We start from the raw sequence: 57,671 nt of genomic DNA on the forward strand, positions 1-57,671 counted from the left end.
CGCGCGGCACCTGGGCCACCGTTGAGGCCAGCTCAAGCGGAAGCGACATCGCCAACCGCTCCCTGACCCCGACGGGCGGCGCCCAGACGGTGAGTCTCACCGTTCAACGCTGGAAGGATCAGTAATCGCGTTTTAACGGACTTTTTGTCCTCCTAGACGCCGTTTTTCAACACTCGCTTGCTCTAACGGACTTTTTATCCTCTTAGTCAACCAAACGAGCGAAAAAACAACGGAATGAACCCGCTAAGAGGCAATAAGGTCCGTTAAAATTTAAGCTAGCTAAAACGAGCTTCTAACGGTCGAAAATGTCCGTTACATTTGCAAGATCCCATTGAGATTTTATAAATTCTATAATGTGCAAAAAGCCCCTCTGTTCTCGCCGAATCGCGAGCGCAGAGGGGCTTGACTTATAGTCGAACGGTCGATTCCCGAATACGAATTTCCGGTTGAAGCATCACGCCTTGATGCGCCGGGTTTGGCTGATCGATAAGATCCGTCACCATCTGTCCTGCCTGAAAACCGAGCTCGAAGGTATTGATATACAGGCTCGTCAAGGACGGGCTGATATGTGCGGAATACGGCTCGTCGTCGAACGTGGCGATGCCGAGCTTTCCGGGCACATCAATGCCGAGTTCCTTGGCAGCCTTCAATGCCCCGAAAGCAACCTGATTATTCATGCAGATGAGAGAATGGGGCGGCGACTCTAAGCCGAGGAGCCGCTTCACCTCACAATAACCCAACTCCTCATCCGCCCTGCCGCAAGCGATCCATTCCTCCGTACAGTTCAGCCCTGCTGTTTGCAACTGCTCGGAATAGCCCTGAAACCGCATTTCGAACAATCGCTCTCCGGGAATGCCGCCTATGAAAGCAATCTTTGTATAGGCTTGTGCGAGCAAATGCTCGGTCAGTATCCGACCGCCGTTCTTGTTGTCGAAATCTACCCACGACACCGCACCGTCCCCGAATTGTCCCATAGAAACAAACGGAAATGCAAGGCGCTTCAGTTGCTCGGCATCCTCGGCGCTCAGAATGGAATTATTCGTAATTAGTCCGTCAATTTTCTTCCCCATGACAAGCCGCTTTATATAATGGCGTTCCTCGCTCGAATGACCCCCATGCACATTGACAACGGTTAGATCATAATGACGAGGACTGATCGCGCTTTCGATTCCTGCCATAATATAATAGAAGAAAGGATTAAGATAGGCTTGCTCCTGGGACATGTCAATAAGCAATCCAATATTGTACGTGTTCTGCTTGGCGAGCCGGGTTGCCATGCTGCTGGGCGTATAATTCATGTCCTTCATAATCTGACGAACTCTGGCCTTGGTTTCTGCAGATATATTCGGAGAGTCATTCAACACCTTGGACACAGTTGATTTGGCAACATTAGCCGCACGCGCGATATCCATTATCGTAATTTTCATGAGCATCCTGTTCCTCTCGTCCATAGCATTAGGAAATCGGTTTCCATCTCCTTTAAATATAGCATATTGACGATGAAGGAAACACCATATTTGGAATCGAGAAGCTAAGGAATGCCCGTAACGATCAGGGCATCAACAGCTTGCCTCTCCTCTTGGTTCAATCCGGCTTGTTCAAGCTTACAGGTTCTCCCGCCTCACGGTAGATCGCTTCGACAAGCGCGGTGGCCAGGCTTGCGGATTCGCCGTCCACCTCCGGCTTCCGATTCTCCTCGATCGCCGCGAGGAAATCCTTCACCAAAGCGGCGAACAACGGCTCCACGGCCAAGCTGTCCGAGGCATGAGCCATCCGCTCCGGCTCATCCCCGTCATCGAAGCGGCTGGCAAGAATGCCGCCGAAATTAACCGCAATCGATCCCTTCGTCCCCGATATCTCGATTCGTTCCTCGCTCGTGCCCTTGCAAGCGGTAGAGGCCTCGATCATTCCGACCGCCCCGCCCGCGTAGCTCACAATGGCGTAGCCGTGGTCCTCCGTCTCGATTCCATCATGATAAGCCTGGAACAGCTTCGCGGCCAGCACCTCCCGATAACCGCCGCACAGCCATAGCGCCATATCGATAATATGGCTGCCCTGCTGAATGAACGGTCCGCCGCCGTCTTGATCGCTCGTGCCATGCCAGGAATCGTAATAGCTCTTCTCGCGAAAATGCTTCAATACCACATCGACGACTCTCACTTCGCCCAGCTTTCCGGCATCGAGCATGTCCTTCACCTCGCGCAGATGCGGAGTAAACCGGCGCATATAGGATACGGCAAGCTTAACGCCGTTCTCCTTGCAGCTCTCGATCATTTCGCGCTGCTTCGCAGAAGAATAATGCAGCGGCTTCTCGCATAAGCAATGCAGCCCGAGCTTCGAAGCGGCCATAACCGCCTCATAGTGGCTTCCATTGGGCGTGCAGATCATCGCCGCCGTCGCTCCGGATCGCTTTGCGGCGTCCGCCATATCCGTGCTCCACACCGGAATGGCATTCGCCTTCGCGAAAGCGGACACCCGCTCCTCGTTTCTCCCGACGACGCCGACAATCGTTGCCTGCTCCAGATCGCGCACAGCCCCAACATACTTCGAGCTAATATTGCCGTGACCGACTAATAGAATGCGATGTTTCATTCGTTCCATCTAATTCCTCCTCGCTCTATTTCTGTTTTGCAGTAAAATGTGTCCGCACCACATCATAAGCAAGCTTCGGCCTGCGATAACGGTCGACGATGCCCTTACTGTTCTGCGTGCCGGCGCGGGACAGCAGCCAGCCTGTCGCTTCGGTAACCCGGCAATCGCAGAATTGCCAAATCAGCATGCCGGACAGATAATCTCTGGCCAGATATGCCGCCAAATTCGACTCGATAATATCCGCTTGCCGCTCCTCTGTTCCGCGAACTCGGCTGGCGTCCCTGTAACCATAATAACCGTCTCCGCCGAATTCACTCAAGATCATCGGCTTGCCGGCTCCGCCCGCCGCATCCGCCCATGCCCTGGCCCGATCGCACAGCTCGCCCGGATCCTCGTCGGTATACCAGCCCGGATACAAATTAACGGACACAATGTCGGCCAGATCGAAGCAAAGCTCCTTCTCCCGATGATGGCTGGCGAAGGTGAGCGGCCTGCTGCCGTCCAGCTCGCGAATTTGCTTCAATTGCCTTCTATAATGCTCCCTGCCTTCCTCGGAATCGCTTGCGCATTCGTTGAGAATGCCCCATGTGATGATAGATGGATGATTCACATGCTGCTCGACCATTTCCCGATTCACATTCTCGCATTGAGAGATGAAGAGGGGATGCCGCATCTCCTGAAGACTCAAGCCCCTGGCGTGGTTCTCCTCCCATACATAAAGGCCTCGCTCGTCGCATAGATCGAGGAAGCGTTCATCATTCGGGTAATGGCTCGTGCGAACACAGTTGGCCCCCATATCCGCCATAAGATCCAGATCCTGAGCCATTAACGACACCGGCAGCGCCGAACCTGCCGCAGGATGATCCTCATGACGGTTAAAGCCCTTCAAGACGATGTCCTCACCGTTCACCTGAAGCTTGCCCCCCTCTGTCGTTACGACGCGAAAGCCGACCCTCTCGATCAAATCATCGGCAGGCTCCTCCTCTTCGCCGAGAAATAGCGCCGTTTTCAACAGATACAGCTCAGGCTGCGCATGCGACCATGGCTGCACCTTGCCCAAGGCCTGTACCGCGCGCAGCGTATGCTTGCCCGGTTCAACGACCGCGGAGGCGAAGCGCAAGCTTGCTCCGCACAAGCTTCCTTCCAAACGAGCGGCAATCGGAGCCTCCGACACATTATGAACAATCGCTTCCACAGTCGCATGCCAACGCCCATCCTCGCAGCGCGGCGTAAATTGCAAACGCTCTATATAAATCTGTCCGATCTCCTCCATCACAACCGGTCTCGTAATGCCGCCGTAGCTGTAATAATCGTTCGGAATATGCAGCGAGGACGCTTCATGAAAGCTGTTATCAGCCTCAATGCTAAGCTCATGAACGCCTGAAGCAACATCCTTCACTATTGCGTCGAAGGCCGTATACGCATTATAATGCTCGGCGATCAATCGTCCGTCAAACCAGACTCGCGCCGTATGACCGACGCCTTTGAAGACGAATCGAAGATTCGTCTTCTCCTCCAGCTCCAGACGCTTCGTGTAAACGCCCTTTCCTCTGTACGCAAGCAGCTTGGGATGGTTCTCCCAGCAGCCCGGCACCTGCATATCCATCCCGTCCGACTCAGGAGCATCCTTCTCCCCGACTTGAAACATCCAGCTTCCGTCCAGCTCCCGCCTTCTCCGCACCTTGTTCGTCTCGAACAGCCGAATCATCAGAATCCCTCCCTTCTCTATTCCTTAATTGCTCCAATCATAACACCTTTGACAAAATATTTCTGCAGAAACGGATACAGCAGCAGAATGGGAATCGTTGCGATTACAATCGTCGCGTATTTGATCGTTTCTCCAATCGACATTTGATCAGAGGAGCTGACGCCGGTCGCCATTGAGCTGGTATCATTGCTGATCAGAATTTCGCGCAGAATCAACTGCAGCGGGAATAATTCGCGATCCTGGAGGAAGATTGTCGCCATGAACCATGAATTCCAGTGCGAAACGCCATAGAATAGAATCATAACCGCAACAACCGGCATGGAGAGCGGAAGCACGACCCGGAACAAAATCGACCAATCCGAAGCGCCTTCCATTTTTGCGGCTTCCTCCAGACTTTCGGGAACAGCCTGAAAAGCGGTGCGCATAATAATAAGATTAAAGGCGCTGATTGCCGTAGGCAGCAGAAGACTCAGCCGCGTATCCAAAATACCCAAATTTTTCACCTGAAGATATAACGGGATCAATCCGCCTTCGAAGAACATGGTGAACACAATCAGGAACATAATCACATTCTTCAACATAAGCTTCTTTCGAGACAAGGCGTATGCGCCGAGCGAGGTCAGCAAAATATTAATAGCGGTGCCGGCAGCAACATAAAAAAGCGTATTTCCGAAGGCTTGAATCATATTTGGATTTTTGAATACCATTCGGTAAGCGTCCAGATTGAAGCCATGCGGGTAGAAGATCAGTCCGCGATGCTGAACCACGTATTGCGGATCGCTCAAAGACGAGAACAGCACGTACAAAATTGGATATAGCGTAATAAATGACACCATAATCATAAAGCCGGCATTGCTCCAGTCGAATAGCTTCTCTCCGGCGCTTCTTCTCATCAACATCCTATTCCCCTCCTTACCACAGTTTGGTTTCTCCTGCCCGCTTCGCTATAACATTCGCCAGAATCAACAACGTGAAGCTAAGAACAGCGTTGAATAAGCCTACCGCGGCGCTGTAGCTGAAGTTCGCTTCCAATATTCCTTTTCGGTACACATAGGTTTGAATGACATCCGCGGTTTCATAGATAACGGGATTGTACATCAGGATGATTTTCTCGAAACCGACCGTCATGAATTTTCCTATAAATAGAATAAGCATAATGGTGACTGTAGGCATAATTCCCGGCAAAGTAACATGCCTCATCTGCTTCCACCGATTGGCGCCATCCATCCTGGCCGCTTCGTAGAGAGTTGGATTCACATTGCTGATGGCCGCCAAATAGATAATAGAGCTCCACCCGATATTCTGCCAGATCTCCGAGCCGATATAGATGCTGCGGAACCACTCCTGGGCTCGCATGAAAGAGATTGCTTCTCCTCCGAAGAAAACAATAATATCGTTAATAAGCCCGTCTCTCGACAGGAAATCGAACATAAAACCGACAACGACAACGAGCGATATGAAATGAGGCATGTATGAAATCGTCTGAACCGAACGACGCAGCCTGTTGCTTCTTAGCTCATTCAACAGCAGGGCGAACAGAATGCCCGAAGGGAAGAAGAAGAGCAGACTATAGAAGCTGAGCAGCACCGTATTCTTTAATATCCGCCAGAAAAACACGCTTCCGAAAAAATCCTCGAAATATTTGAATCCCACCCATGGACTTCCGGTGAAGCCTTTGACAGGAATGAAATCCTTGAAAGCAATTTGCAAGCCGTACATTGGCCCATAATGAAACAGCATATAATAAACGACAATCGGCAACAGCATAAGATATACGGTGCGGTTCATTTTCAAATCGCGCCATAAGCGTTTCACAAACAATAGACTCCCCTCGATTCTTGCCATGATGAGAAACGAGAGGCTGCCAACAGGATTGCTCGCCTCTCGTTCGGACTGGCTGTATGGTCAATTAGCGATTGTTATAGCGATCCAGCGCCGCTTGCTCGATGGCGATCGCTTTGTCGATGCCGAATGTCTTCAGATTGTCCACATATTTCGAGAACTCCGTCAGCGGCTCAACACCCAGAATGAATTTAATAATGAGTTCGTCGGAATACGTATTAATATCATTCATGATGGAAGCGAGCTCTCCGCTCTCCTCGGCGGTCAGCGTAACAGGAGGCAATTGAATAGTATTGTCCGCCTTGCTCCAATTCTCAATGGCCGTCAATTGCTCCGGATATCTCATCTGCTGGAGGAATGAGCCTACGTCTTGATTGAACGGTCCGCCGAAATGCGTCCTCATATAGCGCGCTTGCGCTTGCTTGAATGCCAGTCCATCCGGATTGTTGGTAATCACATCGGTATAGGTTGGGACGCCGTCAACCATTGTGTAGCTTTCCCCCTCAATCCCGAAGTTGAACAGCATGCTGCCCTCCTCGGAATAGCCCAGATCGAGCCACTTCACAATTTGCTCCGGATTTTTGGCCGCCGTTGTTATCGCTGCCGAATGCTCTCCGGGATAAGTGGCGCTGATTTGACCGGCAGCCGCGTTCTCTCCTTCCTGCAAGGAAGGATTCACAACCGGCGCGAGCTTGAAGGAAGGGTCATCCTTCATAAGATCCATATACTTGCCAATGCTTCCGCTCGCAAAGCCGTAGAAGGCGCCCAGCGTATTGCCCGTAATCTTGGCATCCTTCAGCTTGCCGTCAACAGCCGGGAAGTCCTTGTCGATTAATCCCTTGTTATACCAGTCGTTGAGCGTGCTGATGAAATCCTTGTACTCAGGCTGCAGCTCGCCGTATTTCACAACGCCGTCAACCTGATAGAATTTGGAGAGAATGCCCCAGCCTCCGATAAGCTGATTCAACGATTCGTTGCGCACAGAGCCCGTCTCCAGCAGGAAAGGCACCTCGTCCTTCTTTCCATTGCCATTGGGATCGTCATTCAGGAAGGCGGTCAGAACTTGCTCCCACTCCTCGATTGTGGTCGGCTGCTCCAAATGAAGCTTCTCCAGCCAATCCTCCCTCATAATCGGTCCATAGTAAACTTTCAGCCGATCGTCGCCGCGAATAAACGGGAATGCATAAATATCGCCGTCATCCGTCTTGATCATGTTTGCAATATCGGGGTTTTCTTCAAGAAAAGCTTTGAAATTAGGCGCATACTCGTCAATGAGCTCATTCAAACGAATAATCGTGCCTTCTTTAATCGCATTCTGCGGTCCGCGGGGAACCGTCAGCCAGTTTGTCTGAATCACATCGGGAAGATTGCCCGAAGCGACCATGAGATTGAATTGCTCCTTCACCTGCGCGCTGTCGCCGCCGGGATGCTTGAATTCGACCTTCGTGCCCGTCATTTTCTCCAGTTCCTTATACGCGCCCACTTCATCGAAATTCGTTAGCGACGCGGCCGAATCTCCGTCAAGCTCCACCCAATAAGACAGCTTGTCCGGATATGATGCCTCCCCTTTGCCGTCCGTTTGGGCGCTTTCACCCGGTTTGGCGCTTGCTTCCGAATTGTTGCTGTTGGCGTTGTCATTCGAGCAAGCCGCAAGCATGGTCGCGGTCAATGCCGCACTCATCGCCAAGCTCATTCCTGCTTTCCACTTTTTCATTTTGTGTTTGCCTCCCTTTTATTTGTAAGACGCTTTCCGCCAGGCTCAATGCGTCCTTGCTAACACTGTATAAGCAAGCCGCCATAAAGAAAATAATGCGTTTTTTAGGCGCATTATTTCAGTTCAATATATGCGGTTGTCTCCTTTCAAGATGCATTAACCAGGATTGAGAAAATGCCCGTAACGACTAGCTTTCCGGCTTATTGTCACTCAGGGATTCCCGATATTTCCCCGGAGTAATGCCTTCATGCTTCTTGAACACCTTCGTTAATACAATATTGTTCGAATAGCCGATTCGCAGCGCAATTTCATTAATGGTAAGCTCTTCGGCGAGAAGCCTCTTCGCATGCTTAATCCGCACTCTCGTAATAAGCTCGCTGACATTGTCTCCGCTTTGTTTCTTGAAGAAGGCCGAGATGTAGATCGGACTGAGATCGAAATGCTCGGCTATCATGGTCAAGCTTAAGTTATTGTCGTGATAATGCTCTTCAATAAATCCCACGATTCGATTGTAAAGCTCCTCGCCTTTATCGGTGCGCTCTTCTTTTATTTTCGTGCCGATGTTAAGGAACACGGCTTTGATCCGATCGAATTTGTCGTCCGCGGTTATAGCGCTGGCGAAATATTTCGCAAGATCGCTTTCGCCCGCAAGAATCTCGCCCGGCGCGAGACGCAAGGCATCCATAATTTTAATCAAGGTGCTTTGCATATTCTGGAACAACCAGCCGATCTTTTCCGGCGACAGGCTTTTGGAGGAGAAATTCATTTCATACAGCTTATCGAGCAGACGCTCCGCGTTTTCCGGATCGCCATGCTTCGTTTGATTGATCAGTTGAAGCTCGATATCGACGGGGTAGATGAAGGAATCGGCAGGCGTATGCCGTACATTCTCATAATAGATAACGCCGCTTGTCCCTTTGATCATTTTGTACGACAAAGCAATAAGCGCTTCTCCGTACCCGTCTGCAATTCGGCTCAAGCCTTCATGACAGGCGCTCACGCCTGCTGTAATAGACGTTCTGAACCGGGCTTCCATCAGACGTACGACGTCTTCCGTGAATGGCTTGATTCGCTGTTCCGATTCCATACCCGTATTGATATTCATCAATACGGCTAGTCGGTTTTTCTCCATTTCGAACGCATATCCGCCATGTTCAAGCAACTCCTCGCTTACATTCATCAGGATGAATCGAATGAGCGCCCACTCCCGTTCCGTGTCCTCCTTCATGAACCGGGACGCATCGTCGATATCGAACAGAATGACGCTGAATGACGAATGTTCGAAATACAAGCCCATAAACGTCAAGTCGTCTCTGCTAATCGCATCTGCGTCAACTTGTCCGCATACTAAACGATTGAGAAAGTCGGCTCGGATAATGGGAACTTGCTGACTGATTTTGTTCTCGAGCTGATGCTCCTTCCCGAAAAGGGATTCTACTGTATCTTTGATCAGCTTGAGCTCATTCTGTCTGCCCTTCACGCTTTGAGAGCGGCCGTTTCTTATCGTATGGACCACTTCTTGAATAGGACCGTAATGTCTGCGCGTCAAATAGACGCTCAACCCTATACCGCCAAGAAGGCAGGCGACTACGGCAGCCACGCTCCATTTCTTCACCGTGTTCACTTGCTCCAGTACAACCTTCTTCGGGAAGACAGAGAGATAGGTCCAGCCGTTCACCTTCGACTTCGTATAAGCCGCCAGATGCTCCTCGCCGTCCATCGTTGTATGATAATAACCGCTCTGCTCTCCGTCATGCCGCAACAATTGCTCGCGATCGCTCACGTCGAGAGCCTTCCCTTCCTCCGGTCCGATTATGACCTCCATTTGCTCGTTCAGGATGTACATATTCCCCTCATGCAAGCCCTCCGTCTGGTCTAGCAAGCTTCGAATCTGAGCCTCATCGATCAGTATAACGAGGCTTCCATCAGGCTTGGACTGCTTCGCAAGTGGAAGCGATTGCACATAAGTGACCATATTCTCTGCTCTCGCGCCGCTGACGATCGCTTGTGACGGCAAATAGGATTTGAAATGATCCCCAAGCAATATTCGTGATTTGTAATCCTCGTAGGATATGTTTTTGTAGGAATAGATTTGATTATAGAAGGTCTTGGAGTCCGTTTTCATCGATGTTGTCAGTATGGTGTCCGTATTTCCGAAATATACGTAGAAATCATGGAACAAAGTGTTGTACGCGCTGTAACGGGACAGCTCCTGCATGAATTCGAAAAACTGATATTGCTCTGCGGAGGAAGTCGCTTCCCCGTTTTTTTCCATCAAGTGCTGCTGCTTCGGATTGGAAGCGATCTGGCGCATGAGATAGTCGATCTCCTGCGTCCGGCTGTCCATCATATGCTTCATCTGCTCAAGCATCGCTGAATTGGATCGATAGGAATTATCGATCATGATTTGTTCAATCTTCACATATACGATGCTGCCAATCGTCACTGGTATGATGAAAACGAAGAGATGAGAAAGCAATAGCGCGGCAAACACGCTGCTCCTTCGGTTTCGTCCCTTCTGAAATAGTGATCTCAACAATATAGCACCCCTCATAAGCTTGATCATGTCCTATTATACATGAAAGAATGCCTGTTACATCGCCTTCTTCTCCCTACAAGTACACTCATTCAACGAGAAAAAGGGACCTCCGCATCACACCGGAGACCCCTTGCTATGTGGTATTAAGCGTTTAGACTAACGCTGATTCGCTTCGCGCCCTGCTGCGGAGTCAGCTTCAAGCCTTGCGGCGTCGCAACGCCTTCGGCGCCTTCCACCGCTGCCGCATTCACGATGCCGCGCAGTACGACGAACCACTCCTTCTCCGCGCCTTCGGCCCCGATCTCGATGCGATTGCCGCTGCGCGAAGCTGTAACCGTCACTTGCAATTCGCCCTTCAAATCATGAACCCGCGATACGGCCTCCGCCCCATCCTCCAGCTCGAACAAGTGGAAGGCGACGCCGTCCGCATAGTCATAATCCGGCTTCTGGTCATTGCTGCCGACCGCGATCAAGCTGTTCGGTCTCGCGAGCACCGGCAGGCTCATATAATCATGGATCTCGTTCCGCCATTTGCCGCCTTCGATCGTCTCGCCCGTGAAGAAATGCGTCCAGCGTCCCTCCGGCACATAATATTGCACAGTGCCCTCCGTATTGAAGATCGGCGCAACGAGCAGCTGCTCGCCGAGCATATATTGCCGATCCAGAGGAAGACAGGTTGGATCCTCAGGGAATTCCAGCACCATCGCGCGCATCATCGGCAGACCCTTCTCCGTCGCTTCCACCGCATGTCCGAACAAGTACGGCATCAGCCTGCTCTTCCACTCCGTGAAGTAGCGGAGCACATCGACCGATTCCTCGTCGAACAGCCAAGGCACGCGATACGATTCATTACCATGAAGACGGCTGTGCGAGGACAGCAGGCCGAAGGCGACCCAGCGCTTGTAGATATCCGGCGGAGCCGTTCTCTCGAAGCCGCTGATGTCGTGGCTCCAGAAGCCGAAGCCGGAGAGACCGAGCGACAGGCCGCCGCGCAGCGATTCCGCCATGGAATCGTAGTTCGCGGAGCAATCGCCGCCCCAGTGAACGGGGAATTGCTGGCCGCCAGCCGTCGCCGAACGCGCGAACAGCATCGCTTCGCCCTTGCCGCGCTCCTGCTCCAGCAAATCGAAGACCGCTTTATTGTACAGATGCGTGTAGTAATTATGCATTTTGTAAGGATCGGAGCCGTCATGATAGACAACGTCCGTCGGGATGCGCTCGCCGAAATCCGTCTTGAAGCAATCGACGCCCATGTCCATCAGCCGTTTCAGTTTGGATTGGTACCAGGCCGTCGCTTCAGGATTCGTGAAATCGACAAGTCCCATGCCGGCCTGCCACAGATCCCACTGCCATACGCTGCCGTCCGGCCGCTTGAGGAGATAGCCCTTCTCCGCGCCCTCGCGGAACAGAGGCGATTTCTGCGCGATATACGAGTTGATCCATACACATACCTTCAAGCCGCGATCCTTCAGACGGCTCAGCATCCCCTCGGGATCGGGGAACATGGCGGGATCCCATTCGAAATCGCACCATTGATATTCCTTCATCCAGAAGCAGTCGAAGTGGAACACATGCAGCGGAATATTGCGCTCCGCCATGCCTTCAATGAAGGAATTGCAGGTCGCTTCATCGTAATCGGTCGTGAACGAGGTCGTCAGCCACAAGCCGAACGACCAGGCAGGAGGCAGAGCCGGCTTTCCCGTAAGCGTTGTGAAATGGTTCAAAACATCCTTCAGCTTCTCGCCGCCGATGATATAATATTCCAGCTCCTCGCCCGGCACGCTGAAGCCCACCTTGGATACCACCTCGGAGGCTGCCTCGAACGAAACGCGCTCCGGATGATTGACGAACACGCCGTAGCCCGCGCTGGACAGATAGAACGGAACGTTCTTGTACGCCTGCTCGCTGCTCGTGCCGCCGTCTTCATTCCAGATATCGACCGATTGCCCGTTCTTCACGAAAGGGGTGAAGCGCTCGCCCATGCCGTAGATTTGCTCGCCAACTCCGAGATCGAGCATTTCGCGGAAGAAGGAGCTTTCCTTCCCGTTCTGTACATAGGCCGTCGCTCTGCCGGATGTTCCGGTTAAGCGCTTGCCATTATAATGAAAATCCAGGCCGAAGGACGGTTCCTTGCGAATTGTCGCCGACAAGCCTCCGTTCTGCAGCTTCCAGCCCGCATCCGTCTGTTCCCACGTGATGGAATGATTGCCGCTCGAATGAATAGCGAAATGAGGTCCGGGCTTTGTTCCGCCGTCATGATGCACCCATTTCACCTTGATCACATCGGGAATCGGCGAGCTGAGCTCCGCCGTCAGCATCGTGCCGTTAAGCGTGTCTCCTTTGCGCTGAATAAATTTCGTAGCCATATATGCAGTTGCCTGATTCTGATTCATTTGCACATCGCGCACATCAATTGGATACTGAAGGTCGAAGCCTTCTCTCGTCTGCCAATATCCGTCAGTAAATTTCATCTATTCATCCTCCATTCTATTATCTATAATAATATTGACTTATACGATTGATTTCATCATATATTTTGTCTATTATTATCATGATTTTGACCTAACAAGGAAGGAGACGTCACGCTATGAACAAGGATCTGCTGAAAGAAAACCGCGTGCATGGCAGCTTAAGCTACCCTCTAAGCTTCTATGCCATAACTTGTCCAGCCGATACGCCGCTTCTCGACTTGCATTGGCATGAAGAGCTTGAACTTCTCCTGTTGACAGAAGGAAAAGCCCGGTTCCGAGTAGATTCTGCCGAATATGATCTCGCGGCTGGAGAAGCGATCTTCATCAATACCGGAGAATTGCATGCCGGAGAGAAGCTGGGGGAGCAGCCCTGCTCCTTCGTTGCCATTGTGCTGCATCCTCAAATGTTCAAAAGCAGCGCCGTTGATCTCATACATGATCAGTACATTATTCCCCTGCTGCAGAAGAAATATCAGGTTCCTGTTCATTTAAATGGGGAACGAGGAAGCGAGGTTACAGGACTGCTGCGAGAGTTGATTGCGCTAAATGAGGAGAAGCCGCCTGCCTTTGAGCTGTTGGCCAAGGGACTATTGTCCATCGCGATTGCTAAGCTGCTGCAACTCGGAGAACCTGCCGAACAGGCTAACAAGGCTGATGCGGGAACATATAATATTGAGAGACTGAAAACCGTGCTCACTTATATTGAAGCTCATTATAAAGAGCCCATAGCGCTTGCGCAGCTGGCCAAGCTGCTCGCTATGAGCGAATCGTATTTTTGCCGTTTTTTCAAAAGCATGACCAAAGAAAGTCCCGTTGCCTACATGAACGCCTATCGACTGCAGAAAGCCGCCTATCTGCTCCTCACCTCCAACAAAAATGTCATGGAGGTCGCACTTGATACGGGTTTCAAGCATATGAGCTACTTCAATACCGTATTCAAGCAGCGTTACGGCTGCTCGCCTAGCGCCTATCGGAGCAAGCTGTAACATCGGTTATGCGCGCTGCCCTGCTTGACCGTTAGTAATTAAACCTCGCGAACGTCGCGTCGCTCTTCGTCGTCGAGGAACTGGACGAGCTGATGGAATCGATCTGCAGCACATAATTATAATGCCGCACATAATAACCCGAATGGCTGTAGGACTCGAAGGATATCTTCGAGCTGTCGGCCCAGCCCGCGTGAAGAATAAACGTCGCGTCATTCTTGTAGGCAGAGGAGTCGCTGTATGGCTCCAGCACAACCTTGTTGCTGCTGTTCACCCGCATGAAATACCCGGGGAAATTAATCGATTCCAGCGAGACGCCTGACGAGCTTCCAAGGCCAGGCACTACCCTGAACTCGGAATCGAGGACGGGAGATACGCTCTCGTCTATGCGCAGATTAAAGTTGTAATGTCTAATATAGCGCGTCGAGAAATTATGCGATTGGAACGTGCTGTAGCCTGTCGCATCCGCCGTTGCCGGACCAAGCAGCTTCACCTCGTGAACGGTCGGCGTGTACCAGTTGCCCGGATTGTTCCATAGATCCGCGTTAACGAGATTAATACGGACATAACGGGCTGTGAAATGAACCTTGTCCGTCGTGAAGCCATAGGTGGTATTGTCCGTTCGATCGATTGCCGAATAGTTCGTGCCGTCATTGCTGATTTCGATTTTATACTGATAATTCGCCTCCGAGCCCTTGTACATGAACCACGAGATATCGACCTCCGTGATCGTCTTCGGAGCGCCGAAGTCAACCTGCCACCAGCTCGGCCAGGTGCTGGAGGAGGCAACCCACGAGGTCTGGTAATTGCCGTCATTCGCATAGGATGCGGTTGATCCCGAGCCAACGGAGGCGGCGGTCGCCGTTTTGCCCTGCGCGTGGTTCGTCAGAGACGGCAGTGTGACGGAGCCCGTCCCCGCGTCAATGCTCCACTTGCTGTACCATTCCAGCGATGCGGTTCCCGCAGAATCGTTGAGCGTAAGCGGCAGCCAGATATGCTTGTGCTCGCCGAGATTAAGCGGATTCCAGCGATCAGCCATATAGATGTAGGAAGTCGTCGAGCTGCCCGTAATCGTTGCGATATCATGAATTTGCGTGCCGAAGGCGGATGGATTGCCGAACGGCGACAAGGAAGACCACGTCCCTGTCATGGACGTTGCCGTAGCGTATGCACCTTGATTCGGATACCAGCCCGACGCCTGCGAAGTGAACAGATAATAGAGGCTGCCCTTCTTCACGACCGCCGGCGCTTCGCGGTAGCCGTTCTCGAATACCCAGCCGACGAAGGAGCTGATGCCTGTATAGCTCGCGTTCATCTGGAAGATGGCCATCGTGTCATTGGCCCCGCCGTTCTTGCGGGAGGCCGAGATCAGGTAGCCTGTGCCGTCGGAATCTACGAAGACGGTCATATCCCGCGATTCATAGCCGAGCGGCTGGAAGCTTCCCTGATAAACGAAATTGCCGTCTGGCGTGTTGCTTGTCGCCACGGCTACCCGGCCCAGGCTGTAATCCGTGCCATTCTCGTAATGCGCCCATAGCACATATTTGCCGGTGGATGCGTTATAGATTACCTTCGGACGCTCGATCTTGCTGGAGTTCAGCTCCGTCGCCGAAGTTTTGGTCAGAATCGCATTGCCGAGCGTCCAGTTCTTCAAATCCGTCGAGGTGTACACGTTGACTCGATCGAAGGTGCCGCTCACCGCATGCTCGCCGTACAGATAATACGTGCTGCCTACTTTGAGAATGTTCCCGCTGTTCGCTTCAATCGGATCTCCCGACGTGTCCATCCAATCCGTCCCGTTCTCGATGCTGACGCTCGCCGCCGCCGCTTGCTGCGGCTGCAATCCTAGTCCGCCAAGCATGCTCAACGCCAGTATAACGACAAACACCCAAAATTTGAAATCGCTTACAAATTTGCTTGTCATCATTACCCTCCTCAATAACAGATAGCCTCTGCGAATTCGAAAACTCGTGCTACTATCGCAAGGGCCTCCTCTTTATCATACAGAGGGTCATTCCGCAAACAAGTGAAAGAATTGGCTATTGATGAATTTTTGTGACAAATGATAGTGAAAATTCATTACACGATTGAACGATTTGATGCACGAGCCTCTACCTCGCCGTCATAAGCCCGGCTTGTCGAGTCGACAGCCGGGCCATTCGCTTTGTTTCATCCCTTTATAGCGCCGATCATGACGCCCTTCACGAAGAAGCGCTGTATAAACGGATAAACGCATAATATCGGAACAGTGGCTACCATAATCGTGGCGTACTTGATCGTAGCGCTAATTTGGAATTGTTCGCCCACCGCAGCCGAGCCCGAAGTCATATTATCGGTCGAGCTTAATATCAGTATCTCTCTCAGAAATATTTGCAACGGAAACAAATCGCGATTTTGAATGAAAATAGACGCGTAAAACCAGCCATTCCATTTCTCTACCGCATAATAAAGTCCCATCACCGCCAAAACCGGAAGCGACAGCGGAATAATAATGCGGAATAAAATGATAAAGTGATTGGCTCCGTCGATTTTTGCCGACTCCTCCAAGCTGTCCGGAACTGACTTGAAGGAGGTACGCATCACAATCAGATTGAAGGTGGATACGGCAAAGGGCAAAATGGTCGACCACAACGTATTCGTTAAACCTACGCCCTTTACGACCAGGTACAGAGGAACCAGCCCTCCGCTGAAAAACATAGTGAAGACGATTAAAGCCATGAAGACGTTATTCCACATGACGTTCTTTCGCGAAAGTACGTAAGCGCCCAGCGCCGTGACGAATAAATTCAAGGAAACGCCGACCACGACAATAAACAGCGTGTTTCTGTAGCCTGTATAAATGTTCGGATTAGAAAACACAAGCTTGTACGCCTCGAAATTAATGCCCAGCGGCTTCCACAGCAATCCCCTGTACGAGATGATTTCATTAGGATTGCTAAACGATGCGAACACCACATGAAGCAGCGGATATAATGTCATCATCATAAGCAAAAATAAAACGAAATAAATAATAATTAGCGAGGTTCTCTCCATTATGTTGATTTTCAATGCCATTCCTCCAGACGCTTGGCGGCAGTTAATTGCTCTGTCCGGCGCGTTACCATAGACTGTTTTCGCTGACTCTCCTGCTGATCCAATTGGCCAATACGAGCAGGATCAAATTGATAATCGAATTGAACACCCCGACAGCCGTGCTGTAGCTCCAACTGAATTCCAGCAGGCCCTTCCGATAGACGAAGGATGAAATTACGTCTGCCGTGTCGTAAATGACCGGGTTGTAGAGCAAAATAATTTTCTCAAATCCGATATTCAATAAATTCCCCATACGCAATACGAACAAAATCACAATCGTGGGCATGATTCCCGGAAGGGTGACATACCACATTTGTTTCAACCGGCTTGCTCCGTCTATCCTCGCGGCTTCATACTGCTCCTGATCGATTCCCATTAAAGCAGCGAGATAGATAATGGATTCCCAGCCTACCTTCTGCCATATTTCCGATAAGATATAGATCGGTCGGAATAGTCCGGGATGCTGCAGCATGGAGGTTCCGTCTCCGCCAAGATAGGTGTAGATCGTATTCACAACGCCGCCGCTGTCCGTAAAGTCCCTGATCAGGCCCGCAATGACAATCATGGAGATGAAATAAGGCATATACGTAACCGTTTGAACGAGCTTTTTGTACCTGTTGCTGCGAATCTCATTGATCATTAAAGCCAGAATAATCGGCGCCGGGAATTCGAAAACCAAGGAATATACACTAATAAGCACCGTATTCTTCAACACTCTTAAAAAATAATAGCTTTCGAAAAAATCTTTAAAATGCGCTAAACCTGCCCAAGGGCTGCCCATAATCCCTTTCATTGGCGAATAGTCTTTGAAGGCTATGAGCACACCGTACATGGGAGCATAATGAAACACGGCATAATAAGCAATAACGGGAAGCATCATCACATAGAGATATTTATTTGCGAGGAAATCTCTGACGAACCTCGTGCCGAATGCCATTCTATTCATAACTCACCTTTCCTTATGAAGATGGGGTGGACAATGTCCCCCCCATCCCATTCATTTAGCGACTATTATAGCGATCAAGCGCTGCTTGCTGAATTTCAATCGCGCGATCCACTTTAAGAGTTTTCATTTTCTCGACATAATCATCATAAGCATCGATTGGTTCATTGCCCAAAATGATTTTGAGCGTCATCTCATCCACCAAGGTGTTGACGTCATTCATAATTTGCGCCAGCTCGGAAGCCTCTTCCGGCGTCGGCGTCAATGGAGGGATTTTATATTGATCCACATCCGTTTTCGTCCAAACATCAAGTGCGTTCTGTTGCTGCGGGAGCACCAGATATTGCTTGATATACCGTTTGTCCTGTACGAAAGGTCCCGCATAATTGGCGCGAATGTACAGAGACATCGCTTGCGATGGTGAAAGCTTGTCCGGATTGTTCAGGAGAAGGTCGGTATATACCGGCGAACCGTCTTTCATTTCGTAGCTTACTCCCTCTTGGCCGAAGTTAAAGTACATATGGCCTTCATCGCTGTAGCCCCAATCCAGCAACCGGGCCGCAAGCACGGCATTCTCGGATTTCGAGGTGATGGCCACGTTTCCGTTCGTCGAGTATTGCGGATCCTTCTGTCCGAACATCGGTATATCCCCTTTATTCAGAACGGGGTAAGGAGCGGCGATCAGCTCCGCGTTCCCATCCTTCTCTTCAAGGAGCGGCGTCCATTTGCCGATCCCGCTTCCCGAATTATGGACGGTTGCTCCCGTAGCGCCGGTTGTTATATTGGCATCCAACGCTTTACCGTCTATATTGGCGATGTTTTTATCAAGAAGGCCTTCCTCATACCAGTTGTGGAACGTATTCAGAAAATCCTTGTACCCGGGCTGAAGAGGACCGAATTTCACGACGCCGTCTTCCTGGAACCAGCCGCGGGTAGTGCCGAATGCGCCGACGAAAGCGCCATTGGTAAGAAACTCGGAATTAAAGATATAGGAAAGCGGGCTTGTTGCCCCTTTCTTTTCTTTGAAAGCGGTAAGCATGGTATGCCAATCGTCGATCGTTTCCGGCACCGGAAGGTTCAGTTCCTTCAACCAGTCCGCGCGAACGATAGGGCCTTGATAAACCTGCAGCAGAGGATCGCCGCGAAGGAATGGAAACGTATAGTAGCTGCCGTTGTCAGTCTTCAGCATTTTATCGATTTCGGGATGCTCTTCCAGATATTTCTTGTAATGCGGAGCATACTTATCAATGATGTCATTCAACCTCAGAATATATCCATCTGCTATCGCTTTCTCCGGTCCTCCTGGGAAATCGAACCAATTGTATTCGATCATATCGGGCAGATCGCCCGATGCCAGCAAGATGTTAAGCGCATCCTTGGACTGACCTGCCGGTGGACTTATAAATTTCAATGGAACGCCCGTGCGCTTCTGCCATTCCTGGAAGAAGGGAACCTCATTCATCGAAGACATCGTTGAGCCGTATTCAGCCCAGTAGGTCAGCGTTGCATCGACATTCAAAGGATACGCAACTTCGCCGCCTTCATCCTGCGAGGTATGGTTTGCAGAATTCGATGCCTCTGGTTCATTCCCGTTATCGCCGGAGCAGCCTGCAACCAAAATGATAAGCATAACTGCGCACAACGCTGCAACGAAGAATCGTGATCTTGACAATAAGCTCATGTTCCTAATAACCTCCCGATTTTTCTTTCTTGTTTGAAGTTGAGACGTCTCGCTTACGATTATCCTATTTCGTCGGGCTCCTGAGAATCGTCAACACCTTAAATAGAATCTCTAAAATCACGCCTTTCATCTCAAAATTCATAACTTGCATCGGCAAAAACGAAAATAATCGGCTATAAAACGCAAAAAGAGGCCTCCGGAGCTGCAAAATCCAGAATAAACCTCTTTTCCATCTATAATGCTTTCTGATATTGACCTGGCGTTACACCTTCATATTTCTTGAAGACGCGGATGAATGTATTCACATCATGGAAGCCAACCTGCGACGCAATCGATGTGATGCTGTCCCGACGCTCCTGAAGAAGCTCCTTGGCAAGCTGCAATCGATAGTGATTGATCGTATCCAGTAATCCATTCCCTGTCTGATCCTTGAACAGTCTCGACAGATAGGTGGGCGTCATGCTGAAGTGTTCGCCAATCATCGAAATATTCAAGTTTTGATCTTTAAAATTTTCCGAAATATACAATATGATCTCCGCGCTGCGCTCCTCGAGCGCTTGATTTCGCGAAGACTGTTGCTGCTGCCGCTGCTTGTCCATCGCATAATCACTAACCTCTTGCACGACTGCGTATATTCTTGCCTCCATCTCCTTGATGGATTCACCATTCATTATTTCCGAAAACGGCAGAGCGTTCATGACAGATGCGCTTTCCTGTATGTCGCCGATTTCCCCCATCGTCTTCATAAGCGTGCTAATCAAATCAACCATCAAACATTTGATCAGTTCAACCGAAAGATGAGATTGTCCGGTGTTCTTCTCAATAATATGTCGAATCATCTCTTCAGCCTTCCGAGCATCCCCGGCTTTGACATAATTAATGAGCTGCTGCTCGACTTGAATAGGGTAATAGTAGCTCGATTGCAACTGATCGGCCTCTTGGCTTTTAGTCTCCTCATATGTAACGATCCCGCGATCTCCAATGACAACCAGGTACTCCAACGCATCGACCGCTTCACGATAGGCATGGGAAATCTCCTCGGCAGAATGTTTGATTTCGCTTACAGACACCAACGTATGAATATTGAATTTTTCACTCAAAAATGTTCGGGCTCGCTCGGCCAACGATATCGCATCGTCTAGCAGCCCCACTTCGCTTACAGCGTCGAAATTAAGAAGACAAACCATATTGTTGTCCATTTCGCAAACATATCCGATATGGCGCTCGCCCGCCATTTCTTCAACGATATTGGTTACGATAAATTGCATCAGCCAAGGCTTGTCCGCTACAGGGATTCCTTCGAGATGATCGTCAAATTTCTCATAATCCATGTAAAACAGGATAACCGCAAACCGATCCGACTTAAAGCGGACATCGAACGCCGAAAGCGATTCGTCGATTGCGATTTGGTTCCCCAGTCTCCCCTTAAACATGCGGGCGAGCATATTCGACCTAAGCATATTCGCCTGCTGCCTCATCCGCAATTGAATCTGCCCTTTTTCATTTAGAGTGGTCGTTATCGCATTTTGAATATGGAGAAATTCATTGCCCTCGGAATGAACGAAGGTCTTCTCTTCCGATTTCAGCAAATTAAGCAAGCGCTGAATCGGACTATAATTTCTCAACAAAAACACGATCGAGAGCCCAATTCCGCCAATTAAGCTTAAAAGCATGCCAACATAGGTTATTTTCTTTAAATGATGCGTCTTCTGCCACAGCAGCGAGCTGGGAACCACCGTGACATAGGTCAGCTCGGAATTGGCCGATTTAATATACATATATTCAGATTGAACCCCGTCATACTCTGCAAAATAAGAGCCGGATTTATCGGGCAAATCCATATTTGCAAGAAATAATGGATTTTCATTATTTTCCGTTGAAAGAACGATCTGGTTGTTCTTATTCAACACCAACACCTTGCCGCTGCTGAAATTCTGTACATTGCGCAAAGTATCCATCAATTGAGACGTATCAAGCAGCACCACGCTCGCTCCTGGCGAGCCCTCCAGGTTATCGCCGGGGAAAGAATGGATATAGGCTAGCGCGTCCGATGAATTCCCTCTGCCTGCAAGTTTGATGAAATGCCCTGACTTATTGTCCTGCAACAGATTCAGCCACATCTCGTAGGACAGGGTTTCGTTCTCATGAATCGTTTCAAATGCAAGCTTGCTATCCCGGTACACCCCTGGCTCGAAGACGAGATCTTGCTCTTTCCAATAAACGTAGTAGGTTTTGACGGCCGTGTACAAGGATTGATAAATGGCCATTTCCTTGGCGGTTTGATGCAAGTCGTACAGATCGTTATCCAAGCTGTCCGGCAACGTGTATAAACTTGAATACATATAGCCTCGAATGCGCACATTCCACATCAATTCGGTGGTCAATCGTTCGGCATTCTGGACATGATTGTCGATCACTTCCCGTACTTCCTTGAGCAGGACATTATTGGCTCGGTGAATTTCGCTTTTCAATATTTCCTGCGACTGATTGTAGACAAGCATGCTAATCAGGATCGGCACAATTAATATGGCGAAATAGGACAGCAACCACGTGAGAATGACACTTTTGCGCCTCACAAGAAATCGCTTCCACATCATAGATGAACCCCTTTCATTCCTTTTCTGATCATCCTTATTATAGCGAAACATGAAAGAAAGGATATACCGGCGGTTAAGAACCCTCAAAACCAAAGAAAGCTGCAGTCCGATGATGGATCGGAGTGCAGCTTTCTTTGGTGATCGTTTCTGTTTTTTATTTATTCTCTTAACGAGAGCCCTTTTTCGGCAAGAGCCGCACGCAGCGTTCGTATTCCTTTGGGTCCGAAGCCGTGCAGCTCCAACAGCTCCGCCTCGCTCACCTTGGTAAAGTGCTCAAGCTTCGTATAGCCCGCCCCCATTACCGCGCGCACAGCAGGCTTCGACAGCCCCTTCGGCAACTCGTTGACATCGGAGATATGTTTAGAATCCGACATGGCAATTCCACCTCCATCACTATTCATTATTATGAAAAGGCCCATAGCCACGAGAAAGTCCGTCAGCCCTGAACGGCAAACGTCTAATTCTTCAAGTTCTGCTTGCGATATTCGCTCGGACTCGCGCCCTTAAGCTCCTTGAATACCCGCAGGAAGCTTGGGAAGGATCCGAAGCCCACCTCTACGCCTACATCCACAACCTTCAGATCCGTAGAGAGCAGCAGACCGCATGCCTGACGAATTCTTACCTCGTGCAGGAAATGCGTGAAGCTGCTGCCAACATGACGGGAGATCAACTCGCTCAGATGAGAGGCGTTGAAGCCAAACTTGCGGGCAAGCGACGAAAGCCGCAGCTCTTCGCGATAATGGGTATGCACATATTGTATCACATGCCAAATAGTTGCCTGGGAGGTCGAGGCTGCCATACCCGTCTTGCCATTCTTGTCCGCCCTGCTCCCCATCCCCATATTGTCGCTCCCGCTCGCTGTACGCTCGACGCCTTCCTTGTTTTCCTTGCTCGCTTTGCCGCTTTCACCGGCTTCGCTGCCCAATCCGCCCGCCGCCTCTCTTCCTTGTCCCGTTCCCGCTTCTGCCAATTCTTGATAGCGAGAAGGAACGACGCTTAAGGAAGAGCGCATACGGTCGAACAGAATCAGTAATTCGACCAGCTTCAGCTTCAACAGCACCTCCCGCCACGCCTGATTCGCCGCAGCCTCAACCATCATCCCCTTCATCAATGCGCGGATGCTGGCGTAGTCTTCGCCATCCAGTTGAAGAGAAGGAGACAGCTCCGAGCTTGCGTACAGCATCCTCTCCAGAGCCGGCTCGGCTCTTGCCATGTCGAACAGGAAGACCATATCGAACATGCAGTTATACAAAGTAATAGGAGCATCCCGGTCCGCGATAATCTCGTGAACCTGATAAGGCAGCAGCAGCGTGAAGGTTCCCGGCCTCAGCTCATGCTTGCTTCCGTTCACGATTTCATGCCCGCGCCCTTCAATGACAAGCGAGCATTCCAGAAAATCATGGCGGTGAAGCGGAAAGCTCTGCACAATATTATTCTCAGAAATATGAAAGGGAAATTCGGGAGATATGAAGGCATAATCCGTCAGCTTCTTGTTCACAGGAACGAATGTCATCGCGCGCCCCCCATCCAAAAAAATGATAGTAAAAACCAATAAGTTAACATCCCCGCGTATTGGCGGTTTGATACACTGAACCTGACTTCGCAAGCCGCGTTGCGGCTTGACAACATTCCTGAAGGAGAAGATGAAATGACAATGTCTTTGCCTCTAACGATAGGGCCGCTCAAATCCAGCTCCGTCATTACAAGATATCCGGGCAATCCGATCTTGCAGCCATCCGATGTTCCCTATGCGCCATCCCTTGTATTCAACGCGGGCGTGGCCAAATATGAAGGGCGTTACGTTATGGTATTCCGCAACGATTACGCGGATGAAGCGAACAAGACCATGCTTCCCGCCTCCACGACCAATCTCGGACTTGCCTTCAGCGACGATGGCATCAACTGGGAGGTCCAGCCGAAGCCATGCTTCGGCATCAACGATGACGAAATCATCCGAACCTACGATCCCCGCCTGACGATCATCGACGGCCGCTGCTATATGTGCTTTGCCGTCGATACGCGCCACGGCGTTCTGGGCGGCATTGCCACAACAGAGGATTTCGAGAAATTCGATATCCTGCACACCACGACGCCCGACAACCGGAATATGGTGCTCTTCCCCGAGAAGATCGGAGGCAAGTACGTGCGACTGGAGCGTCCGTTCCCCGTCTACAGTCGCGGAGGCAAGGACCGCTTCGACACCTGGATCTCGGATTCGCCGGATCTTGCCTACTGGGGCAACTCCCGCCTGCTTCTAGGCGTTGAAGATGTGCCGTACGCCAATGACAAGATCGGCCCGGCCGCTCCTCCCGTGAAGACCAGCAAGGGCTGGCTCGCGACCTTCCATGCCGTCGACCGCGACGAGAACCGCGGCAAGAACGGCTGGGAAAGCTCTTGGAAGAAGAGATACACCGCAGGATTAATGTTACTGGATTTGGATAATCCGCACAAGATTATCGGCATGGCCAAGCAGCCTCTGCTCGCGCCGGAAGCGCCTTATGAAACGGATAACGGCTTTCGCAACGATGTTATTTTTCCCGGCGGCATGATTCTCGAGGATTCGGGAGAGGTGAAAATCTATTACGGAGCGGCGGATACGGTCGAATGTCTGGCCACCGCTCATGTAGATGATCTTCTGAAGCTTTGTCTGGAGTAACAGGAGCAGTGATAGAGCTTCCCATATGCCCACGAATATACAAGCGGACACAGAGGACGCTATTTTTGGAAAATACGAAGTTTGTTCGTTTTGGCGGACACAGGAGACGCTATTTCCTCAAAAAGCCAAAAAAAACACTGTTTTTTCGGAAATAAGGTCCTCTCTGTCCGCAAGATCATGAAAACAGCTCATTCTGCTGAAATAGCACATCTACAGTCCGCTACGAACGTGCGCAACTATAGACAGGTCCGCCTAGCGTTTCCGGCCTCCCCATTCACAAATCAAAACCGCAGCGGAAGACAACTCCGCCTCAAAATTTTATGAATTTTAGAATTTAAAGAAAGACGCCTCTCGGCGTCTTTCTTCTATAAATCTAAGCAATGCTAGGGACCGAATGTCTCCATCGGCACAATCAGTTCATGAATTCTTGAGCCGTCATTGGCGCTCTCTTCGAACAATTCTAGTGTAAGGGTGCCGTTTGCCGGCAATTGATTAGCCGGGATAGCCACTGCGATCGTGAAGTCGGACCATTCCGGAGCGCCTTCGTCCAGTTGCTTGATCCCCTCCAGCAAGTAATTGGAGCCGTCACTTACCGCATAGTTCACAACTCCTTCGAATACACGACCTTCTCCCGTCACCAAATACTGTCCCCCCGAGCCGCTTATCGTTACGTTGCAGTAGGCTTCGTTGCAGAAAGCTCGTTCCTTCGCATTGCCAATCTCCACCGAATGCTCCTCTTCATTCCAATCTACCCCGGCATTCAGCAAGTCGCCAACCGCCTTCAACGGCACATACGTATGTCCATTGTAATTCATCATGGGAAGCTCCTCCTGCTCATAGGCGGCTCCATTCACCTTAATGGGATAGGTCGTATCGCTGAGCATATACGACTTCAAGGTGGATGCCATGGCAGGCGCCGCCATCATGAGCAAGCATCCTGCAAGCAAACCGATAAGAAAGCCCTTGTGCTTCTTCATGTATTCCTTCTCCTTTCGCTGTGTGATTACTGCATTGTCTCTCCTTCACCCTATCCATAAACATTTCCATAACCACAAGCCGCTTTCCTTCTCATTACTGAAATGATCTTCCATCTAACATGGAACTATCCAGTTAATTGGCGCCAAGAGCTGCTCCGCTGAATACGCTGATCATAATCCCTCATGCAAGGGAATGGCGGAGGTGGCCTATCAGATGGATGTTTGGAAACAAACCTATGAACAACTCATCTTCCTTCAGGATCGCTCGATCCATTTCAAAGCGATCATCGCGATTCACAACACGAAACTCGGTCCCGCTCTTGGCGGCTGCCGGTTTCGTCATTACGAGAATGAAGCGGACGCGGTCGACGACGCGCTGCGGCTCTCCAGGAGCATGTCCTACAAAACAGCCGTCTCCGGCATTCCTTATGGCGGAGGCAAGGCGGTCATTCTAAGCAGTCCTCACTCGTCGGCGCAGCGGGAGCGGTTGTTCCTCGCGCTTGCCGATTACATCGAACAACTCGGGGGACGGTACATTACGGGAATGGATCTTGGCACCTCGGTCAGCGATATGGACTGGATGAAGCAGCGGACGAATTATGTCACGGATGCGTCCGGGTCGCTTGGCGCTTCGAACGATTTAACGGCGACGATGACGGCTTACGGAGTTTTCCTCAGCACAAGGGCAGCGCTTAAGGTTGTATATGGGACGGAAGATATGTCGTACAAAAGGGTTGCGGTGCAAGGACTGGGCAAGGTGGGGTATAGACTGTGTCGTTATCTGAAGCAAGCCGGCGCTCATCTGATCGTGTCGGATATCGATTCGCAGCGGGCAATCGCCGCGGCGCGGGAATTCGGCGCGAGCGTTCGTCTGCCCGAGGAAATCCTGACGACGGCTTGCGATGTGCTCGCGCCCTGCGCCCTAGGCGGCGTGTTGAACTCGGCGACTATACCGGGGCTTAATTGCCGCATCGTTGTCGGCGCGGCCAATAATCAACTGCTGGAGGATGCTCATGGGGAGCTTCTGCATAAACGCGGCATCCTGTACGCGCCGGATTATGTCATTAACGCCGGCGGCATTATCGTAACGGCCGAGGAGTTGGCCGGCGGCAACGCTGCGCATGCGAAGCAAGAGGTCGAGAACATCTACGGAACGCTCTCTGGTCTATTGGCGCAAGCGCGTCTCGCCGGGATATCGCCTGCAAGAGCTGCGGATTTGCTCGCGGAGGGGCTGCTCTCTTGAGCTTTGCTTGGCTTGGTTAATACCCTCAGATTCGCCAGCCTTAGACATCGGCATCCGCACCCGATACGAAGCCGACTGGCGACAATATTAGCCCCAGCTTTTCCGGTCAGCGCGCCGAGCCTTGTTCCTCTGTATGGCGTCTCGGCGCCTCTGTTCGGCGTTCCGGCTCTTCTGTATGGCATCTATCCGCTGTTCGGTTCAACTGTTCCTTTTTCTGGAATTCCTGCACATCTGTGCAGCGTTCTAACGCTTCCTTCCGTATTAAATTGCCTTATCAGGCGAGCAGTTGAAGAGATGAACAGGATTTTCTCCCTCTTATTTTTTCAAATTTGATAAAAACAACGGATAAGGTGGAATTTCTCCCCCTTGTTCCTTGAATTCATCCGATTTTCATGATACTGCGGGATATATACTGAAGTTTTTCCTGTTTATTGGACAAAAAGGCTTTTCGCAAGCAAATATACTGGACTTTTTCCTGTATAACGCTGCACACTTGGCTTGGAGCTCGCACATCCGACCCTCGCTCCCCCCCAACACTCGCAACTCCAACTCTAGCTCCCCCCCCCCATCCCTCGCTACTCCAACTCTCCACTCCAACTCTAGCTCCACCCATCCCTCGCAATTCCAACTCTCCACTCCAACTCTCGTAATTCCACCTCTTCCCATCCAACTCTCGCACCTCCAACACTCACATTGCCAGCTCTTACCTCCGACCCTCTCACTTTTAGCTCCCCCCGACTCTCGCGCTTCTAATATTTGCCCAACCAATTCCGCTCTCGATATTAGAATCAGGAGTGAAAAGCAAGACATCTTCTCATTTAAACGCTATCCTCATTTGAAAAATCCATCTGACGGAGCTTAACCATTCACATGCTACTCTATTGAAAAAAGGTATATGTTTGTCTCCCCGCTTCCTTCGCCCTCATGTTAATTCGGTGAATTCGTGTATATTGACCGCTCTCTCGGGAATCGCCTACGCTGAAGGCGAATGTCCCGGGCATTCTGCGGACATATCAACTCTACTACGCGAAGGAGTGAATTCACGACATGAAGGCAAAGAAAGCAATGAAAGCAACTAAAGCTATGAAAGCATGGAAAGCCTCTCTCTCAATCCTCATTATTGCAAGCGCTTTCCTATCCCTGTTGACGGTGAAGCCAACTGCAGCACATGCCTCCGACGAGTACGACTCGCTGCGAGGGAGGATCTTCGACGATCTGTCCGGCGGCACCGGCTTCGATCCCGACGATCCGGATATCGAGCCCCGAATTGACGGGATCACGGCGTCTGCCCAATCGTTATGGAGTACGATGGACACCTCTTCGAGCCGCACCTATCTCTGGAGCGATCTGGGGGATGCGCTCGGCCCGAGCATGCATTCCACCCATGTCTCCGGCAGCTATTCCAGGCTGCTCGCCATGGCCGTCGCCTACAGCACCGTCGGCAGTACCTTGTACCATAATGCGAGCTTGCTGACGGACATCATCGAAGGCATGGATTGGATGTATGACAATCGCTACAACACCAGCGTTCCCGTTAGAGGCTACGACAACTGGTATGACTGGCAAATCTCCGCCCCGCTGTCGATTAACCGAATCTCCGTCCTGCTCTACGACCACTTGACCGCGCAGCAGATCAGCGATTGGCATGCCGTGATCGATTATCAGGCGCTCAGTCTCAGCTCCTCGTCCAACAAAGGCGCCAACCGGGTCTGGACCTGCTATATCGTCATCACGAGCGGCATTGTGACGAAGGACAGCTCGAAAATTACAGCCGGCGTCAGCGGTCTCAGTCCGGTGCTCGACTATGTGGCCTCCGGCGAAGGCATCTACCGCGACGGCTCCTTCCTCCAGCACACGGCGCTGATCGCCTACAACGGCGGCTACGGCATCTCCATGCTGAACAATTTGACGCAGGTGATGTATATCGTAGCCGGCTCGTCCTGGGATATTACCGATCCCGATCTTGGCAACGTGTATCAATGGATATACGACGCGTACGAGCCGCTGTTCGTGAGCGACGGTATGATGGCGATGGTCCAAGGCCGCAACATCGCCCGCATCGTCAATGACAGCCTGAATCCCGCTTCGACGGGCAGCTCTATGGGAGCTCTCGGGTCCGCGGTCGTGCGCTTGTCCGCTTCCGCGCCCGATCCCTCGGATGCCGCTCGCTACAAGTCGATGGTCAAGCAATGGATGAACGAAGCTACCTCGCAGACGCCTTACGCCTCCCTGGACTCAATTCAAATCATTAATCTGACGAAGGCGATCATGGGCGACAGCGGCGTTTCGCCAAGAGGGGATTTGTCGCTGGACAAGCAATATCCGAGCATGGCCAAAGCCGTGCACCGGACAGACGACTTCGCATTCGGCGTAAGCATGACATCGAAGAAGGTCTCCAACTACGAATCAATCAACGGAGAGAATTTGAAAGGCTGGCATACGGGAGATGGCATGACCTACCTGTATATGACTGATCCCGCGGCCTATTCGGATGCCTATTGGCCCACGGTCGACAGCCATCGGCTGCCCGGCACGACAGTCATTCAAGGCAGCGAGCCCGATCCGCATCTGAAGAACGGATCGAGCTGGGTCGGCGGCACCGAAGCGAGCGGTCGGTACGGCGTCAGCGGCATGCAGCTGCAACCGGCGAATTCATCGCTGAACGCCTACAAATCCTGGTTCATGTTCGACGACGAGATCGTCAATCTCGGCGCCGGCATTTCTTCGGGAAGCGGCGTCGTGGAGACTATCGTCGATAATCGCAAGCTGAACAGCAGCGGCAGCAATGCGTTGACCGTTAACGGCTCGGCCAAATCCTCGGCGCTTGGCTGGAACGAGACGATGTCCTCCGTCAACTGGGCACATATCGCGGGCTCCGTCGCAGGCTCGGATGTCGGCTATTACTTCCCGGGACAGCCGACCGTGAAAGCGCTGCGGGAAGCAAGGACGGCGAATTGGTACAGCATTAACAACTATTTCGACAATAGCAGCCTGAATCCCGAATACTATCAGGATTTCACGCGCAACTATTTGACGATGTGGCTGGATCACGGCTCTTCGCCATCCGGCGGCTCCTACAGTTATGTCACGCTGCCGAACAAGTCAACCTCGGAGGTCGCGGACTATGCCGCCAATCCGGATATCGTCATTCTGGAGAACAGCACGGCTGCCCAGGCGGTTCGAGAGGTTAATCTTGGCGTTACCGGCATTAATTTCTGGCAAAATGCAGTGGAAACGGTGGCTGGAGTCACCAGCAACAAGAAAGCTTCCGTCATGCTTCGCAACAGCGTGAACGGACTCGAAGTGTCGGTATCCGATCCGACGATGGAGAATACGGGCACGATTCAGCTCACGCTCGATTGGAACGCGGGGCCGCTTGCCTACAAGGACGCGAATGTCTCGGTGGCGTACAGCGGCAATCAAACCGTGCTGACCTTCAACGCAGCCAATACGCTTGGCGAAAGCCTGAAGGTCTGGTTCAATCATCCGGGAAGCCCGGATGGCGGCACAGCCGTCGATGAAGAGTTCGACGAGATGAGCGAGGGCATTCTGAATGGGCAAGGGGGTTGGAGCAGCGATACGGGCGGCGTATCGGTCAACTCGGTCAAAGTGGCCGCCTCCGCCTCGACCAATGGGAATGCCGTAAAGCTGACGACGCAATCCGCGAGCGGCAAAGCCGAAGCGAGCCGATTATTCTCCGCTCCTTCCGGCAGCATCATCACAGCCGAAGCAACGGTGACGGCGGACGACAACAATTGGAAGAATGCAGTGATCGTAGCGGACAGCAGCTTGTCGTCGAACAACAAAGCCGCCCATCTTGTTATGCAGAACGGGAAAATTTGGGGGTATAACGGAGGGACGAAGACGGATATTTTAACATCAGCCACAAACGGCACGCCCTACCATTTGAAGGCAGTCATCAACACCGCGACGAAAAAATTCGACGTCTATGTGGATGGCACGCTCCGAGCCTCGCAGTGGGATTATCGCGATTCAGGCGCAAGCGACCTTGATTTGTTCGTGACGGGCATCGCAGGCAATGCCAGCAGCATGAGCATTGACGATGTGAGCATAACCTATCTGCCGATGGCTGCAACAACATTAATTGATGAAAGCTTTAACGGCATGACAAACGGCAATTTGGACGGTCAAAGCGGCTGGAGAGCCAGTACGGGCGGTGTCTCCGCCAATTCCGTCAACGTGGAAGCCTCCCCCGGCGGCAAAGCCGTCAAGTTGACGACGCAAACCACGAGCGGCAGCGCCGAGGCGAGCAAATCCTTCTCCGTTCCTTCCGGCAGCCTCCTGATTGCCGAGACGACAGTTACCGCGGACGACAACAACTGGAAGAATGCGCTCATGGTGCTCGACAGCAGCTTGTCATCGAACAACAAAGCCGTTCATCTCGTCTTGCAAAACGGAAGAATCTGGGGCTATAACGGCGGTACGAAAACCGATATTCTGACTTCAACCGCGAATGGAACTCCTTATCGGTTGAAGGCGGTCATCAACACCGCGACGAAGAAATTCGACATCTACGTGAACGATGAGCTTAGAGCCTCCGGATGGGATTACCGGAATGCCGGCGCGAGCACGCTCGACCTGTTCTCGTCGGGCATCGCGGGCAATGCCAGCAGCATGAGCCTGGATGATGTGCGAGTTGCCTATTTCCAATAAGAAAGCCTCTACCTACGGCCTTTCAGAGATGAGCGATAGCGATTAACAAGTCGGTGCAAGGGCCCTAGCCTCAAGTTTGGGTCCTTGCATTATCGCCGCCGTATTTGATGCCGAGCGAGGCGACGGTCGCCTTCATATTGGGAAGCACCAGCCTCATCAGAATGCCGAAGTCGCTTATGCCATCGGTGCTGCCCGCTTCAATCAACACCTTCGGGAACGTTTGAAAGCTCTGATACATCGGTAGAACCGCAAACGTGGATACGGCGAACGGAGCACGATGCCCTGAATTGATTCATTCAGTCCCATATCGTTCACCAGCACATAGTTCGGAATCATGATTGATTGGAACGGTATGAGCCAGATCAAGCCAAGCAGGCTGAAGATAAGCGTCTGACCGCGGAAGCAGGGTTACGAATAGGCGTCCATCATGGCAGCTAAAAACGCTTTGAATTGTTCGACATACGACGAGGGTTCCATAATTCTTACATCCGAGCCAAACCCGGCTAAAAAGCGAAATCCATCCTCGTTTTGAGGAATGTCGATGGAAGCGATTAAGCGTTCTGGAATAGAAAAATCGATGCTCTTCCGACCGTATCGTTCAATAAATTGTTCCTTCACCCTGGGGGAGATCAAAGCCTTGACTGCAACAAATGGGCTATGATTGCTGACTTGCAGCACATGGTCCTCGCTATCGTTCCTGGGCACAAACGGAGTGTCTTCCAATCGGAAGCGGTCTATTCTGGAGAGTTTGAAAGTACGATAATCTTCACGCTCCAAACAGAACCCTTTGAGATACCAGCTTCTTTCACTAAAATGAAGACGATACGCCTCCACCCTTCTGTTCGTGGCAATTCCCATTCGATCCAGATAGTCGAAACGAACCAGCCTGTTTTGTATAATGGCTTGCTGGCATCCGTTCAAGACAGGGAGGAGATCCGTGCGTCCTTCCCAATCGTAAAATGAAAGTTGAATCCTCCCGCTCCGAGATTCGGTACCGACCATTGATACGATCTTTTGAATCGTAGCTTCAACTTCTTTGCTCACCATCAGTTGCTCCAGCCCGTCTAACGCCGTCAACACATTCTCCAGGTCCACTTGATTTAATAGACGTTTGTCCAATTTGTACGTATCCATAATGGCATAGCCTCCATGAACGCCGTGAATGGCATAGATCGGAATATTGGAGAGTCCAAGTGTTTCCATGTCACGCAGAATGGTTCTTTTGCTGACGCCAAACAGACTAGCGAAAGCCCCCGCCGACATCACCTCTTTTTGCAACAAAATCATCACAATCGAAATAAGCCGCTCTACTTTATTCATAAAAATCCTCCCGCTTCCCCTACGCTCAATAACAATTTTTTTGACGCATGATGAATAAGCGACATATAAGATGTCACCTATTATAGCTTACTATGTAGCTATCACAAGAAGGAGGTATTTATTTTATGGCGACAGTTGTGTATGTAAATTTCGATGGGGTTGCAGAGCAAGCTATTGCTTTTTATGCAGAGGCTTTGAGCGCAAGTGAAGTGAAAGCAGTGAAGTTCAAGGATATACCTCAAGACCCGAACTATCCTTTACCGGAAAATGAGTTGAATATGATTATGGAGTCATCCTTAGCCTTCGAAGGCGGAAAAATCATGATGTCGGATGTCCCTCCCTCGATGAAGAGGGTAACAGGGGAAGTCGTTCAAGGCAATAACATGCTGATTACGCTCGTTATAGAAGACAAACAAAAGCTGCAGAAATACTTCACCAATTTGTCAGTTGGCGGTCATGTAATCATGCCATTAGGCAATAAGCCTTGGTCATCGTGCTTTGGGCTGTTGATTGATAAATTCGGAATATCCTGGAAATTTAATAGTGATGCATATATTTTCCTGAACAAAGTTGCTCGCGAGCAGTAAATGATTAAAAAAAACGGCCTTCCAAATTGATCCAATTGAATGCCGTTTTTTTATTTTTTCTATTATAAATCTCCATTCTGCGAATCCGGCAAATGGAGCAGCTCCGGGACGGTGACGAACGCATAGCCCTCCTCGCCAAGCTCGGTGATGATTTGCTTCAACGCTTCTACCGTATTGGATCCCCCACCGCTGGAGGAATGCTGCAGAATGATGCCGCCCGGCCATATTTCATCGCGTACCAGATCCATAATATCCGGCGTTGACAGTCCCGACCAGTCCATTGTGTCGACCGACCAATTGACGATCCACAGCCCCATATCATGCACGAGCTCCGCATTCTCCTCGTCCAAAGCGCCATAAGGAGGCCGGAAGAGGGACGGGCGGACGCCGGCAATCTCCTCCAGCTCAACTTGCGTATCGTTGATTTGTTCTCGGGCTTCGTCGAGCGAGAGCTCTTCGAAGCGGGGATGCGACCATGAATGATTGCCGATCGCATGGCCTTCGTCGACAATTCGCTTCACCATCTCGGGATGGGCGGCGGCTTGCGATCCCAGCATGAAGAACGTCGCTTTAATATGATTCTCCTTCAAGACATCCAGAATTTCCGGCGTCACGACATCATCAGGCCCATCGTCGAAGGTCAGAGCCGTTTGTTTGCCGTCGGAGGCTGCCCCGTTGTAATAAATCTTAATTGGGGAAGCTTCTTTCTCCGTTTTTCCCGTTTCTCGCGAATTCTCGCCCGCTTGCTGCTCCTTAATGTCAAAATACTGCTTCAATCCATCCACGATGGCCTCGGCCGCAGCCGCTTGTCCTTCGCTGCTGCGCATACGCGACTCCTGCTCCCCGTTCGTCAAATAGCCGATTTCGATTAACGCGGACGGCATATCGGTTAACGAAAGCACCTTGAGCTGCTGCTTCTTCACCCCCCGATCCCGGAAGCCCATCGCCTTCACCATTTCGTGCTGCATGCTTTCGGCAAGCTGAACACTGTTCTTGTTCATATATAACGTTTCCGTTCCTTCAACGGAGGAATCCTCATACGTATTGCCATGGATGGAAATAAGCGCGTCGGCTCCCCATTCATTCGCAATCGCAGCCCGATCCTCCAGCTCAATGAACGTATCGTCGGACCTCGTCAGCATAGGTTCAAGCATGGGCTCGTCTTGCAATCGTTCAAACACCTTCCGAGCAAGTGACAAGGTATAGTCCCTCTCATAGTCTCCGCTCGCGCCGGTAGCTCCCGGATCATGACCTCCATGACCCGCATCGATAACAACCTTGTAAGCTCGCATCCCCGGCGGCGGCTCCGTCAAACCGTTCGAGGAACTGCTTCCCCCTGCCAGCTTCTCCTGAACATTCTCCCTGCTGGAAGAATGGAAGCTCCAGCCGATGGCGCTGCCGATCCAGAAGATCAGCAGCAACAGCACGATCAGGCTTCCCCTCGCTATTGCTCTGCGTTTCGTTAAAGTCGTCATAGCTCCTCCTTAGTCGACGAATGCTGCGCGTTTCGTTCTCTTCGTCAACTATAAGAGAGAGGTGTCACAACGACCCCAACGAGATGTCAACAAGTTGCAAAACAAAAAAACTTCACCGGTTTTCACTTTTTTTGACGAACAAGTTCATTGACTTTCAACCGCTTTTATTTACGCTGTTGTCGATTTCCGGTTGTTGCTGGCGCAACGATTTACTCGAACGTCTATGATTCCCGAGCTCGGAAATGGTTACAAATCTGAATCCTCTTCTTTGCAGCTCGGGCAAGATTTTTTTAAGAGCTTTGTATGTTTGATCGGAGCCTTGCACATTATCGTGCATGAGAACGATATCGCCATTCCGCGCATTTTTCAATACCTTTTGAACAATAGCGTCCACTCCAGGCGCACGCCAATCCTTCGTATCCTGATGCCAGGACCACAAAACAACAGTATATCCGTTATCTTTAGCCGCTTTTATTACGGAATCGTTAATATTCCCGCCAGGAGGTCTAAACCAGGGCGAATCTTGACCAGCCACCATTTCGATGAGTTCTTTTGTTTTTATCATTTCGCGATTAATGCTTTCAATGGAATGATTCTGTGTAAACAAAATGTGATTGTAGGTATGATTGGCCACCTCGTGTCCTTCCGCAACTTCTCTTTTAATAATATCCATGTTTTTGCTTATCCGGTTACCAACAACGAAAAAAGTAGCTTTAGCATCATACTGCTTCAAAATGTCCAATATTAACGGTGTCATCCTGCTATTTGGCCCATCATCAAAGGTCAGAGAAATTAATTTCTCATCTGTAGGGACTTCCCACACAGCTTCACCGCGCAATTCATAATATTTGCGATTATGCTTTTGAGGATAATCTGAAAAACCGGATGTATAAACAAAACTCGCTAAACAAATCATGACTCCAAATAGTTGTTTTTTTGACACTGCCGAATCACTCCTAAATCGTGTTGAAACCCGCTTTTGAATTTCCAGTTATAATATGCTTCAATCCATACTTCACTATCCTTTTTGAATCGACAGAGCGTAATATGCTTTCCTGTATTTCAAAAAAACACGATCCCTGCAGCAAACAGGGATCGCGCTTATTTGAATTTAATAATGTAATTTTGCGATTCAGACAACTTCCGATCAAGCCGATTGACTCCGCTTAGCAGCAGCAACTCATTATCCGGGCTCCAGTCCAGCCCTGTTGCGATAATACCTTGATACACCGTTAACTTGTCAAGCACATTATTTCCATACAGCTTGGCGACATATATCGAATTCTGCTGCATATAAGCAATGTACTTCCTGTCCTTCGACAATTTGAACACGTCGATATCCCGCAGCAATATCGATACAACGTTATTCCTTCTATTATACGCATAAAGCGCGCCATCCGCGCCCGTAAACGCGATTTGATCCCCATGCATCCATTCCACCTGACCGTCGCTGTCAATCGAATGCTTGTATTCGCTCACGAATTTGTCGTCAGCAAGAAGGCCATATTCCAGCGTTGACTCTCTCATTGGCTGTACGGCGACGGCCGCGGTTCGATCCGCTGACGCGGACGGCTTGACGACAACCGCGCTTTCACCGTCATCCGCAATATGAAGGGATGTGACAAACGATGAAGCGTCGCCATCCAGAGCGTACTTGTTCAAGCTCCCGTCTTCCGTATCATAGACGCCTATCATCAGCTCCCGGTTATCGGCCTCCCGCATCATGAAGCAGAGATAGCGGCTATTGCTCGACCAGGACAGCTGAGCGCCCTTCGCTTCAAGCTGATCGACCTCAAGCACCTTCTCCTCGCCCCCGTTCAGAGAAACAAGCTTAAGCGATAGTCCGCCCGCGCCTCCCACTTTGACGTAAGCGGCGTAGCGGCCGTCCGGCGATATCACGACATTTTCCGGAATTAACAGATCATCCGTCTCCCACAGCTCCGTCAATGTATCATAAGGCGAGTCGACTCGATAGAAGCGAGAAATATCCTTATAGCCTGCATTCACGGCAAGCACGGAATCTACGTCCAGCCAACCAATGGAGTATACCGCGTATTGCTGCATGGCAGGATAGATGGTATCCACCTCGAATAAGGAAGGAAGGGCGCTCGGAGCCGGGCCAGGCTCCTCCTCGATAATAATCGTTTTCGCTTTCATCTCCCCGCCGCAGCCTGCAGCCATCAAGCAAGCGACAAGCGCTAACGCCAATACAATGCCTCGTCTTCTCATTATTCCACCTTCCCATCCCGCATGAACGGAAGCTCGATATACACATTCGTTTCCCCGTCTGCATTCTCCAGCCAAATTCGACCTTCATGCTCGTCTACGATGCTTCTGCTTATGCTAAGGCCAAGCCCCGCGCTCTCGGAATCCTTATCGGGATTGCCCGCTCTATAGTAAGGTTCAAAAATTTTCTCCAAGTGCTCCCGGCTAATTCCTTCCCCCTGATTCGAAATGATAATACGGACATGGTCGCCATCCGGACGGGCAACCGCAACAATGTCGGAGCGCGAACGCGAATATTTAATTGCGTTATCCAGCAGGTTAATGAAGAGCTGACGCAGTCGATCCGGCTGACCATGCACCTGCAAGCCGCTTTGCGCATCGCAGAGAATCGCCTTTTTGTATCGATTCGCCCTGATTGCCATCGTATCGCATACATCCGAGAGCAGCTTCGCAACATCGAGAGCGGTATACGTTTCATTGCCTTCGGCGGCCTTGGACATTTCAAGCAGCTTCAATACCATGTCGTGCAGGCGCTTGCTTTCATCCACGATATGGTTCATTCCTTTATCGAAAATAACCCGATCCTTCACGCCGTCCGCGCGAATAATTTCCGCATACCCCATAATCGTTGTCAGCGGCGTCTTCAGCTCATGCGTCACATTATCATAGAAACGTTTGCGATGAACATACAATTCGCCGAGCCGATCCCGATCCTTCTCGATAATCGCAAACTGATTGCGAAGCTTCTGCAGCATATTGCTGAAGTTAACGGCCAGCTTGCCTAGCTCGTCCTTGCGCTTGATGGCGATAGGAACGTCCAGTTTGCCGTTCATCACTTCCGTGGATGCCTGCGTCAGCTTGACGACGGGGATGGTAACATGCCTCGACAGCAGATAGGAAAATAAGAACGCCGCGGCAAAGACAGCCAGCGTGATCGAAAAGATCGCTCGCTGCAAATAACCGCTTTGTTCGTAAAGCGAGCTGAAGTCTTTGGCAAATCGAACGATGCCTACTTTGGCTCCGTCGATGATGATGGGATACGAATAAGAAGCGGTGGTCCGTCCGTTCCCCTTCATGATCGTATACGCCGTTCTTCCCTGCAGCGCTTGCGTCAAATCTCCAGCATTCGCAGGAAAATCAGCCAAATCGGAAGCATAAAGCAGCTCTCCATCGAGCGAATAGAGGCCAACCCAGCTTGAGGAAGCGTATTGCAGTTCCTTCCCGAGCTCTTCCGCCATTTGCTCGAAATAAACCGTATCGTTCTCGAAGTGATGCGTCAGGAAGGATTGCCGGATATAGCCGTTGCTGTTGTTTTTCAGATCCTTCAAATTGCTCGTTACGGTCGCTTGATTGGCGGTTTCGATATGGCGGGTGACCCACCCGTTCAGAATAAGGAAGAACACGCTAAAAATGACGAAAAAACCGATGATGAATTTAGCCTTTATCGTATGCAGCATTTTAGGAGTCCAGCCGTTTCACGCATTTGTATCCGATGCCGAACACCGTCGCGATCCATTCGGCGGCATCCAGCTTCTTGCGCAGCCGTTGAATATGCGTATCCACCGTTCTCGTATCGCCGGGATAATCGTATCCCCATACCAGATCGAGCAGCTCCGCCCGGGTGAAGATTCTGCCTTTGTTGCCGAGCAGCAGCAGGAGAACATCGTACTCTTTCGGCGTTAACTCGATTATTCGGTCGCCCTTGCAGACCTCTCTCTCCTCGGTGAGAATCTCGATATCCTGGAATCGGACAACAGACTCGCATTTCACGGCATTCTCCGCAACTTCAACTTTCTCTACAGCCTCACCGTCATTACGATTCGCTTGCGCAACGCGCCTGAGTATGGTTCGAATACGGGCAATGACTTCCCGCAGATCAAACGGCTTTGTTATATAGTCGTCGGCTCCGAACTCGAGGCCCAGAATTTTATCCGTTATATCGGACTTCGCTGTAATCATTAAAATGGGGATATTGTAAGAGGCCGTTGCCTGCTTGCAGATGTCGAGTCCGCTTTGATCCGGCAGCATCCAATCGAGCAGCAGCATATGGGGGCGCCAGCTTTCCATCAACTGAAGGCCGTCATACCCCGTATGCGCCTTCGCCGTCTCGTAGCCCTCGCGCTGCAAGCCGTATTCCAGCATGTCCGCGATGGCAATCTCGTCTTCGATAATCAATATTTTTGTTTTGTTCATAGCGCTTCCTTTTAAAACCATTTTGTTTCTATTATATCGCAACGATGTCGCGGGGATGCGGACAAGTTGTCAACAAATTGCAGACGGAATGAGCTCGAGTGCTTATTTGTACGCTCCTGCCCCTTCAAACGTGTGAACTGCATGGAAGTCGACCTTTTCGACTTACAGAGCCGCTCGAGCTACGTTTCCGCGCTGCTAGTCGACTTTTTCGACTTAATGACACTTGCGAGCTCCAATACGAACAAGAGCCGCCAGCGAATAATTCGCCAGCGGCTCTTCCCTCTAATGAATATCCTTCTTCTTGAAGCGCCCGCCCTTCACATCGTGAATATTGCCGATCGCCACGAATGCGCCGGAGTCGATATCGTCGACAATCGACTTCAGCTTGGCTTCCTCAATCCGGGTAATGACGCAGAAGATGACCTTCTTGTCGTTGCCCGAATAGGCTCCTTCTCCATTTAGATACGTTACTCCGCGGCCAAGACGGCTTAGCAGAGCATCCCCGATTTCCCTCGGCTTCTCGCTGATGATCCAGACCGACTTGGACTGGTCGAAGCCCTCAATCGTAATATCTATCATCTTGAACGCTATGTAATAGGCCATCAGCGAATACATGGCATGATCCCAGCCGAAGATAAAGCCGGCGCTGCCGAGGATGAACACGTTCACGAACATGACTGCTTCGCCGACGGAGAAAGGCGTCTTCTTGTTGACCAGAATCGCCACGATCTCCGTTCCGTCCATCGATCCGCCGGATCGGATAACCATCCCGACACCGATTCCCAGCAGTACGCCTCCGAACACCGCCGCAAGAAGCGGATCGATCGTAAGCGGCGATACGGGGACGAGCAGCTCGGTCCCGATCGACATCGCCACGATTGAGAACAAGGTCGAGATCGCAAAGGTTTTGCCAATCTGCTTGTAGCCGAGCAGCAGGAACGGCAAATTCAGCAGCGTTAGGAAGATGCCGAGAGGAACATGCGTCAAGTGCGCCATAATAATGGATATACCGGTAATGCCGCCGTCAATGATGTCATTCGGAACCAGGAAGATTTCCAGCGCAACCGACACCAGACACGCTCCCATAAACATGAAAAATACACGACGCAACAATTTAATTCGAGACAGCCGCTTATGCTCCGGCAGCTTCTCCAGCATCATTTCTGCTTCTGCAGACAACTCCATTCCTCCCTAAGCCTGGTCTGATAGAGAGAGATTCTTCGACCTATTCGAGTAAGGCGCATCATTTCTCTTCATCATTCAATTGTATCATGATATTTCCGATTTGCGCCATGCTCATGTTGCACAGAAATTCCATGTAAGGAGAATTGAAGGTCCGCAATTGCGAGGCAACCTGCGGTTGATGCCGTTTGCTTCATTTCGCTGCAAAAGATGTATTTCGCAGCTTCCAGTCGATGCAGTGGCTACAGCAAGCGCTCCACCTCGAGCGCCGCGAGCAGCAGCGGTCCGATGCCCATATAATGATCCGATACGACCGCTTCGGAAATATAATAATCGAACGAGCCGTTGCGATCCTTGCTGAGTCCCGCTCCATGACAGATTTGATGGAGATGCACGCCTCGCTCATCCTCGGTGACGAGCCTTCCGATTATGCCCTTGTAGCCCTTCAGCATGGCGGGGCGGAAGACGCCGCTCAAATAGCCAAGCCTCAGCCCTTTGGCCATTGCGTAGACGAACATGATCGAGCCGGAAGCCTCCAGGTAGTTGCCCTTCCGATCGCCTTGATCCAGCACCTGATGCCACAGGCCGCTCGCTTGATCCTGCACGCGCACAAGCGCGTGGCATATGCGCTCGAAGATGCCGACAATCGTGCCGCGACTGCGGTGGGTAACCGGGAAATGCTCCAGGCAATCGACAAGAGCCATGACGTACCAACCCATCGCGCGGCTCCAGAAATGAGGCGAGCAGCCGGTAACCGAATCCGCCCACTCCTGCTCGCGGGATTCGTCCCAGCCGTGATAGAGCAGGCCGGTTCGCTTGTCGCGCGTTCGGCGTTCGACAAGCAGCAATTGATGGGCGACCTCGTCCGTCAGCTCGGGACGATCGAAGGTCTTGGCATACTCCGCCAGGAACGGCGAAGCCATATAGAGTCCGTCCAGCCACATCTGGAACGGATACACCTTCTTATGCCAGAACCCGCCCTCCGAGGTGCGGGGCTGACCGAGCAGCTGCGAAGCCAGCGCATGCGCCGCAAGAGCATACCGCTCATCGCCTGAGCTAGCAAGCTGCATGAACAGATTTTTTCCCTGATTGATTTGGTCCAGATTATATTCCTCGAGCGAGTAGCCAGCAATCGTTCCGTCTTCCGCGATATAACGGTCCATATGGCGATGCATGAACGAATAATAACGCTCGTCGCCGCTTTGCTTGCCCGCGCGGCCCATTGCCATCAGAAGCATGCCTGGCACATAAGCCCAGCGCTCCATAGGATAAGGGTGGAAGCCATCCTCTCTGCATCCGCTCAGAAGAGTATCCCCAATCTTGCGCGACCAACCTGATAATAAAACCGACGCAGCTTCAGCAGCCACTCCCATCTCCTCCATTCGTACCTCTAGCATCTGTCAATTGCCCGCGCAGCCAGGCGAAGGCCTTCTCTCCGTTAATTTCATGCCCTCCCCGAAAAAAATCGCAATGCACGGCATCGCGCGCGCCCTCCTCCCCATAGAGAGACTGAAGCTCGCGATATGCCTTCTCCGCCGGCTCGCGAGGAAACACCTTATCCTCTTCCCCGGATTCCAGGAACAAGCCTCTCGGCGCGATCAACCCGAGCAGCTCGGGCATCTCCGCCTCCTCCAGAATGCCCGGAATATAATTGTCGAGGCAATGATTCCTTGCCAGTATGCTCTCCGCGAACAGACTGGCGTAACCGCTCACTACCGCGCAGCGGATTCTGGCATCGATCGCCGCCGTGAAGCCCGCCACAAGTCCGCCTCCCGAAATGCCCATAATCCCGATTCGCTCCTTGTCGATAGCGGGCATAGCTTCCCGCAAATAATCGACAACTCTGGATGTTTCGCGTATTCGCAGTCCCGCCAACGTCCGTCCCGTCATCAGCAGATGGGCGGCAAGCCGGAAGCAGGAATTGCTGCCGGCTCCCTTCTCCTTGTCCTCCGCAAGCCGTCGATCACCGAAACCGATCAGTTCGGGAGCGGCAACAACATAACCTTCGCGAACCAATGAGACTGCGAAATCCTTATGAAGACCAGGCTTAGAAGAACGCTCTGCCCCGTCCGCTTCCAAGCCGACAATCTCACGGCTGCCGTAGCCATGGCCGTGAAGCGCGATGACCGCAGGCATGGGCGAGGCGGACGGTTGTTCCGGCATTAAGATATACATCCTCATCCGCAGCCCTTCAACCGTGTCGATCTCCACAAGCTCGCGCACATAGCCGGAGCATTGGCATCGCTCGATTAACAGCGGCTCAAGCGCTTGCTCCTCTTCCCCAAACCTGCCGAGAAGCTCGCCAAACTTCGCTTTCAGCCGTACTCTGGAATCCGCAACCTTCTGCTTCTCCGGCGAACGCCTCTCGGCAGCCGCCCTTTGAACCAGCTCCTCCAAGTATTGTTCAAGCTCCTCCATCGTCATCAAACTCCCCTTCCCCGCCATCCGCAATTTAGAGACTGTCCATTCATGGAGGGCATCCAAACAAAAGCAACGCTTGAAATTCGAACGGACACCAGCGCTCTTATTCGTATCATAATTCGTCATTTGCCCTTTTAGGCGGACACCAACGCACTTATTTGCTCCAATATACGAAAACACAAGTGTTTTACCCAAAATAAGGACTGTGGTGTCCGTGAAAATTGTGAATTTCCATTTTCCATTTTCCAGCTTAACAGAGGCTCTGGTGTCCGTTTGAGTTAGTCGAACCACTACTATTCACAGCTAATTGACAACCGCAATTCAATTCATTAGTACCCTTCGGGATGCCAGCCGTCGAAAATATGAATAACGCGATAATCCTTCGCCTCTTCAGCGGACAGCTCCCGCGACCAGACTGCGCGCGCGTCGGCATTCGCTCCCGGTCCAGTGCTGCCGTATTCCTCGTAGCGACTTGTCGACTCGCGGTCTGGCTGTCCCCAATTATGCCAGCCTTCCCCGGTAATGGAAGCATCCATCGAGGTGCGGATGAAGGCCACGCTGGCGAAGGGCCGCCAGGGCCGTCCGAGATAGACATCCGTCACGCCCTCGCCTCCCGTAATCTCGCAATCGAGGAACACATAGCCGAATGCCGCCTCTTGCGGCGTTGAAGCCGCCGTAATATATCCTCGCGAGCGCTTGTTATGCAGATGGCAGCGATCGAACACGGCGGTCGCCGCCCCGAAAATATAATCGACATCGCCTTCGATATAGCATTCGTGATAGAATTGCTTGCCCTTGCCCGTGTACAAGGTATCCTGATCGCCAAGCAGCTTGACTCGCCGGAATACGGCGCGGTCCCCGTCGACGAACGCGGCGACCGCCTGTCCTGTGCCGGGTCCCGAAGCATTGCGAATCGTAACGTTCTCCGCCGTGAACGCGTGCGCGAACACGTTCAGCGTGCCCGTCCGGAACGTGCCCAGCGGCTCGCCGTCGGCTCCAAGCGTATGAGCGTTGTCCGACCAGCTCAAAATAGTTCCTTCGCGGTCGTCGCCCAGCAAGAGAATCGGAGGCGCGCCAGCCGGAATCGTCACCTTCTCCTCGTATACACCCGGCTTAATGCGAATGGTCACGGTCTCCTTGCAAGCCGCCGGAATCGCATCGACGGCATCCTGAAGCCGATGGAAATCCGCCTTGTCATTCGCATCTGCAGCTACCGTTATCAGCATGGCTCCTCCCCCTTCCGCCACATCACTCTTCATTTCATTAGCTTTCGCATCCTTATTCCTCATGGCCGTCGCCTTCTCGTTCGTCGTCGATTCCCTCATAACTGAACCACTCGAAATCGGCGTAACCCCCACTGTTCTCGCTCTCGCAAGCGGCATACATCCCCATGTACGCGCCGGTGAAGCCTCCGGCCAAATCCGTGCTGAGAATCGTGCCATCCGCATCCCCATCAAGCGTCATCCACTCCTGGGATTCCCGCTCGCGCCAGTAGAAGCCGTAATGCTGACCATGCGCCTCGGCTCTGAGAAGCAAGCCCTGTCCGCCGAACGGGCAGGAGGCCAGCACAGTCTCTTCGCCGCCCTTCCGCTGCGTCAGCCGAATTTCCTTCATGCCTTCGAAGCTTCCATACTCAAGCCGGAACTGAAAATCCGCATTTTGCAGCAAGACAAGCCCTGCCTTGTCGCCCGCTTCCTTCGGCTCGAAGCAAAGCGCCGTCTCTGCGCGAAAGCTCTTATGCTGCTGTCTCCGCCCGACGAAGGATGGATTCTCCAGAGCGGCGATCGACGCCGCCCTCAATTGCAGACGCAGAGCGCCAGGCCTCTCTGTCAAGCTCCAGAAGGCCTCGCGCGGCGTGCGGAGGAAATTCCAGATCGGCGCCAGCTCCCGCTGATCGAAATCATCGCGAATCGGAAGCTCCGGCCAAATCATCTCCGGCAAATCCGGCGCATCGCCTTCTTCTTCCACAATACCCTTGCCGGGGCTTACCACCGGCCATTCGCCCTCCCATCGAACGGGAACCAGGAACGTCTCTCGTCCCAAATTGCGATAGTAACCGCCATAAGGCCGGGATGCCAGACAGACCATCCACCAATCGCCCTTCTGCGTTTCGATCAACTCACCGTGACCAACGTTGACAATGCCATAATCTCGTCCCAAATGACGATGCGTCAGAATCGGGTTAGCCTTATATCCCTCGTAGGGCCCGGCGGGCGATTTGCTGCGGGCGATCGTTATCGCATGCGTATGGCCGGTGCCGCCTTCCGCAATCATCACGTAGTACCATTCCCCGATTTTGTACAGATGAGGCCCTTCCTGCGCGTGGCCGACCTTAAGCGCGCCTTGCCAAATGCTATGCTTCGGCCCGACGAGCTTGCCGCTCGCCAAATCAAGCTCCTGCAGCCAAATATCCATATGCTTCGGATATTGCTGACCCTCCGGAGGCACGCGGTTGCCCGTATAATACACGGTCCCGTCTTCATCGAAGAACAGCGACGGGTCAATGCCCGGCGCATCCTCCAGCCAGATCGGCTCGGACCATGGACCCGAAGGATCGCTCGCGGTTACATAGAAGTTATGGCATTGCTTCTCGTTGTCGACGAAGGTTGTAATCATATAATAGATGCCGCCGTGATAACGAAGCGTTGGCGCCCATATGCCCATGGACGGCTTGATGCCGTCCAGATTGAGCTGCGACGGCCGATCCAGCACATGGCCGAGCTGCCGCCAGTGGACGAGATCCTTGCTATGGAATATAGGCACGCCCGGAAAAAACTCGAAGCTCGAAGTCACAAGATAATAGTCATCGCCTACGCGTATAGCAGACGGATCGGGATAGAAGCCCGTCAATATCGGATTTTGAAACCTGCGCATCATTCAGCCTCCCAGTATTCATAAAGTGTAAGCTTATTCAAGTATAGTTGAAGCAAATCGCACAAAGTTGACACATCCTTGCTTGCTTTTCCGTTTTTTATATCTACTTGCTTTCCAGGCAAGCCCCGACTCCCCATGCTGTTAACTTTGCCATTAAATTTGTGTATAGTATTGAACATACAGGGGGGCGATGACGATGAGGGGAGCAAGGTTGCTAAAAATCAGATTTTTCATGAGTCTCACCTTGATCTCGATTTGTTCGGTGCTCGTGCTTGCCAGCGCATTGTTCGTCTGGTTTCGCGGGAAAACGATCGAGAATGTCAATCAGGTGAATGAAAGCGTTCTCCAAAATACAGAAACCGTATTCGCCAAATACATTGAATTGGCGCAGAATTACACCATGGATTTCTACCGCAATCCCAACATCAACACCGTAATGCAAAGCGGCGACAACAGTTGGAGCGATCAGCTCTACAGCGCGCTCAGCCAAATAAAGGGCACTCTGACGGTCAATCCCTTTCTCGAAAACGCGTATATTATGGGTCAGGCGGGGCCCGTGCTGATGTTCGAGAACAATCCTCTGGACGCATCGACAAAGCAGGATCTCTATGAACGCGTCCGCGACAGCGTCATCAAGCAGTCCCCATATCTGTGGACCGCAACCCTGAACAACGGCGACAAGCAAAATCTGATGACCGTCTTCTATAATGACCGTGCCTTTGACAGCAGCGAATATATCGGCGCGATCGCGATGACGATCAATCCCAGAAAGCTGCAAGAAAATGTGTTCGGAAGCGGCGGAGACGACAATACCCGCTACGGGGTGCTGAGTGCCGACGGGGATGTTCTTATGCAAAGCGGAGCTGCCGGCGCGACATTCGAACCAGCCATGCTTGAGAAGATTATCGGCGGAAGCGAGAACTCCGGCACGCTCGTATGGAAGCCCGACAACGGAGACAAGAAGCTGATCACATACCGTAAGGCGAAGCTCGTCGGGCTCTGGTTTCTGTCCGAAACGTCGTACAGGGACAGCATTCGCGATATTTCGAACGCCTTGACCTTCATCATCGTGATCTGTCTTGCTCTCATTGCCGCGGCTTCCGGCATCGCCGCCTTCGTCTCGCATCGCATGTACAAGCCGATCGGCACCTTGTTCGGCAACATTCGGAATTTAACCGGCGACGCGGCTCCCTTCGCGCAGAACGGCGGGTTCGATGAAGCCAACCGGGAGCTGGAGAGAATTGCTGGACGGTTCGGGGAGCTTAAGCGCGAGAACGAGGACAGCGCACTGCTGCGCTGGCTGACCTCGCCCTATCATTCCGGCGAGCATCTGCCCTCAGCTCTGCCTTCGAAGAATATGTCCTCCGGGGAAACGTTTTTTTGCGTTGCAGCTATGGGACTGCAGAGACTGAACGAGGAAAACGGGCTTTCAGACGAAGAATGGATGCAAAAGATGAGGGGTTTGCCGCAGGAGATGGAACGACTGTTCAATGGAAAAGCGGCGTGTCGCGGTTATTTCCCGCATTCGGAGGCTGCCGTATTAATTGTCAGCGAGACGGAGGCCGGCAGCTTCGGCGAGGATGGCTTGTCGCGTGATCTTTGGGAGCAGCTCGTTGAAGCCATGCAAGCATGGCCCGTCGCTTCCTGCTCAATCGGAGTCAGTCGGCTGTCCGCCGATTCGAAGCTGCTTAAGGAGCTCTATGACGAAGCCAATGACTGCATGCGGCATTTGAAGTTTCAACCTCGCGCTTCCATTATTCTAATGGAAGATACGCTTCATCTGAAGGACAGCGCAATATCCGACAGCTCCCTTAACGCCGTGCTCCAATCCGTCAAGAATGGCGAATATGAGCTAATTCCTCCCGCAATAGAAGACTTTCTGGAAGCTGCCGGAGGGTTTCAAGTGAAGCAGGCGACAATCGCCGTTGCCAGACTCGCCTCGGAGCTGGGCAAAATCGGCGAGACCAGGCTGCCTAACCCGGCGGCGCCTCATTCGGATTTTCTGGAATGGTATCAGCGTATATGGCTGATCTCGGACTTTGAAGCGCTCCAGCAATGGTTGGAGCAGCTCAGTCTGGACGCCTGCGAGAGACTGAAGGAGATGAATACCGCCGAAACCCGTGACATCGCGGGAGAAGCCATGGCCTATATACGCAAGAACTTCAGCGATCCATCGCTCTCCTTGAACGGACTGGCCGAGATGCTGGCGATCAGTCCTCCTTATCTCAGCCGACTCATTACGGAGGCTACCGACAGCAGCTTTCCCGAATTCATACATCTGGTCAGGCTGGAGCATGCGCGGGAGCTTCTCGCCACGAATGCGGAACTTGATATCAAGAGCGTCGCCGAACAATGCGGTTACAGCAGCAGCACTTATTTCACCACGCTGTTCAGAAAGCGATACGGCGTGACGCCGTCGAAATGGCGCTTGAACCACATCTTGCAGAAGAGCGATTGAGCGAAAACAACCGACGGCGAACATAGAAAATGCAAACGTTAGAAAATCCCGGCGCCGACTATTAGCGACGGGGCATTTGTTTAGCCGCAAGCGCACACGCGCTTGCGGCTTTTTTCGCGCTTCATTCTCCCGCATCCCTTGTTTTATCGCCTTTTTCACGCTCGATTTAAGCGATTTCATTTTTTTAAAGCCGCCTTCGCAAGTAGAATTTAAGCGATTTCATTTCTTTTTGATTGCGCTTACATTCCGGGGCAGACTATGCTGATTACAGGCATAAGAAACTGCTGCCCGGCAGCTTTTCGATAGGAAATGCAGCCGTTTTGCGGCAAACCTACAGATCTTTAAGGAGTGAATTCAGATGTCAGAAGAAGCGTTACAGCGGTCCAGTCCACCCAGACGCAAAAGCAGGCTTCAATCGCTGCGAAACGACAGCTCATTGTTTTTGCTGGCCCTGCCCGGCGTGATCGTACTGATCTTGTTCGCCTACTTGCCCATGAGCGGCCTCATTCTCGTATTCAAAAACTACAATTACAACGGCGGCATCTTCGGCAGCCCCTGGGCGGGCTTCGATAATTTCGACTTTTTCTTCTCCAGCATGGACAGCGCGATCCGCGCCACGCGCAACACGGTCATGCTCAATGTGCTGTATATGCTGACAGGCACGTTCTTCTCGGTGGCCATCGCCATTATATTGAACGAGCTGAGAAGCAAATGGTTCATCAAGATTACGCAGAGCGTCATGTTTTTCCCTTATTTCATTTCGTGGATCGTCATCGGCGCCATCCTGTTCTCACTGCTCGACTATGACAAAGGCTTGCTCAATCGGATGTTCGAGCCCTTGGGCCTGCAAGCTGTCGACTGGTATTCGAATCCCTGGCTGTTCGTCGTCATTCTGGTCATCGCGAATATATGGAAGAGCGCGGGCTACGGCGCCATTATCTATTACGCGGTGCTTCAAGGCATCGACACTTCCTACTACGAGGCTGCCCGAATCGACGGCGCTTCCCGAATGCAGCTTATTACGCGAATTACTTTGCCATTGCTCATTCCGTCCATCATCCTGCTTACGCTTCTCGGTATCGGCGGCATGCTGAAAGGGGATCTCAGCATGATTATGGGAGTCACATTCTTGAACCCGCTGCTGCTGCCAACGACCGATATCATCGACGTCTATGTGTACCGTACGGCAATTCGTTCCGGCGAATTCGGCTTTGCTTCGGCCATTACGCTGTATCAATCCGTATTCGGATTCCTGCTCGTCCTGATCGCCAACAAGCTTGCCGGCTGGTATGACAAAGAAAGCAAACTATTCTAGGAGACATGCGACATGGCCAAACAAGAAAATCGAATGCTTATCGTTCTGTTCTATATTTGCATCGGGATATTCGCGCTGATCTGCCTGACTCCGTTCGTGCTGGCCGTCTCCGGCTCGCTCTCGACGGAATCGAAGCTCGCGGCTGAAGGCTATTCCTTCCTGCCTCGCGGCTTCAGCCTCGATACGTACAAATTCATGTTCGACTCGAAGGCCGAGCAGATCTTTCATGCTTACTTGACCTCCGTCACCGTCACCGGGCTCGGCACGGCATGCGCGGTGCTCGTCACGACGGCATACGCTTACGTCATTACCGCCAAGGGCTTCCGCTACCGCAATTTCTTCGCGTTCCTCGCGTACTTCACCATGCTGTTCAGCGGGGGCACGCTGCCTTGGTACATTCTGTGCACCAAATATTATCATTTGGACGACACGCTTGTCGGCTTGTTCGTTCCTTATCTGCTTAACGTGTTTCTTATGTATCTGCAGGCCAATTATTTCAAGAGCATTCCGCATGAGGTTATTGAATCGGCGCAAATCGACGGGGCCGGCCATTTCCGAATCTTCTTCCGGATCATGCTGCCGCTTGGCCAGGTCGGACTCGTTACCATCTCGTTGTTCTACGCGCTTCAGTTCTGGAACGACTTCTACTTGTCGCTGCTTCTCATTACGGACGAGCGTCTGTACACGATTCAGTACATGATGTACTACATGATGGCCAATATTCAATATCTCGCGTCCGGCAACAGCGCTCAGATTGGCGGCGTCGTAATCGCTCCGCCGCTCGAAACGGCCAAGATGGCGATGACCTGCCTGACCGTGCTGCCGATTGCGATTCTGTATCCGTTCCTGCAGCGCTATTTCGTCAGGGGCATCATTGTCGGCTCCGTGAAGGGATAAAGCGGCAGTTCAGTATCCCAGGTTGTACATGGTATGATAGAACAAACTCTCATGAACATCGACGGGCGCGTTCTATCCCGCCATTGAACAATAAATCATTAGAAAATACAGGAGGGTTTACGCATGTTCAAGAAACAAGTATGGGCAAGTCTGTTCCTCGCAACGATGGTTCTTCTCGCCGCCTGCAGCAACAATAGCGGTAACAGCGGCAATTCTGATTCGGCGACAGGGAACACTGACAAGGGCAGCAATGAAAGCGCTAGCAGCGAGCTGGAGCCGGCCAAGCTCAAGATCGTTCTCTACGGCGACGAATCGCAGCGAATGAAGGAGCTGTCCAAAACCGAATTCAATGCGATTGTCAAAAAAGAAATCAACGCCGAGGTTGAATTTCAGTTTATCCCCTGGACGGAATACGGAGGAGGGAAAACCGACCTGATGCTCTCGACCGGCGAGGACTTCGCGACCTATACCGATACGAACTATATGGTGAAATCCGTCGCCAAAGGACTCTATGCGGATCTGACGCCTTACATGGGAAGCGCCGCTGCGGATATGAAGAAAACAGTGGATGAAAATTCGTTCAAAGCGTTCCAGATCGGCGGCAAACAATATGCCATACCGGTAGGCAACAAGCCGAACTCTGGGGAATTCTACAGCGCGCTGGTGCGTCAGGATTTGCTCGAAGAGGTCGGCATGAGCGGCATTTCCTCCCTGGCGGAGCTGGAGCAATTTTACGATAAGGTTCATGCCGCGCACCCCGAGCTGATCGGCTACGCGAGCACGGACGCGCGCAGAATGCTCATGTATGAATATACGGACAAAAATCTCTACTGGCAGAACGATTTCTTGGCGATCGACGAATCAGAGGACAATGATCAGATCATCAGTTGGTTCGAGAGCGACGAGTTCAAAGCATACGCGCAAATCATGCGGGATTGGTACAAGAAGGGCATCATTCCGAAATACGCCGCTACCAATTCGCCTCAGCTGCAATCCGACTGGAACTCCGGCAAAGCGATGTTCTGGGCTGGAACGGCAGCACGTCCGTTCGAAGGCGCCGCTACGATCTCGCAGGCCGTTCCTACAGCCAAGCTCGCCAACTATTTCCTGAGCAAGGATTTGCCGAAAATCAGCCGCGGCACGTACAGCACGGCCTGGTTCGTATCCGCGAACGCCAAGGATCCGGAGCGTTACGTGATGTTCTTCAATCTGCTGCAGAAAAACCAGGAGCTGTACGATCTCTTCGCCTACGGCATCAAGGACACAGACTATACACTCGATGAGAACGGTCGCTTGACGCGCATCAATAGCGATTCCCTCATTCCCGACTGGCTGCTGATGAACAAAAACTTTATGCGCTTCGACAACACCGTTTCGGACGAATTCATCGAGCAGTACAAGGCATGGGACGACGAAGCGATTATATCCAAAGGAGCCGGCTTCAATTTCGACAATTCGCCGGTCAAGAACGAGGAAACCAAAATCAACGGCGTGTTCTCCGAATTCCTGGCTCCGATCGCCAGCGGCTTCCTCGATTACGACGATAACTTTCCGAAAGCGCTGGAGAAATTGAAAGCGGCGGGCTTCGAGACGTATATCGCGGAATATCAGAAGCAATTCTCCGAATGGTACGCCGCCAAGCAATAATTGAAAAGAGGCGAAGCAGAGCTGTCATACGAGCTCTGTTTCGCCTCTAATTCCATCAATCTATTCCACATTCCCAGAGGAGGCGCATGATGATGCACGACCATATTGGCAAGAAGCGCGAAGCCGGAAACGGTGCATTCTCGATACAACGAATGAGGCGTTCCAATTCCTCGGCAATGCCCCATGCCCACTCCCATTCCTTCTATGAGCTCTATTGCTTGCTGGAGGGCGAGCGGGTCTATCTCATGAATGGAGAGGTGTATACGGCGGAGAAAGGCGATGTTGTCATCGTCGTTCCGCATGACTTGCATTCCACCGCGAGCTCTCAGTTGGGGCATTTCGAAAGAGTGCTCATTCATTTCCATCCTGAATTCCTCGGCGCTGCCGATCAGGGCATTCTGCAACTGCCGCTCTTCCAGAAATCGACCTTGCTGCGCGCGCCAAGCAAGGAACTGCCCGAAATTGAGCGCATTCTCACGCAAATGATCGCGGAATGCAAGGAAGAGCAGCCTCTCTATTCCAATTATGTGCGCCATCAGCTCTTCGAGCTGTTGATTCGGCTGCATCGAATTCACGATGTGGCTCCCCGAACCAGAGAATCGATTCATCCCATGCATCAGAAGGTAGCGGAGATTACAACCTACATCCACGCTCACTACCAGGAAGCGCTGACGCTGGAGGAGCTCGCCAGGCAATTCTTTATAAGTCCCGCTTATCTCAGCCGCGTCTTCTTGAAGCTGACCGGCTGCCATATTAGCGAATATGTGCGCATCGTCCGCATTCAGGAGGCGCAGAAGCTGCTTCGGACGACGCGCCGCAAGGTTCAGGTCATCGCAGAGCAGGTTGGATTCGAGCATATTTCCCATTTCAACAAGACCTTCAAGAAGGTCGCGGGACTGCCGCCGGTGCGCTATCGGCAATCGCATTATGAATAATAATCCCGATACCGATACGCCGCGCTTGCTTCAATCAATAGCTGCGGATGCCGCTCCGTTAAGACGGAGAAGGCAACCATTATCGTCAAGCAACAGCCTGGGAACGTGAGTGCCGGGCTTGTTAATCCCCGATTCCCACATAATCGCGCCATGCATGCTTCGGCTGCCAGCCAAGAAGCTTCTTCGCCTTCTCGTTGCTCAGCAACGATTCGAAGCCGCCGAGAGGCGCACGGAAATCGGTCACGTCCGGATAACGCGCCGAGAGCAAATCTCTGCTCTTCACCGCCATGGACGTATCATCCGCTGCCAGATTAAGAGCCACGCTTCCGAGACCATCGGCCTCAATCGCCAATCTGCATGCTTCTGCCGCGTCTCGCGTATCAATATAGCTCCATAAGATACGGTCGCGCTGCTCCGGGTGATGAATGAACTCCGGGAACTTCTCGTAGCGCTCGGGAGGAATGACATTCCCGAGACGGAAGGAGACCACCTGCATGCCCGTGCGCCTGTGAATCATATCCGCCGTTTGCTCGTTCACGATTTTGGACAAGCCGTAGCTGTCCTCGGGAAGCTGCGGATGCGCTTCGTCCACCGGCACGTATTGCGGAGCGAACCTCTCCTTCGCGAACACGATGCCATAGGAGGATTCGCTCGATGCGATAACCGCCTTGCGAATGCCGAGTCCCCCTGCCGCCTCCAGCACATTATAAGTCGACATGACATTATTCTGGAACGTCACTTCATTCGGATGCGAATACGCAACCGGAATCGCGCCCATATGAACGACGGCGTCGGCTCCGGCAAGCACGCCGTAGACCTCGCCCAAATTCGTCAAGTCCGTAATGATGGTTCGACAGAGAGGCTCCTCCGGAAGCCTCGCATCCGCGTTCACAACCTCATATCCCTGCTCTGCAAAATGCTTCACAACCCAGCGGCCCAGCATTCCGCTGCCGCCGGTAACGACTACCTTAGTCATGATGTTGACCGCTCCTTCTCATTATGCCAAAATTTGCTCGATCTGCTCCAGCACATCTCCGCCAAGCTCCACGCCGGACGCCTTCGCGTTCTCCTCCACCTGCTGCGGACGGCTTGCGCCGACAAGCGCGCTTGATACATTCGGCTGTCTCAGAATCCAGGAGAGTGCCAACTGACCGACAGTGATATCAAGCTCTGACGCAATCTTGGCAAGCTGCTTCACCTTCGCAACTTTCTCTTCCGTCACATGCTTGCGCATGCCCTCCAGCTTCGCCGCTCTGCTGTCCTCGGGAATGGCGTCAGCCGCACTGTATTTGCCGGTCAGCAAGCCTTGCGCCAGCGGAGAGAAAACGACCTGTCCCATGCCGCCGCGCTCGCCGTAAGGAATAACCTCCTTCTCGATATAGCGGTTGAACATATTATAGACCGGTTGATTCACGATGATTCGATCGAGAAGATAACGGTCCGCGATTGCGTGCGCCTCCGCCATCTGGGACGCCGTCCACTCGCTGACGCCGACATACAGCACCTTGCCTTGGCGCACAAGATCGTCAAGCGCTCTCAACGTTTCCTGCAGCGGTGTATTCGGATCGTAGCGATGGCAATAATAGAGGTCGATATAATCCGCCTCAAGACGCTTCAAGCTGGCTTCGCACTGCTCCATAATATGCTTGCGGGACAAGCCCCGATCATTAGGGCCGTCGCCCATGGCATTGAACACTTTCGTCGCCAGAACGTAAGATTCCCTCGGGAACGCTTTCAACGCTTTGCCCATAAGAACCTCGGCTTTGCCTCGCTCGTACACATTCGCCGTATCGAAGAAATTAATGCCGAGCCCATAGGCCGTTTGAATCGATTTCATCGCGTTCTCTTGCTCGACGTATCCGCCGTATGTCAACCAGCTTCCCAGACTAATCTCGCTTACCTTCACACCCGTGCCGCCCATATTCCGATATTTCATCTGTGTTCATCTCCTCTTTGATTTGATGACAATGGTTTCAGCCCGATTGCATTCCATGCCGCGAGCCTCCCTTCTATTGTAGAGAACCATGAGCCTATATGAAAGTAGTGAAATTATTATCACTTTATTATAGAAGAGATAGCTACTATACTATTAGTAAGTACAATCAAGTCGCAAACGCTGTCGATGAAGCGTAACAGGCAGTCTTTGACACGAACTCATTTCGATAAACGGAGGAATATTGACAATGAATTCCAGCAATTATATTCCGAAGGAACCTGTAACCATCGCCTGCAATATTGAGAAAACGCTCGAAGTGCTAGGAGGAAAGTGGGCGTTCCTCGTGCTGCGCGAGCTGTTCTGCGGCACCAAGCGCTTCGGCGAGCTGCAGCGCGCCATTCCCGCCATCAGTCCGCGAGCGCTGACAAGCACGCTGCGCCATCTGGAAGGAATGGGCGTTCTCGAGCGAGAAGTGTTCCCGACCGTTCCCGTCACCGTGGAATACACGCTGACGCCGAAAGGCCAGGATCTGCATCAGATATTGAAGGAAATGAAGCTCTGGGCGGCGAAGTGGACCTAAGGAGGACAAAGCTCGGCGTCGGACTGTCCGGAACAAAGTTGCAACGCTGGTTTCCTGCGTTGCGGCTCCGACCCGGAAGGTTTAAGGTCTGTACAGGTCGAATTTGTCCCTTACAGATACACTCCAGTCTACCCGAAGGCGAAGACAAATCGCCCCCCCACGGCAGTATCGCTGTGAAGAATGAATGCTGCATATTTTCAAGCAGGACAGGAGGTCTAACCATGGGAAGAACGAAGCATTCCGGTCCGGTGAAGCTCCCGCTGAAGCCCGATCCGGGCTCTTGGGTCAGCGCCGTTCCGTTCGGTCTGGGCAAAGTGAAACCGAAGCATATACGTGATACGATGAAGGCCGCTTGGGAGAATCGGGATAATCTCCCTTATGCCTATCGCATTCTCACCCAAGGCGTCTGCGACGGCTGCGCCCTCGGCGTATCCGGTCTCTACGACCGCACGCTGACAGGACCGCATCTGTGCACGACGAGACTTAACGTTCTCCGGCTGAACACGATGTCCGCCATTGATAAGGCTGCGCTTCATGCCGACATCGACGACTTGCGCAAGCTCGACAGCACGGAGCTGCGCAAGCTCGGCCGCATTCCCTATCCGTTGATTCGGCGCAAGGAGGATCGCAGCTTCTCGCGCCTGAGCTGGGATGAAGCGCTCGGCATCATCGCCGCCAAGATCAACGCCATAGACCCGAAGCAGCTCGCCTTCTATCTCACCGCGCGCGGCATTACGAACGAATCGTATTACGCCGCCGCCAAGGTTGCCAGACTGCTCGGAACGAACAACATCGACAACGCCTCGCGCATCTGTCATTCGCCATCGAAGACAGCCATGAAGCGTTCTCTCGGCGTCGGCGCTTCCACGATCAGCTACAAGGACTGGATTGGAACCGATGTGCTGCTTTTCTGGGGCAGCGTCGCGGCGAACAATCAGCCCGTCTCTACCAAATACATGTACGCGGCGAAGCGCAAGGGGACGAAAATCATTTGCATCAACCCCTATCACGAGCCGTCCATGGACCGTTATTGGATTCCATCCATACCTGAATCTGCCTTGTTCGGAACGAAGCTGTGCGATGATTTCTATCAAGTGAATATCGGCGGCGACATCGCCTTCATGAACGGCATCATGAAGATCTGGGCCGAGATGGAGCAAGCGGAGCCAGGTTCAGCCATTGATCACGCATTCGTGAAAGCGCATACGACTGGATATGTTCAGCTCAGAGAGCATGTGCAGACGCTGGAATGGCCGGAGCTCGAGCGCTCCTCCGGCTTGACGAGAGAGCGCATCTCCGAGCTTGCCAAGCTGCTTGCTTCCGCCAAATCCGCCGTCTTCGTCTGGAGCATGGGACTTACGCAGCATCGCTTCGCCACGGACAACATCTCTCAAGTGGCGAATCTTGCGCTGCTGCGGGGCTTCCTTGGCAGGGAACATTGCGGGCTCATGCCCATTCGCGGACATTCCGGCGTGCAGGGCTCCGGCGAGATGGGCGCAGATCCCTTCTCGCTGCCGGGCGGCGAATTTAAAGGAGCGGATATTCCGCGCATCGAGAAGCTGTGGGGCTTCGAGCTCCCGAGCTGGCAGGGAGATACAGTAGGCGTCAGCTTGGAGAACGCTCTGCTGCCCACGGCGCATGAGCGGAAGCTGAAGCTGTTCTACACCTCGGGCGGCAATTTCCTCGAGACGATGCCCGATCCCGAATTTGTTCGCCAATGTCTGGAGAGCGTTGCCATTCGCGTGCATCAGGATATTATCCTGAACACCTCCACGCTCGCGGACGCTGGAGAGGCCGTCATTGTTCTGCCAGCCATGACGCGTTACGAGCAGCCGGGCGGCGGCACGTCGACCTCGACGGAGCGCATGGTCTATTTCTCGCCGGAGATCGAAAGAACTGGCGGCGGCATTGGGGAAGCCCGGGCCGAATGGCA

42 protein-coding genes (1 of these 42 running past the window's edge) are annotated in these 57,671 nt (G+C 52.0%); 12 read left to right on the top strand and 30 right to left on the bottom strand.

All coding sequences use genetic code 11. The annotated features are described in order from the left end of the window. Positions 1–407 precede the first annotated feature (407 nt). The 8 genes from HFP08_RS13695 to yicI form a co-directional block, all read right to left on the bottom strand. Entirely contained in the window at positions 408–1,427 is a 1,020-nt protein-coding gene (locus HFP08_RS13695) for a LacI family DNA-binding transcriptional regulator (RefSeq protein ID WP_168121162.1), read from the bottom strand. Between the two features lie 157 nt (positions 1,428–1,584). Further along, on the bottom strand, positions 1,585–2,601 hold the full coding sequence (locus HFP08_RS13700; protein WP_168121163.1) for a Gfo/Idh/MocA family protein: 1,017 nt from the start codon (positions 2,599–2,601) through the stop codon (positions 1,585–1,587). A gap of 16 nt (positions 2,602–2,617) precedes the next feature. Next, positions 2,618–4,300 carry a glycoside hydrolase family 2 protein gene (locus HFP08_RS13705; RefSeq protein ID WP_168121164.1) on the bottom strand — a complete coding sequence of 561 codons (1,683 nt, stop codon included), beginning with the start codon at positions 4,298–4,300 and terminating at the stop codon, positions 2,618–2,620. 17 nt (positions 4,301–4,317) lie between these two features. Continuing rightward, positions 4,318–5,199, bottom strand: a complete 882-nt coding sequence (locus tag HFP08_RS13710) for a carbohydrate ABC transporter permease (protein WP_168121165.1) — start codon at positions 5,197–5,199, stop codon at positions 4,318–4,320. A 13-nt stretch (positions 5,200–5,212) separates the two neighbouring features. After that, the gene (locus tag HFP08_RS13715; protein WP_168121166.1) at positions 5,213–6,145 is read right to left on the bottom strand and encodes an ABC transporter permease; all 933 of its coding nucleotides are present in this window, start codon (positions 6,143–6,145) and stop codon (positions 5,213–5,215) included. Positions 6,146–6,209: 64 nt separating this feature from the next. After that, positions 6,210–7,856: a type 2 periplasmic-binding domain-containing protein gene (locus HFP08_RS13720; RefSeq protein ID WP_240941374.1), complete on the bottom strand. Its 1,647-nt coding sequence runs from the start codon at positions 7,854–7,856 to the stop codon at positions 6,210–6,212. Positions 7,857–8,043: 187 nt separating this feature from the next. Then, positions 8,044–10,392 (bottom strand): helix-turn-helix domain-containing protein, encoded by a 2,349-nt coding sequence (locus HFP08_RS13725; RefSeq protein WP_240941375.1) that lies wholly within the window; start codon positions 10,390–10,392, stop codon positions 8,044–8,046. Positions 10,393–10,538: 146 nt separating this feature from the next. After that, positions 10,539–12,866 carry an alpha-xylosidase gene (gene yicI / locus HFP08_RS13730; protein ID WP_168121168.1) on the bottom strand — a complete coding sequence of 776 codons (2,328 nt, stop codon included), beginning with the start codon at positions 12,864–12,866 and terminating at the stop codon, positions 10,539–10,541. Positions 12,867–12,982: 116 nt separating this feature from the next. Here yicI and HFP08_RS13735 point away from each other — a divergent pair, with 116 nt between their 5' ends. Then, positions 12,983–13,852, top strand: coding sequence for an AraC family transcriptional regulator (locus HFP08_RS13735; RefSeq protein ID WP_168121169.1), 870 nt, complete (start codon positions 12,983–12,985; stop codon positions 13,850–13,852). 31 nt (positions 13,853–13,883) lie between these two features. On the opposite strand, the gene HFP08_RS13740 is transcribed toward HFP08_RS13735, so the two are convergent. From HFP08_RS13740 to HFP08_RS13770, 7 genes are all read right to left on the bottom strand, one after another. Further along, positions 13,884–15,710: an AbfB domain-containing protein gene (locus HFP08_RS13740; RefSeq protein ID WP_240941396.1), complete on the bottom strand. Its 1,827-nt coding sequence runs from the start codon at positions 15,708–15,710 to the stop codon at positions 13,884–13,886. 308 nt (positions 15,711–16,018) lie between these two features. Beyond that, positions 16,019–16,903, bottom strand: coding sequence for a carbohydrate ABC transporter permease (locus tag HFP08_RS13745; RefSeq protein ID WP_168121171.1), 885 nt, complete (start codon positions 16,901–16,903; stop codon positions 16,019–16,021). A gap of 43 nt (positions 16,904–16,946) precedes the next feature. After that, the gene (locus HFP08_RS13750; RefSeq protein WP_168121172.1) at positions 16,947–17,867 is read right to left on the bottom strand and encodes an ABC transporter permease; all 921 of its coding nucleotides are present in this window, start codon (positions 17,865–17,867) and stop codon (positions 16,947–16,949) included. A gap of 55 nt (positions 17,868–17,922) precedes the next feature. Further along, positions 17,923–19,545, bottom strand: a complete 1,623-nt coding sequence (locus tag HFP08_RS13755) for an extracellular solute-binding protein (protein WP_240941377.1) — start codon at positions 19,543–19,545, stop codon at positions 17,923–17,925. A 233-nt stretch (positions 19,546–19,778) separates the two neighbouring features. Next, positions 19,779–22,142 carry a helix-turn-helix domain-containing protein gene (locus HFP08_RS13760; protein WP_168121173.1) on the bottom strand — a complete coding sequence of 788 codons (2,364 nt, stop codon included), beginning with the start codon at positions 22,140–22,142 and terminating at the stop codon, positions 19,779–19,781. A gap of 158 nt (positions 22,143–22,300) precedes the next feature. After that, on the bottom strand, positions 22,301–22,516 hold the full coding sequence (locus tag HFP08_RS13765) for a helix-hairpin-helix domain-containing protein (RefSeq protein ID WP_168121174.1): 216 nt from the start codon (positions 22,514–22,516) through the stop codon (positions 22,301–22,303). A gap of 83 nt (positions 22,517–22,599) precedes the next feature. After that, positions 22,600–23,655, bottom strand: a complete 1,056-nt coding sequence (locus tag HFP08_RS13770; protein WP_168121175.1) for an AraC family transcriptional regulator — start codon at positions 23,653–23,655, stop codon at positions 22,600–22,602. A gap of 141 nt (positions 23,656–23,796) precedes the next feature. On the opposite strand from HFP08_RS13770, the gene HFP08_RS13775 reads away from it, so the two are divergent. Next, positions 23,797–24,798, top strand: a complete 1,002-nt coding sequence (locus tag HFP08_RS13775; RefSeq protein ID WP_168121295.1) for a glycoside hydrolase family 130 protein — start codon at positions 23,797–23,799, stop codon at positions 24,796–24,798. A gap of 383 nt (positions 24,799–25,181) precedes the next feature. Here HFP08_RS13775 and HFP08_RS13780 read toward each other — a convergent pair whose 3' ends face one another. Continuing rightward, a complete protein-coding gene (locus tag HFP08_RS13780) occupies positions 25,182–25,775 on the bottom strand; it encodes a Gmad2 immunoglobulin-like domain-containing protein (RefSeq protein ID WP_168121176.1) in 594 nt (197 codons plus the stop codon). A gap of 214 nt (positions 25,776–25,989) precedes the next feature. Between HFP08_RS13780 and HFP08_RS13785 the strand changes: the two genes are divergently transcribed. Further along, positions 25,990–27,018, top strand: a complete 1,029-nt coding sequence (locus HFP08_RS13785; RefSeq protein WP_168121177.1) for a Leu/Phe/Val dehydrogenase — start codon at positions 25,990–25,992, stop codon at positions 27,016–27,018. Positions 27,019–28,065: 1,047 nt separating this feature from the next. Further along, a complete protein-coding gene (locus HFP08_RS13790) occupies positions 28,066–31,692 on the top strand; it encodes a polysaccharide lyase 8 family protein (protein WP_168121178.1) in 3,627 nt (1,208 codons plus the stop codon). Between the two features lie 70 nt (positions 31,693–31,762). Here HFP08_RS13790 and HFP08_RS13795 read toward each other — a convergent pair whose 3' ends face one another. Both HFP08_RS13795 and HFP08_RS13800 read right to left on the bottom strand, forming a co-directional pair. After that, complete coding sequence (locus HFP08_RS13795; protein ID WP_168121179.1) at positions 31,763–31,930, bottom strand: hypothetical protein; 168 nt, start codon at positions 31,928–31,930, stop codon at positions 31,763–31,765. A gap of 170 nt (positions 31,931–32,100) precedes the next feature. Continuing rightward, positions 32,101–33,012: a helix-turn-helix transcriptional regulator gene (locus HFP08_RS13800; protein WP_168121180.1), complete on the bottom strand. Its 912-nt coding sequence runs from the start codon at positions 33,010–33,012 to the stop codon at positions 32,101–32,103. Positions 33,013–33,137: 125 nt separating this feature from the next. Between HFP08_RS13800 and HFP08_RS13805 the strand changes: the two genes are divergently transcribed. Further along, positions 33,138–33,599, top strand: a complete 462-nt coding sequence (locus tag HFP08_RS13805) for a VOC family protein (RefSeq protein ID WP_168121181.1) — start codon at positions 33,138–33,140, stop codon at positions 33,597–33,599. Between the two features lie 62 nt (positions 33,600–33,661). Here the strand turns inward: HFP08_RS13805 and HFP08_RS13810 are convergent, their stop codons facing one another. From HFP08_RS13810 to HFP08_RS13855, 10 genes are all read right to left on the bottom strand, one after another. Further along, positions 33,662–35,074 carry an N-acetylmuramoyl-L-alanine amidase gene (locus HFP08_RS13810; RefSeq protein WP_168121182.1) on the bottom strand — a complete coding sequence of 471 codons (1,413 nt, stop codon included), beginning with the start codon at positions 35,072–35,074 and terminating at the stop codon, positions 33,662–33,664. A 154-nt stretch (positions 35,075–35,228) separates the two neighbouring features. After that, on the bottom strand, positions 35,229–36,017 hold the full coding sequence (locus HFP08_RS13815; RefSeq protein WP_240941381.1) for a polysaccharide deacetylase family protein: 789 nt from the start codon (positions 36,015–36,017) through the stop codon (positions 35,229–35,231). Positions 36,018–36,175: 158 nt separating this feature from the next. Continuing rightward, positions 36,176–37,303 carry a WD40 repeat domain-containing protein gene (locus HFP08_RS13820; protein WP_168121183.1) on the bottom strand — a complete coding sequence of 376 codons (1,128 nt, stop codon included), beginning with the start codon at positions 37,301–37,303 and terminating at the stop codon, positions 36,176–36,178. Then, a complete protein-coding gene (locus HFP08_RS13825; RefSeq protein WP_168121184.1) occupies positions 37,303–38,757 on the bottom strand; it encodes a sensor histidine kinase in 1,455 nt (484 codons plus the stop codon). Before HFP08_RS13825 ends, HFP08_RS13820 begins: the two co-directional genes overlap by 1 nt. Position 38,758: 1 nt before the next feature. Continuing rightward, a complete protein-coding gene (locus HFP08_RS13830; RefSeq protein WP_168121185.1) occupies positions 38,759–39,493 on the bottom strand; it encodes a response regulator transcription factor in 735 nt (244 codons plus the stop codon). A gap of 282 nt (positions 39,494–39,775) precedes the next feature. After that, positions 39,776–40,654 (bottom strand): YitT family protein, encoded by an 879-nt coding sequence (locus tag HFP08_RS13835; RefSeq protein WP_481856573.1) that lies wholly within the window; start codon positions 40,652–40,654, stop codon positions 39,776–39,778. A 263-nt stretch (positions 40,655–40,917) separates the two neighbouring features. Then, positions 40,918–42,042 (bottom strand): glycoside hydrolase family 88/105 protein, encoded by a 1,125-nt coding sequence (locus tag HFP08_RS13840; protein WP_240941383.1) that lies wholly within the window; start codon positions 42,040–42,042, stop codon positions 40,918–40,920. Beyond that, positions 42,032–43,093, bottom strand: a complete 1,062-nt coding sequence (locus HFP08_RS13845) for an alpha/beta hydrolase family protein (protein WP_168121186.1) — start codon at positions 43,091–43,093, stop codon at positions 42,032–42,034. The genes HFP08_RS13840 and HFP08_RS13845 overlap by 11 nt, the downstream gene beginning before the upstream one ends. A gap of 332 nt (positions 43,094–43,425) precedes the next feature. Further along, positions 43,426–44,421 carry a pectinesterase family protein gene (locus HFP08_RS13850; protein WP_168121187.1) on the bottom strand — a complete coding sequence of 332 codons (996 nt, stop codon included), beginning with the start codon at positions 44,419–44,421 and terminating at the stop codon, positions 43,426–43,428. Then, positions 44,375–45,970, bottom strand: a complete 1,596-nt coding sequence (locus HFP08_RS13855; RefSeq protein WP_168121188.1) for a glycoside hydrolase family 43 protein — start codon at positions 45,968–45,970, stop codon at positions 44,375–44,377. Before HFP08_RS13855 ends, HFP08_RS13850 begins: the two co-directional genes overlap by 47 nt. Positions 45,971–46,166: 196 nt before the next feature. On the opposite strand from HFP08_RS13855, the gene HFP08_RS13860 reads away from it, so the two are divergent. The 5 genes from HFP08_RS13860 to HFP08_RS13880 all read left to right on the top strand — a co-directional run bounded on the left by HFP08_RS13860 (position 46,167) and on the right by HFP08_RS13880 (position 53,222). Beyond that, positions 46,167–48,428 (top strand): AraC family transcriptional regulator, encoded by a 2,262-nt coding sequence (locus tag HFP08_RS13860; protein WP_168121189.1) that lies wholly within the window; start codon positions 46,167–46,169, stop codon positions 48,426–48,428. Between the two features lie 358 nt (positions 48,429–48,786). Next, a complete protein-coding gene (locus tag HFP08_RS13865) occupies positions 48,787–49,743 on the top strand; it encodes an ABC transporter permease (protein WP_168121190.1) in 957 nt (318 codons plus the stop codon). Between the two features lie 12 nt (positions 49,744–49,755). Further along, positions 49,756–50,640, top strand: coding sequence for a carbohydrate ABC transporter permease (locus tag HFP08_RS13870; protein ID WP_168121191.1), 885 nt, complete (start codon positions 49,756–49,758; stop codon positions 50,638–50,640). Positions 50,641–50,763: 123 nt separating this feature from the next. Then, positions 50,764–52,287: a DUF3502 domain-containing protein gene (locus HFP08_RS13875; protein WP_168121192.1), complete on the top strand. Its 1,524-nt coding sequence runs from the start codon at positions 50,764–50,766 to the stop codon at positions 52,285–52,287. 92 nt (positions 52,288–52,379) lie between these two features. Beyond that, a complete protein-coding gene (locus HFP08_RS13880) occupies positions 52,380–53,222 on the top strand; it encodes an AraC family transcriptional regulator (RefSeq protein ID WP_168121193.1) in 843 nt (280 codons plus the stop codon). Positions 53,223–53,343: 121 nt separating this feature from the next. Here the strand turns inward: HFP08_RS13880 and HFP08_RS13885 are convergent, their stop codons facing one another. Beyond that, positions 53,344–54,198, bottom strand: coding sequence for an NAD-dependent epimerase/dehydratase family protein (locus HFP08_RS13885; protein WP_168121194.1), 855 nt, complete (start codon positions 54,196–54,198; stop codon positions 53,344–53,346). A gap of 21 nt (positions 54,199–54,219) precedes the next feature. Continuing rightward, positions 54,220–55,158, bottom strand: a complete 939-nt coding sequence (locus HFP08_RS13890; RefSeq protein WP_168121195.1) for an aldo/keto reductase family protein — start codon at positions 55,156–55,158, stop codon at positions 54,220–54,222. Positions 55,159–55,405: 247 nt separating this feature from the next. Between HFP08_RS13890 and HFP08_RS13895 the strand changes: the two genes are divergently transcribed. Next, entirely contained in the window at positions 55,406–55,738 is a 333-nt protein-coding gene (locus tag HFP08_RS13895; RefSeq protein WP_168121196.1) for a winged helix-turn-helix transcriptional regulator, read from the top strand. A gap of 221 nt (positions 55,739–55,959) precedes the next feature. After that, positions 55,960–57,671, top strand: the 5' portion of a protein-coding gene (locus tag HFP08_RS13900) for an FdhF/YdeP family oxidoreductase (protein WP_168121197.1). It continues 649 nt past the right edge of the window; 1,712 of the gene's 2,361 nt are visible here — the first part of the coding sequence; its start codon is at positions 55,960–55,962; its stop codon lies beyond the right edge, outside the window.

Source organism: Paenibacillus sp. HB172176 (genome assembly GCF_011947265.1).
Lineage (GTDB): Bacteria > Bacillota > Bacilli > Paenibacillales > Paenibacillaceae > Pristimantibacillus.

Coding starts and splice junctions, on each gene's coding strand:
- HFP08_RS13885 (WP_168121194.1), bottom strand. CDS start 54,198: ATGACTAAGGTAGTCGTTACCGGCGGCAGCGGAATGCTGGGCCGCTGG.
- HFP08_RS13700 (WP_168121163.1), bottom strand. CDS start 2,601: ATGGAACGAATGAAACATCGCATTCTATTAGTCGGTCACGGCAATATT.
- yicI (WP_168121168.1), bottom strand. CDS start 12,866: ATGAAATTTACTGACGGATATTGGCAGACGAGAGAAGGCTTCGACCTT.
- HFP08_RS13870 (WP_168121191.1), top strand. CDS start 49,756: ATGGCCAAACAAGAAAATCGAATGCTTATCGTTCTGTTCTATATTTGC.
- HFP08_RS13845 (WP_168121186.1), bottom strand. CDS start 43,093: ATGGAGGAGCTTGAACAATACTTGGAGGAGCTGGTTCAAAGGGCGGCT.
- HFP08_RS13740 (WP_240941396.1), bottom strand. CDS start 15,710: ATGCTTGGCGGACTAGGATTGCAGCCGCAGCAAGCGGCGGCGGCGAGC.
- HFP08_RS13770 (WP_168121175.1), bottom strand. CDS start 23,655: ATGACATTCGTTCCTGTGAACAAGAAGCTGACGGATTATGCCTTCATA.
- HFP08_RS13830 (WP_168121185.1), bottom strand. CDS start 39,493: ATGAACAAAACAAAAATATTGATTATCGAAGACGAGATTGCCATCGCG.
- HFP08_RS13705 (WP_168121164.1), bottom strand. CDS start 4,300: ATGATTCGGCTGTTCGAGACGAACAAGGTGCGGAGAAGGCGGGAGCTG.
- HFP08_RS13735 (WP_168121169.1), top strand. CDS start 12,983: ATGAACAAGGATCTGCTGAAAGAAAACCGCGTGCATGGCAGCTTAAGC.
- HFP08_RS13795 (WP_168121179.1), bottom strand. CDS start 31,930: ATGTATCAGAGCTTTCAAACGTTCCCGAAGGTGTTGATTGAAGCGGGC.
- HFP08_RS13750 (WP_168121172.1), bottom strand. CDS start 17,867: ATGAATAGAATGGCATTCGGCACGAGGTTCGTCAGAGATTTCCTCGCA.
- HFP08_RS13780 (WP_168121176.1), bottom strand. CDS start 25,775: ATGAAGAAGCACAAGGGCTTTCTTATCGGTTTGCTTGCAGGATGCTTG.
- HFP08_RS13710 (WP_168121165.1), bottom strand. CDS start 5,199: ATGTTGATGAGAAGAAGCGCCGGAGAGAAGCTATTCGACTGGAGCAAT.
- HFP08_RS13850 (WP_168121187.1), bottom strand. CDS start 44,421: ATGAGGGAATCGACGACGAACGAGAAGGCGACGGCCATGAGGAATAAG.
- HFP08_RS13880 (WP_168121193.1), top strand. CDS start 52,380: ATGCACGACCATATTGGCAAGAAGCGCGAAGCCGGAAACGGTGCATTC.
- HFP08_RS13835 (WP_481856573.1), bottom strand. CDS start 40,654: ATGATGCTGGAGAAGCTGCCGGAGCATAAGCGGCTGTCTCGAATTAAA.
- HFP08_RS13800 (WP_168121180.1), bottom strand. CDS start 33,012: ATGAATAAAGTAGAGCGGCTTATTTCGATTGTGATGATTTTGTTGCAA.
- HFP08_RS13805 (WP_168121181.1), top strand. CDS start 33,138: ATGGCGACAGTTGTGTATGTAAATTTCGATGGGGTTGCAGAGCAAGCT.
- HFP08_RS13825 (WP_168121184.1), bottom strand. CDS start 38,757: ATGCTGCATACGATAAAGGCTAAATTCATCATCGGTTTTTTCGTCATT.
- HFP08_RS13760 (WP_168121173.1), bottom strand. CDS start 22,142: ATGATGTGGAAGCGATTTCTTGTGAGGCGCAAAAGTGTCATTCTCACG.
- HFP08_RS13765 (WP_168121174.1), bottom strand. CDS start 22,516: ATGTCGGATTCTAAACATATCTCCGATGTCAACGAGTTGCCGAAGGGG.
- HFP08_RS13785 (WP_168121177.1), top strand. CDS start 25,990: ATGGATGTTTGGAAACAAACCTATGAACAACTCATCTTCCTTCAGGAT.
- HFP08_RS13745 (WP_168121171.1), bottom strand. CDS start 16,903: ATGGCATTGAAAATCAACATAATGGAGAGAACCTCGCTAATTATTATT.
- HFP08_RS13810 (WP_168121182.1), bottom strand. CDS start 35,074: ATGACGACTTTAACGAAACGCAGAGCAATAGCGAGGGGAAGCCTGATC.
- HFP08_RS13895 (WP_168121196.1), top strand. CDS start 55,406: ATGAATTCCAGCAATTATATTCCGAAGGAACCTGTAACCATCGCCTGC.
- HFP08_RS13865 (WP_168121190.1), top strand. CDS start 48,787: ATGTCAGAAGAAGCGTTACAGCGGTCCAGTCCACCCAGACGCAAAAGC.
- HFP08_RS13875 (WP_168121192.1), top strand. CDS start 50,764: ATGTTCAAGAAACAAGTATGGGCAAGTCTGTTCCTCGCAACGATGGTT.
- HFP08_RS13890 (WP_168121195.1), bottom strand. CDS start 55,158: ATGAAATATCGGAATATGGGCGGCACGGGTGTGAAGGTAAGCGAGATT.
- HFP08_RS13860 (WP_168121189.1), top strand. CDS start 46,167: ATGAGGGGAGCAAGGTTGCTAAAAATCAGATTTTTCATGAGTCTCACC.
- HFP08_RS13695 (WP_168121162.1), bottom strand. CDS start 1,427: ATGAAAATTACGATAATGGATATCGCGCGTGCGGCTAATGTTGCCAAA.
- HFP08_RS13855 (WP_168121188.1), bottom strand. CDS start 45,970: ATGCGCAGGTTTCAAAATCCGATATTGACGGGCTTCTATCCCGATCCG.
- HFP08_RS13715 (WP_168121166.1), bottom strand. CDS start 6,145: ATGGCAAGAATCGAGGGGAGTCTATTGTTTGTGAAACGCTTATGGCGC.
- HFP08_RS13720 (WP_240941374.1), bottom strand. CDS start 7,856: ATGAAAAAGTGGAAAGCAGGAATGAGCTTGGCGATGAGTGCGGCATTG.
- HFP08_RS13775 (WP_168121295.1), top strand. CDS start 23,797: ATGTCTTTGCCTCTAACGATAGGGCCGCTCAAATCCAGCTCCGTCATT.
- HFP08_RS13790 (WP_168121178.1), top strand. CDS start 28,066: ATGAAGGCAAAGAAAGCAATGAAAGCAACTAAAGCTATGAAAGCATGG.
- HFP08_RS13820 (WP_168121183.1), bottom strand. CDS start 37,303: ATGAGAAGACGAGGCATTGTATTGGCGTTAGCGCTTGTCGCTTGCTTG.
- HFP08_RS13755 (WP_240941377.1), bottom strand. CDS start 19,545: ATGAGCTTATTGTCAAGATCACGATTCTTCGTTGCAGCGTTGTGCGCA.